This is a genomic window from Streptomyces sp. NPDC041970 (genome assembly GCF_055588985.1).
In genome coordinates this window covers 1-56,563 of the sequence record NZ_JBVJCD010000002.1, presented here as the reverse complement: position 1 = coordinate 56,563, position 56,563 = coordinate 1, and the positions used below count along the sequence as shown (strand labels likewise).

The window sequence follows — 56,563 nt, the reverse complement described above, 5'->3', positions numbered from 1 at the left end:
CGTCGCGCTGCTGGCCGGCACGGGCTGGATCGTCGCGCAGGGCGACGAGGCCGAGGGCGGTTCGGGCGGCCCCGCCGGTGCGCAGGGCCAGGGCAAGGGCGGCGCGACGCCGCAGAAGCGGTGGAAGGACGACGACAACCACGCCGTACTCAAGGTCGGCGTCAAGGCCGACCAGCCCGGCCTGAGCGTGCTGGTCGACGAGAAGACGAAAACGTACCGGGGGTACGACGTCGACATGGCCTATGCCATCGCCGCGAAGATGGGCTACACGCGGGACGAGGTGCTGTTCGTGAAGGTGGAGACCGACAACCGGAGCAGCAAGCTCGAAAGCGGGGAAGTGGACCTGGTCATCGCGTCCTACAGCATCACGACCGACCGCAAGACGGCGGGGCCCGGCGAGTACAGCGTCGCATTCGCCGGACCGTACTACAGGCCGGGCCGAGGCTTCCTGGTCCGCCAGAAGTCGGCCAAGTACACGCTCAACGATGCCAGCGACCTCGAGGAGCAAAAGGTCGAGGTGTGCACCGCGCGGGACTCGATCTACGAGACGGACCTGCCCAAAAAAGGCTTCGTCATGGCGAAGACGCAGCCCAACACTTACCAGGAGTGCCTGATCCGGCTGCTGGACAAGAGGTCGCGCGTCTACGCCGTGGCCTCGGACGACATCATCCTCGCCGGATACGAGAAGGCCAATCCGGGCAAGGTGCGGCGGCTGGAGTCCCTCGGGGGCGTGGAAGGGTACGGCGTGGGGATGCGCCCGGAAGACCGGGGACTGAAGCACGAGGTGTGCTCGGCGCTGAAGGACATCTTGCAGGGGGAGGCGTGGACGGACATGTACACCGAGCACCTGGCCGCCCTGTTGGGCGCCCCGAGCCCGCCCGTCCGCCCGAACCCCACGGAGTGCAAGGCCCCCTGACACCGGCGGCGCGCGCCACCGGCGTACGGGAACCCTCCGGCGCACGCGCCGCCCGCCGCCCCGGCGCACGCGCCCGCCCGGCTCACCGCTCCGGGAAGCGCTCCCCGCACCGGCTGCAGAAGACCGGCGCGGGGTCCGGCGACAGCCGCCCGCACTCCGGGCAGACCCGGTCCGCCATGCACGGCCCCTCGCCCCCCTCGGGCGCCCCGCCCGGCGGCTTGACGGAGAGGCCGGGGCGGCGGCGGTGGACGGTGAGGTACGCCAGCCCGTCCGGGCCCGCCGCGAGCGCGCGCCGGGAGGTGCGGGGCAGCCAGACGACGGCCCCCGCCGCCAGGTTGAGGACCCGGCCGCCCGTACGGACGCTGCCCGCGCCCGCCAGCACGACGAGGAGCACGTCCAGCACGTCCTCCTGGTGCTCGCCGACCTCCGCGCCGGAGGGCAGGCGCACCACGTTCGCGTCCAACTCCCGCCCCGGCTCGGCCAGATGCCACAGCGCGCCGCGCCGGTCGGGAGCGGCGGAGGCGAGGAGCCCGTCCAGGGCGGCGAGGATCGAGGGGGTCGCGTTCACGGCGTCCAGGCTACGCCGCTGCCGTAGGCTGACGCCTCACGACGGGAGGGCCGGGGTGGACAGGGAATCGGACGACGCGGTGTATCCGCCGATCGAACCGTACGAGAGCGGCATGTTGGACGTCGGCGACGGCAACCACGTGTACTGGGAGGCGTGCGGCAATCCGGCGGGGAAACCGGCGCTCGTGGTGCACGGCGGGCCCGGCTCGGGCTGTTCCCCGCGCTCCCGGCAGTACTTCGATCCGGACCGCTACCGGGTGGTCCTCTTCGACCAGCGGGGCTGCGGCCGTTCGACGCCGCACGCGAGCGACCCGGCGACGGACATGCGGCACAACACCACCGCCCACCTGATCGCCGACATGGAGCGCCTGCGGGAGCACCTGGGCATCGACGACTGGCTGCTGTACGGCGGTTCCTGGGGCTCGACCCTGATCCTGGCGTACGCCGAAACGCACCCTGAGCGGGTCACGGAGGCCGTCATCGCCTCGGTCACCACGACCCGCCGCTCCGAGACCGAGTGGCTCTACCGGGGCGTCGGCGCCCTCTTCCCCGAAGCCTGGGCCGCCTTCCGCGCGGGCGTCCCCGAGGCGACGGACCCCGCGGAGCTGGTCGCCGCGTACGCCCGCCGCATGGAGAGCCCGGACCCGGAGGTGCGGGCACGGGCCACGGTGGACTGGTGCGCCTGGGAGGACGCGGTCGTCTCCACGGAACCGCGCGCCAGCCCGCCCCCGTACAGCACCCGCCCCGAACGCGCCCAGCAGGCGTTCGTCCGGATCTGCGCCCACTACTTCGCGCACGGCGCCTGGCTGGAGGAAGGCCGGCTCCTGCGCGACGCCCACCGCCTGGCCGGCATCCCCGCCACCCTGGTCCACGGCCGCCTCGACCTCGCCAGCCCCCTGACGACCGCCTGGGAACTCGCCCGCGCCTGGCCGGACGCCCGGTTGACGATCATCGACGACGCCGGCCACCTGGGCGGCGCGGCCACCCGCCGAGCGGTGCTGGCGGCGCTGGACGCGTACGCGCGGAGAGCCGGCCGCTGAAGCGTCGATGAGTGTGCGGACGCTCAGCCGGCGCTCCCTCCACGAGACCGGGACGACGCCGATGCGCCGGCCGGCGGCCCGGAGGCCGCGGCTCGCGCGGCGGCTGTCGGAGCAGACCGGCGAGCCCGTGGACCGGGTCGCCGTCCGGGCCGGCTTCGGCACGGGGACCGCGCCGCGCCGGCACGTCCGGGAGGCGCTGGGCGTGTCCCCGCGCGCGTACCGCGACACGCTCCGCGGGACGGGGTGAGCGCGCGGCAGACGACGCCTCCGCCGGGCGGACCCGGCCGGGCCCCGCACCGGCGGGGGCGGCCCCGCAGGCGGTGCGGCCCCCGGCCGGGCCGGGCCACGGCGCTCCCGCGTCCTACCAGGCGAACGCCTCCGGGGACGGGCCCGGACCGGGGAAGATCTCGTCCAGGCCGGTCAGGACGTCCTCGGGGAGGTCCAGGTCCAGCGCGCGCAGGGCGCTGTCCAGTTGGTCGGCGGTGCGCGGTCCGACGATCGGGCCCGTGACGCCGGGGCGGGTCAGGAGCCACGCCAGCGCCGCTTCGCCGGGCTCCAGGCCGTGCTTGTCGAGCAGGTCCTCGTACGCCTGGATCCGCGAGCGGACCGTCTCGTCGGCCAGGGCGTCGGCCGCGCGGCCCGAGGCGCGGCGGCCGCCCTCGGTCGTCTTGCGGATGACGCCGCCGAGCAGGCCGCCGTGGAGCGGCGACCAGGGGATGACGCCCAGGCCGTACTCCTGCGCGGCCGGGATGACCTCCATCTCGGCGCGGCGTTCGGCGAGGTTGTAGAGGCACTGCTCGCTGACGAGGCCGAGCGATCCGCGGCGGGCGGCGGTCTCGTTGGCCTGGGCGATCTTGTAACCGGGGAAGTTCGAGGAACCGGCGTACAGGATCTTGCCCTGCTGGACCAGGACGTCGATCGCCTGCCAGATCTCCTCGACGGGCGTGTCACGGTCGACGTGGTGGAACTGGTACAGGTCGATGCGGTCGGTCTGGAGGCGCTTGAGCGAGGCGTCGACCGACCGGCGGATGTTCACGGCGGAGAGCTTGTCGTGGTTCGGCCAGGCCGGGCCGTCGGCGGCCATGTTCCCGTACGCCTTGGTGGCCAGGACCACCTTGTCGCGGCGGCCGCCGCCCTGGGCGAACCAGGTGCCGAGGATCTCCTCGGTGCGCCCCTTGTTCTCGCCCCAGCCGTAGACGTTGGCCGTGTCGAAGAAGTTGAGACCCGCGTCGAGCGCGGCGTCCATGATCGCGTGACTGTCCGACTCGTTGGTCTGCGGGCCGAAGTTCATCGTCCCGAGGACGAGCCTGCTGACCTTGAGTCCCGTGCGTCCGAGCTGTGTGTACTCCATGATCTCCAGCCAACTCCTTCGGCACCGCTCCGGGCAAGTGCTCTCCGCAAGGCGTCATGCGCCGAAGGCGGCTCCCACGGCGACGACGACGAACATCAACACGAGCACGGCCGCCATGAGGCGGTTTCTGGTCTTCGGGTCCACCCTTCGAGCGTAACGGCACCGCTCTCCGTGCCCGCGCCCAGCCTCGTGCCCCGCGACCGCGAAGAGAAACCGCCCTCCCCCGGACCGGGGAAGGGCGGTGTCGCGTGCCGGGCGTCCTACGCCGCCGTCGCCAGCTCCTCACGCGGGACGAAGCGGACGTGCGGGCGGCCCGGACGGAGGTCGACCTTCAGGCGGAGGCCGCCGACGCGGGCGAGGGCGAAGCCCACGGCGAGCGCGGCGACCACCGATATCGCACCGCCGGCCGCGAAGCCGACGCGGGCGCCGTACACGTCGCTGATCCAGCCGACGATCGGGGCGCCCACCGGCGTGCCGCCGGCGAAGACCATCATGTACAGGCTCATCACCCGGCCCCGCATCTCCGGGTCGGCGGCCATCTGGACGCTCGTGTTCGCGGTGATGTTCGTCGTCAGGCCGAGCATCCCGATCGGGACCAGCAGGATCGCGAACAGCCAGACCGCCGGGGACAGCGAGGCGGTGATCTCCAGCAGGCCGAAGGCCGTGCCCGCGATCACCAGCGTCCGCAGCCGCGAGGAGCGCCGCCGGGCCGACAGCAGCGCCCCGGCCAGCGAACCGGCCGCCATCAGGATGTTGAAGAACGAGTACATCCCGGCGCCGCCGTGGAAGACCTCGTCGGCGAAGGCGGTCAGCCAGATCGGGAAGTTGAAGCCGAACGTGCCGACGAAGCCGACCAGCACGATCGGCCAGACCAGCTCGGGGCGGCCGCGGACGTACCGCAGCCCCTCGCGGAGCTGCCCCTTGGCGCGGGGCACGGTCACCGAGGCGTGCAGTTCGCTCGTCCGCATCAGCAGCAGGCAGGCGAGCGGGGCCAGGAACGACAGGCCGTTGAGCAGGAACGCCCAGCCGCTGCCGACCGTGGTGATCAGGACGCCCGCGACGGCGGGGCCGATGAGGCGGGCGGACTGGAAGTTCGCCGAGTTCAGGCTGACCGCGTTGCGCAGGTGCGCCGGGCCGACCATCTCGGAGACGAACGACTGGCGGGCCGGGTTGTCGACGACGGTCACCATGCCGAGCAGGAAGGCGATCAGGTAGACGTGCCAGACCTCCACGACCCCGGACAGGGTCAGGGCGGCCAGCGCGATGCCGCACAGGCCGAGCATGGCCTGGCTGACGAGCAGGATCCGCCGCTTCGGCAGCCGGTCGGCGATGACGCCGCCGTAGAGGCCGAAGAGGAGCATGGGGAGGAACTGCAGCGCCGTCGTGATGCCGACGGCGGTGGCGGAACCGGTGAGGCTCAGCACCAGCCAGTCCTGCGTGATGCGGGACATCCAGGTACCGGTGTTGGAGATCACGGCGCCCGTGGCGAACAGGCGGTAGTTGCGGATCTTCAGCGACGAGAAGGTCCCGCCGGTCGTGCTCTCGTGGGTGGAAGTCGGTGCGGGGGCGGAGTGTGCTCCGGGTCCCGTACTCAAAAGGGTTCGCCTCCTCGTGGCGCAGGGGTCGTACGGTCCGACGAGGACGTGACGACGGGCGCTCCGGGGGTGATCGTCTCCGGACCGGCTGTTCTCAACCGGTCCGGCACCCTGCCGGCGCGCCCGTGGGGTCACAGGTGGGCGAGCTTCTCCAACACGGGCGCCGCGGCCCGCAGCGTCGCCCACTCGTCCTCGTCCAGGCCCTCGGCGAGGTGCGCCAGCCAGGCGTTCCGCTTGGTGCGGCTCTCCGCGAGCATGGCTTCCGCCTGCTCGGTCTGGCTGACCCTCTTCTGCCGACGGTCATCGGGGTGCGGTTCCAGCCTGACCAGTCCCTTCGCTTCCAGCAGCGCGACGATGCGGGTCATCGACGGGGGCTGTACGTGCTCCTTGCGGGCCAGCTCACCGGGGGTGGCCGAACCGCAGCGGGCGAGGGTGCCGAGCACCGACATCTCGGTCGGGCTCAGCGACTCGTCGACGCGCTGGTGCTTCAGTCGTCGGCCCAGCAGCATCACGGCGGAGCGAAGGGAACTCACGGCGGCCGCACTGTCGCCGTCGTGGATCAGGTCAGGCATGGTCGTTAGCATAACTCATTACCCATTCTAAATACCACCTGACATCCGCACATGAGACCGCGATCACCCGAACGAGTGAGTCGGCAGCGGAAAATGACGTCCGGAGCGCTCCGCGGCGGCGACCCTGCTGGCATGGGATCGACAGTGCTCAGCCTGCGGATGGACGGTGAGCTGCTCGACCGGCTCCGGCAGCACGCCGCGAAACGCGGAATGAGCGTCCAGGACTACGTGGTCCGGACGCTCATGCGCGATGACTTCGACGAACGCTTCAAGGCGGCCGTCGACGAGACGGAGAGGTTCTACGGGGACGGGGCCGGGGCCGGGGAGCCGGGCGAGGGGCGGGGCCCCCGCCCGGCCGGGAGCGGTCCTCCGGGCCGGGCGGGGGAACCGGGCGGCGCGGCGCTGGCGCCGCCCGTCACGTGAGGCCGAGCGCCGGCATCGCGTAGTAGAAGACGAACACCGCCGAGACCGCGTACATAGCCACGGGGACCTCGCGTCCCCGGCCGGCGGCCAGGCGCAGCACGGAGAAGGCGACGAAGCCGATGCCGATGCCGTTGGTGATCGAGTACGTGAACGGCATCATCACCATCGCGAGGAACGCCGGGATCGCGAGCGTGAAGTCGCTCCAGTCGATGTCCCGCACCGACCCCGCGATGATCAGGAAGCCGACCGCCAGCAGGGCGGGGGTGGCCGCCTGGGACGGGACCATGGTCGCCAGGGGCGTCAGGAACAGCGCCACCGAGAAGAGCAGGCCGGTCACCACGCTCGCCAGCCCGGTACGGGCCCCCTCGCCGACGCCCGCCGTGGACTCCACGAAGCAGGTGGTGGCGGAGGAGGAGCTGCCGCCGCCCGCGGCGACCGCGAGGCCGTCCACCAGCAGCACCTTGTTGATGCCGGGGAAGTTGCCGTCCTGGTCCATCAGCTTCGCCTCGTCGCCGACGCCGAGGATGGTGCCCATCGCGTCGAAGAAGCAGGACAGCAGCACGGTGAAGACGAAGAGGACGCCGGTGAGCACGCCGACCTTCTCGAAGCCGCCGAAGAGGCTCACCTCGCCGAGCAGGCCGAAGTCCGGCGCGGAGACGGGGTTGCCCGGCCACGAGGGCGTGGTCAGCCCCCACGCGCCCTCGGGCAGCCCGGCCACCGCCTCGATGACCACGGCGACGACCGTCATGGCGATGATCGAGATGAGGATCGCGCCGGGGACCTTGCGCACGATCAGCGCCAGCGTGAGCAGCGCGCCGAGGACGAAGACGAGCACCGGCCACCCGTTGAGGTGCCCGTCGCCGCCGAGCTGGAGCGGGACGGTGGTGAGGGCGGCGTCCGGGATGCGCGAGACGAAGCCGGAGTCGACGAGGCCGATCAGCAGGATGAACAGGCCGATGCCGATCGCGATGCCCTTGCGGAGCGACCGCGGCACGGCGTTCATCACGCGCTCCCGCAGCCCCGTGGCGACCAGCAGCATCACCACGACGCCCGCGAGGACGACCATGCCCATCGCGTCCGGCCAGCTCATCCGGGGGGCGAGCTGGAGCGCGACGACGGTGTTGACGCCGAGGCCGGCGGCGAGCGCGATCGGCACGTTGCCGATGACGCCCATCAGCAGCGTGGAGAACGCGGCGGAGAGCACGGTGGCGGTGACCAGTTGCCCGTTGTCGAGCTGGTGGCCGTACATGTCCTTCGCGCTGCCCAGGATGATCGGGTTGAGCACGATGATGTACGCCATCGCGAAGAACGTGGCGAACCCGCCGCGCACCTCGCGCGCGACGGTCGACCCCCGCGGGGAGATCTTGAAGAACCGGTCCAGGCGGCCGTGGGGCTGGGGAGCCGAGGGCTGGGGCGCGCCGGCCGGAGCGGTGGCCGAGGGGGGCATGGGTGACCTCAGTCGTACGTAGGGGGGTGAGACACGGGGTGGGCGATCAGGCCAAAGGCGATCGAATTTGGACGTTCAGACGAACAAAACGAGCCAGCCCAAAGCAGATTCAGTATGAATACATCAAGCGAAGATCGCTATCTCCGCGCGTAGACCCGTGTGCCGCCTGGACCTCCGAACGCCTCCGGCCCCCGCTCGGAGGCGTCCGTGGGCCGTTCCCGGCTCCGGCCCCCCGGATCGCCCCGCTCCGTACACTGAACGCATGGAGAAGTGGACACCGCAGCACGAGGCGCCCGAGCCGCTGGAGGGCCCCGTCGTCGCCACCGTCGTCGGCGGCACGATCCTCTGGTTCGTCCTCTTCCTCGCCCAGCTCCCGTTCTACGGCTGGTTCGCGGACCGCGGGCACACCTGGTGGGTGTGGACCCCGCTGGCCGGGGCCGGCCTCGGGCTGATCGGCATCTGGTACGTCCGCGGCCGCGACGCCGCCCTCAAGCGCCACGCGGCCCAGGCCGAGGCCGAGGCGTCCGGGGCCGGTGGGACGCCGGGGGCCGCCGGGGGCTCCGAAGCCGACGCCTCGCACAGCGCGCCGGGCGGCGGCGAGCCGGGCGGCCGCAACGCCTGACCCGGCGCCGTACGACCGGCGGATGCCGCCCTCGCACGACCGCCAGGCCGCCTCCCGACGACCTCGGGATCCTTTCCGTACGACCACGGGGTCTCCCCCGCCCGCGCACCCGCGGGGCTGCCCTCCCGTACGACCACCGGGCCGCCTCCCGTACGACCTCGGGCTCCTCTCCGTACGACCTCGGGTCCGCGCCGCCCGCACGGCCTCCCTCCGAGGTCGGGTTTCCGCCGATCCGGCGGGTGATCCTCCGCCCGCCCCCGTACCGTCGGAACCATGACGCAGCGGGCACTCGACTCCTCCGGGGGGCAGGACCCCCGGCCCTCCCGGCCGGGCATCGACGCGGGGGCGGAGCTCGATCCCGTGCACCCCGTGGAGCTGCCGCGACCGGCCCGCCGGGCGGGGGGCCTCACCGCCGCCGAGGTCGCCGAGCGGGTCGACCGGGGCGAGGTCAACGACGTGCCGGTGCGGTCCTCGCGCTCGGTCGCGGAGATCGTCCGGGCCAACGTCCTCACCCGGTTCAACCTGATCATCGGCGTCCTCTGGGTGATCATGCTGTTCGTCGCGCCGATCCAGGACAGCCTCTTCGGCTTCGTCATCGTCGCCAACACCGGCATCGGCATCGTCCAGGAGTGGCGGGCCAAGAAGACGCTGGACAGCCTCGCGCTCATCGGCGAGGCGAAGCCCGCCGTGCGGCGCGACGGGGTCGCCGCCGAGGTCTCCACCTCGGAGATCGTGCTCGACGACGTGGTCGAGCTGGGCCCCGGTGACAAGGTCGTCGTGGACGGCACGGTCGTCGAGTCCGACAGCCTGGAGATCGACGAGTCGCTGCTGACCGGCGAGGCCGACCCGGTGGTCAAGCGGCCCGGCGACCCGGTGATGTCCGGGAGCTTCGTCGTCGCGGGCGGCGGCGCGTTCGCCGCCACGAAGGTGGGCCGCGAGGCGTACGCCGCCCAGCTCGCGGAGGAGGCGTCGCGCTTCACGCTCGTCCACTCCGAGCTGCGCAGCGGCATCAGCACGATCCTCAAGTACGTGACCTGGATGATGGTGCCCACGGCGATCGGGCTGGTCGTCAGCCAGCTCGTGGTGCAGGACGCCGACTTCAAGGACTCCGTCGCCCGGACCGTCGGCGGCATCGTCCCGATGATCCCCGAGGGCCTGGTCCTGCTCACCTCGGTCGCCTTCGCCATCGGCGTCGTCCGGCTGGGCCGCAAGCAGTGCCTGGTGCAGGAGCTGCCCGCCATCGAGGGGCTGGCCCGCGTGGACGTGGTCTGCCTGGACAAGACCGGCACCCTCACCGAGGGCGGCATGGACGTCACCGAGGTCCGGCCGCTGAACGGGGCCGGCGAGGCGTACGTACGGCAGGCGCTGCGGGCGCTCGGCTCGTCGGACCCGCACCCCAACGCCAGCCTCCAGGCCGTCATCGACGCCTGTCCGGCGGACGGGGGCGGGGACGAGAGGGAGAGCGGGGCGTGGACGGTCACCGGCGCGCTGCCGTTCTCCTCGGCGCGCAAGTACAGCGGCGCGGCGTTCGAGGAGGGCGGCGGGGCCGCCTCCGCCTGGCTGCTCGGCGCGCCCGACGTCCTCCTCCCGGCCGCGGACCCCGTCCTCACCGAGGTCGAGCAGCTCAACGAGCAGGGGCTGCGGGTGCTGCTGCTGGCCCGCGCGCGCGGCGGACTGGACGCGCCCGACGTCGCCGCCGGGGCCGAGCCCGCCGCCCTGGTCGTCCTGGAGCAGCGGTTGCGGCCCGACGCGGGCGAGACGCTCGGCTACTTCGCCCACCAGGACGTGGCCGCCAAGGTCATCTCCGGCGACAACGCGGTCTCGGTCGGCGCGGTCGCCGGGAAGCTCGGCCTCGCGGGCGCCGACACCGCCCTGGACGCCCGCCGACTGCCCGCGGACCCGGACGCGATGGCCGCGGCCGTGGAGCGGCACACGGTCTTCGGCCGGGTCACCCCGCGGCAGAAGCGGGACATGGTGGCCGCCCTCCAGGCGCGCGGCCACACGGTCGCGATGACGGGCGACGGTGTGAACGACGTGCTGGCGCTGAAGGACGCCGACATCGGGGTGTCGATGGGGTCCGGTTCGGAGGCGACCCGCGCGGTGGCGCAGATCGTGCTGCTGAACAACAGCTTCGCGACGCTGCCCTCGGTCGTCGCCGAGGGCCGCCGGGTGATCGGCAACATCACCCGCGTCGCCACGCTGTTCCTGACCAAGACCGTGTACTCGGTGCTGCTGGCGATCCTGGTGGTGTGCTCGCGGGTGGAGTACCCGTTCCTGCCGAGGCACCTGACCCTGCTGTCCACGCTGACCATCGGCGTGCCCGCGTTCTTCCTGGCGCTCGCGCCGAACAAGGAGCGCGCCCAGCCCCACTTCGTGCGCCGCGTGATGCGGTACGCGATCCCCTCGGGCGTCATCGCGGCGGCGGCCACCTTCACCACGTACCTGGTGGCGCGCTCGCACTACGCGGGGGCGGGCGCGCTCGCGGCGGAGACGAGCGCGGCCACGCTGACGCTGTTCCTGGTCTCGATGTGGGTCCTGGCGATCATCGCCCGCCCCTACACCTGGTGGCGGGTGGGGCTGGTGGCGGCGATGGGGCTCGCCTTCCTGGTCGTGCTCGTCGTGCCGTGGCTCCAGGACTTCTTCGCGCTGCGGCTGGTGGGCGCGCCGATGCCGTGGACGGCGGTCGGCATCGCGGTGGCGGCCTCCGCCGCGCTGGAGTTCGCCTGGCGCCGGGTGGGGCGGCGGGCCGCGGTCTGACCGCGGAGAGGCCCCCGAGGGGAGGAGTTCCCTCCCCTCGGGGGCCTCTCGGCGCGCGGCCGCTGTCGCCCCGTCACCGCACGCAGGTCACGTCCCGCAGGTCACGTCCCGCAGGTCACTTCACGTCGACGAAGTCGCCGGCGGCCGAGACGGCCGGGGTGGTGGACGTGCCGGCGAAGCTGTAGCGCCAGTAGCCGTCTACCGACGCCTTGACGGTGGTCTTCAGGGCGCCGGTGGAGTTCGACTTGATCGTCTTCACCGTCGTGTAGCTCTTGGCGCCCTTCTTGCGGAACTGGAGCTTCACGGGCTGCTGGGTGTAGCCCTTGTACGTCCCGGTGTCCCAGTTGGCGCGCGACAGCTTGCCGGTGACGGTGAGGGTCTTGCCCTTCTTCACCGGCTCGGGCGCGGCGTTCACGGTCAGCTTGGAGTGGCGCTGGACGCGGGCCGTGCCCTGCGTGTCGTTCCAGACGAAGTCGTCGTCGCGACCGGTGGCGGCGAGCGCGCCCGCGGCCACCTTCCAGGTGCCCGCCAGGCTGCTGGTGTACAGGTCGTCCGAGCGCGGGTCGACCGTGATCGTGACCGTGCAGGTGGACGTGGTCGGGTCGGCCGACACCTTGCAGTTGCCGGTCTCCTGCGTCGGGCCGAGGAAGCCGTCGGCCTCGTCGATGTGGCCGTGCCACAGGTAGGCGAACGCGTCGGCGATGCCGGACGGCGAGGAGGCCGTGACCGCGATGGTGAACTTCTTCTTGGCGTCCGTACCGACCACGATGTCCTTGCCGCCGTTGACGACGACCTTCTTGATGACGGGCTTCTCGATCGCCCGCGCGACACGCCGCTCAGCGGGCGCGGGGGCTCCGGCCTCCGCGCCGAACACGTCGGCGCTGGACGGCAGATCCACGCCCGCGCCGGGCTTCTCGTCGGCCTGGACGGCCGGTACGGCGAGAACGGAGAGGGCCAGGGCGCCGGAGACGGCGGCCACAGTGGCACGAATACGCATGTGTCCCCAAGTGGAGAGGGGGTCCTGGGGCCTGTCGTCCGCCCGGCAGGACCCAGGTGGTTCACGAGCCTGTTGGCTCGTCGGTCAAGACCCGCCACGCAAGTGAATGGTTGTACGAATATATGCCCCTTACGTGAAGGCCCCCGACCGGCCTCGACTGCCCCGCCGCACGGGCCGGCCCCGGCTGCCCCGCCGCACGGGCCGCAGGACGACGGAGGCGCCAGCCCGCCGAAGGGGCGGGGAGGCGCCGCCGCCCCCGCCCCCGCCTCCGCCCTCAGTCGAACCAGCGGTCCCGCGCCAGCTCGTCCGTGCGCGACGGGTCCTCCAGCAGGGCCGCGACCTCGAAGCGGCGGGGCCACTGGCCGGCCGCCCAGGCCAGGCCGGCCGCCACGCCCTCCAGGGTGGCGGCGTGCACGACCCCGTCCGGGGTGCGGCGCCAGTCCAGCTCGGCGCCGCCCGCGCGGAGTTCGCCGTGCTCGACGTACGTCTGCGGGACACCGGGGCCGAGCAGTACGCGGACCGCTTCCGGTACGCGGCGCTCCTCGCCCTCCCCGGCGACCTCGGCCCGCACGCTCTCGCTCAGCCGCCGCACCTGGAGGAGGTCGGCCAGCTCCGCCGCTCGGGCCGGGGCGACCGGGAGCAGCGGCAGGCCCGCCGTCAGCGCCAACACGTCCGGGGCGTCCGCGATCACGGCGTCCGCCGCGTCCACCACCCGCACCTCGTCGTCCACCACCGCGCGCAGCTCGTCCGGCAGCGTCACCTCGTCCGGGTCGAGTTCGGCCAGCGCCGTGTACAGCGCGTGCAGTTGTACGGGCGTGACCGGGCGCTCCTCGTCGGCCAGCCGGCCCAGCAGCTCCGCCGCCCCGCCCGGCTCGTCCAGGAGGGCGGCGACCGAGGTGCGCACCCCGAGGGCCCGCAGCACCTCGGCGTCGTCGAAGCCGGTGGCGTCCACCGCGTCGTAGAGCCCGGTCAGGCGCGGGTCGCCGCCCGCCGCGCGCAGCCCGGCCGGGCGGCGGCCGGCCAGCACGGGGTGGTCGCGCAGCCACCACGCGGTGTACGGGCGCACCGAGCGGCTCGTCCCGTCCGGGAGCAGCACCCGCACCGGCTGCGTCAGCGCGTCGCGCAGCGGCGGCCGGGCCAGCAGGGCGAGGGCCTGCGGCCAGGCGTCGTCGTCCACGAGGTCGAGGTCGCGCACCGCGACGATCTCCGTGGCGACGGGCGGCACCGGGGTCTCGGGCAGTTGGTCGAGGAGGTCCTCGCACCAGACGTCGACGGCGTCCAGCAGCCCGGCGTCGTCCGGCTCGGCGAAGTCGCCGTCGCGGGGCTCCAGTTCGTCCGGGTCCAGGACGACGTCGGTGGCCCGTACGAGGGCGAACCCGGCGAGCACCCCGCAGGCGGTGAGGGGGGCCTCGCCCCAGCGTCCGGCCAGCTCCGCGTCGCACAGGGCGAGTTCGCCCGCGCGCATGACCTGGGCGAACGGGCTTCCGGGCAGCACCAGCTCACCGGCGGGGGCCGGTTCGCCGTCCTCGTCGGGCAGGGCGAGCGCGCCGAGCCACGGTTCGTCGCCGGGGGCCAGCTCGGCGTCCCGGACGAGGGTCAGGACGGTCTCGGCCAGTTCGTCGGCGTCGAGCGCGTCCTCGTCCCAGACCTCCCCGGCGTCCAGCGATCCGGCGACGGCCGCCCGCACCTGGGGGGTCCTCAGCACGGCGAGCGGGGTGGCGGGCAGCGCCCCGAGCTTCTCCAGCAGCGGGTGGACGGCGTCCGGGTGGGCGACCTTCAGCCCGAGCCGGGAGAGACGGCCGAGGACGGACCCGGTCGGTGCGCCGGGGAGCGGCAGCAGGACCTGGCGGGGCCCGATCGTGGTGCGCGGCGGGCGGTCCGCCCGCTCGTCGGGGTCGCCGGCGAGCGGGACCGGGAGCCCGGTGAGGCGGTCGGGGTCGGTGCCCGCGAGGCTGTCGTAGAGCCGGCGCCACCAGGCGGGGTCGCGCTCCAGTCCGGCCAGGCGGTCGATCGCCTCGGTCAGCGGGACGCGGGCGACCCCGAGCGCGCGCAGCTCGGTGCGGCGCTCCAGGCCCGCCGGCAGCAGGCAGGGCAGCACCTCCGCCAGGACGCGTACGGTCGCGGCTCCGACGCCCTCGACGATCTCGGCCTCCACCGGCCGCAGCGCGGCGGCGTCCGGCCGCTCCCAGTCGAAGCGGTCGGCCTCGGGGGCCGCCGCCGGCTCCGCGGCGGGCTCCAGGAACGCGACGCGGGGCAGCCGCTCCAGGATCGCGGCGCGCAGGGCCCCGTCCAGCGCGCCCTGCCCGAGCGGGCCGGGGACCAGGTCGACGGTGCCGGTCGACACGGGGCGCCAGTCGCCCAGCAGCTCCGCGTACGCGTCGGCCGCCCGCTCGACCAGGAAGTCCGTCAACGGCCCCGGCGCGGGGTGCCTGCGGGTGGTGTCCAGCGGCAGGGAGGCGATGAGCAGGGCGGGGACGCCGAGCGGTTCGTCGGTGGGCGTCGGCGCGTGGACGACGGGGGCCGTACGGGGGCGGAGCGGGGCCCCCGACTCGTCCACGGGCACCGCCCAGGTCACCGACCAGTGCGGGCGCAGCCGCTCCTCGACGGGCCGGTCGGCGAGCAGGGCGGGCGCGACGGGGCCGTGGCGGCGGACCGTGCGCCAGCGGTTGACGCCGTGCGCGGAGTCCTCGACGTGCGTGTACGGGCCGTGGGCCGAGCGGCCCAGGGTGCGCACGCCCTCCGGGGTCTCGATGACGACCTCGTCGAGGCCGGGCAGGGTGAGGAGCAGCGCGTCGTCCACCGCGGCGAGCAGCCGGGCCACCAGGTCCTCGGCGGCGCCGTCGCGCAGCGGCAGCACCACGACGGTGTCGTACCCGTCGGGTGCGGAGCCCTCGGCGGGCAGCGGGAGGCGCAGCAGCGGTACGTGCCCGTCGCGGCGGCGCAGCTCGTCGCCGAGGCCGGGGCTGCCGACGGCCGCCCCGCGGGCCAGCTCGCGCGCCTCGGCCAGCGACCAGCGCACGCCGCCGTGCCGGCCGAGCACCACGGGCTCGTCGCTGACGGCGAGGACGGCGGCGAACCCGACGCCGAACCGGCCCACCGCGGACTCGTGGCCCTCGCGCTTGGCGGAGGCCCGCAGGGTGCTCAGGGACTCCACGCCGGTGGCGTCGAGCGGCGCGCCGATGTTCGCGGCGGCCAGCACGCAGCGGCCCTCGGGGTCGCCGGGGACGGCCGGGTGCAGGGTGAGGCGCAGCCGGCCGGGGACCCGGGCGCGGGCGGCGGCGTCGGCGGCGTTCTGGGCCAGCTCGACGACGAGGCGGTCCCGGTAGCCGCCGAGCGCCAGGTCCTCCTCGGCGTTGGCGTCCTCCCGGAACCGGGCCGGTCCCGCCCCCCAGGCGTCGAGCACACCGCGCCGCAGCCGTGCCGTCCCGAACGGGTCGGCCCCCTCGGCTCCTTCGGTCGCCTTCATGCTCACGCTCTCGACTCCGCTCTGTGTGCCGGTGGGCGCGCGCACGGACTCCGCGGGCACCCGTGCCGCCCAGTGTGCGCCCGAAGGTACCGCGAGCGTCGGAAACGGCCCGCCCGGCGGTGGCACTGGGGGGCGCGTCGGGCGGCGATCCGGCCGGTCCGGGGGCACATCGGCCGGTCGCTCCGGGCGGTCCTGCGATCACGCCGGGCGGCCGCGTCGGGCAGTCCGGCGGTCACGTCCGGCGCTCACGGCGGGCAGTCCGGCGGCCAAGCGGATCTCCGGCGCGTCCGGCGGTCAGGTCCGGCGCACGTCCGAGCGGTCCGGCGGTCACGTCGAGCGGGCCCCGGCCGGTCCGGCGGTCACGTCCGGAGGCCGCATCGGGCCATCCTGCGCCCGGTCCGGCGAGCACATCCGAGGTCCACCGACCACCGCGTACGACGAGGTTCCGGCCGGCCCACCGAGCACGTCCGGCGGACCTCCGACCGGCCCGGCCGGGCGGCCGGGCCGCCGGGCCGGATCAGGAGTGGCCCAGGTCCTCCGCGGTCCCGTCCGCCTCCTCCGGCACCGAGCCGCCGTCGCGCTCCGGACGCAGCGAGTAGGCGTCCACCCGCATCGTGTCCAGCGCGTGCGGCGCGGGCTTCGGGGGCGTCGGCATCACCGCGGCCTCCGAGTGGCCGCCGCAGCCGTACGCCAGCGACACCACGTGGCCGTCCGCGGGGCCGAACTCGTTCGCGCACACCCCGAAGGCCTGCTTCAGCGAACCGGCCATCGGGATCAGGAAGGCGCAGCTCACACAGGTCGCCGGGGCGGCCTGGGCCATCGGCGTCTTGGGGCCGAACGCCTCGTCCCAGCGGTCGGCCGCCGCGTACAGCCCGTACCGGGACAGCACCCGCGCCCGGCGCGTGCCCAGCTCGTCGGCGACGGCGGCGATGGACCCGCGGCTGGTGGCGGCCACCGGCCGGTCGGTCAGCTCGGCGTCCTCCGCGTCGACCAGCTCCGCCAGCTCCTCGGAGACGACGGAGTTCGGCGGCGGCTCGTCCTCGCCGGTCCAGCCGGGCTCCAGGCGCAGGTCCTCCGCCTCGGTGGGCAGCAGGTCGCCGGGGCCCAGGTCGCCGGGGCGCAGCCGCTCGCTCCACGGCACCCACTCGGGGGCCAGGAGCGCGTCGGCGCCCGGCAGCAGCACCGTCTCGTCCAGAGTGACGTTCTTGGCGCGGGAGGCCCGCGCCACCGTCACCGCCCAGCGCCAGCCCCGGTAGCCGGGCTCCCGCGCCTCGAAGTAGTGCGTGACGACCCGGTCCCCCTCGGAGACCACGCCGAGATGCTCACCGACCACTCCGGGCGCGGCGGCCTCCTCGGCGGCCGCGCGCGCGAGGTCGACCGCCTCGGCGCACAGGCGGTCGGGAACGGGGGTACGGGCCGTACGGCTTCGCGTCGTCGCACTCACAGGTCTTCGCTTCTCTCCATACGCCAGTCTCACGAGCGCGCCGGCTACTGCACGATTGCCGTGTCGGCCAGACAGATGCGGGCGGAGCGGACCTGGGGGCCGCGTCGACGTCCACACCCGTTGTGCCTGCCTCGGGCGCGCCTTCTGCCACCCATTCTGCGGGATCGACGAGAGGCGCGCGGCCAAGAACAACCGCCGGTGGCGCGTTACGCACGCTACCCTCTCCGCCGCTCCGCGCCCACCTGCCCGTCCCAAACGTGCCGTATCCGTCCCCGCCGGCGCCGTCCCGAGCCCGCGGCGGCGCGAGGCGCGGCGGTGACGGCGGCGGAAGCGCCGGCGGCTGGTCCGACAGGGCGTCCGGCGCGCGTCCGCGGACGATCACCCGTTCATCCCGGCCGGGTTGGGGCACTATGACGGGGTGACTGCCGCCAGGTCGCACGACGGCCCCGGCCCGCTCCGCAGGGCGGGACGGGCGGTCGGCCGCGCCCTGCACGCCCCGTTCACCGGAACCGCCCGCTCCATCCGCCGGGCGACGCACGCCCACGGCGCCGGTGAGTCCGGTCTCGGCAAGCTGATCGAGCTGCACGCGGTGAACGGCGCGGGCGACGTCATGATCACGGTGGCGCTCGCCTCGACCGTCTTCTTCTCCGTCCCGACGGACGAGGCCCGCGGCCGGGTCGCGCTCTACCTCGCCATCACCATGGCCCCCTTCACCCTGCTCGCCCCGGTGATCGGACCGCTGCTGGACCGGCTGCCGCACGGCCGCCGGGCGGCGATGGCGGGCGCGATGCTGGCCCGCGCGCTGCTGGCGCTCACCATGTCGGGCGCGGTCGCCACGGGCGGCCTGGAGCTGTATCCCGCCGCGCTCGGCGTCCTGGTCTCCTCGAAGGCGTACGGGGTGGTGCGCAGCGCGGTCGTGCCGCGGCTGCTGCCACCGGGTTTCTCGCTGGTGAAGGCCAACGCGCGCGTCACCCTGGCCGGGCTCCTGGCCACCGGGGCGGCGGCCCCGATCGGGGCGGGCCTCCAGAGCGTCGGCTCCGCCTGGCCGCTGTACGGGGCGTGCGCGATCTTCGCCGTGGGCACGTTCCTCGCCTTCACCCTGCCGCCCAAGGTCGACTCCGCGAAGGGCGAACGCCGGGCGCGGCTGATCGACCCGCACGGCGGGACGGCCCCGCCCCGGTCCGCGCCGGGCCGCGGCGGCAGCACCCCGGCGGGCGCGCGCCGGAGGAACGGGGAACCGCGGCCGCCCGGTCTGCGGTCCGTCGGCGGGTCCGTCCTGCACGGCCTCCAGGCCAACGCGGCGCACCGGGCGCTCTCGGGCTTCCTCATCTTCTTCCTGGCGTTCCTGCTGCGCGAGCACCCGCTGGCCGGGCAGAGCGCGGCGGTCTCGCTCGGCATCGTCGGCGTCGCGGCCGGGGTCGGCAACGCCTGCGGCACGGCGGTGGGGTCCTGGCTCCGGGCGCGCGGCCCGGAAGTGATCATCGCCACGGTGCTGGGGCTCGCGCTGGGGGTGGCGGTGGCGGCCGCCGTGTTCTTCTCCACGGTGCTGGTCGCCGCGCTCGGCGCGGTCGCCGGCTTCACCCAGGCCCTGTCGAAGCTGTCGCTGGACGCGATGATCCAGCGGGACGTCCCCGAGGAGGTCCGCACCTCCGCGTTCGCCCGGTCCGAGACGCTGCTGCAGATGGCGTGGGTGGTGGGCGGCGGCATCGGCATCGCCCTGCCGCTCAACGCGGTGCTCGGCATGTCCGTCGCCGCAGGCCTGCTCGCGGTCGGCGCCGCCGCCTCCGTACGGGGCCTCCTGGGGGCCGCCCGACGCGGCACGCCGCACCCCCGCGTGGCGTGAGCTGAGCCGACCGATAGCCTTCGGCCCATGACCGTTGCGTTCTTCTCCGGTAAGGGCCGTCGAATCGGCGTCGCTCTTGGTGCCGTGTCCGCGGGACTCCTCGTCCTCTCCGCCTGCGACAAGCCGACGCCGCTCGCCACCGTGACGGTCGGCAGCGACTCGGTGAACGCCGAGGCCACCTGCTACAACGACGGTGACGCCATCAAGGAGTCCCTCGTCCAGAAGTGCCTGAACAAGAAGGCCGAGAAGACCATAAAGGTCTCCATGGACGACAAGGTCCGCTTCGGCGTCGACCCCGAGGTCGCCGAGCACGGCTGGACGCTCTTCATCAACGGCCAGCAGGCCGAGCAGGAGCCGTTCGAGAAGACCTACCGGTCGATCCCCGGCAGCGCGTTCTTCGCCAGCCAGACCGGTCAGCCCGCCGACAAGACGAACATCTCCATCGTGGAGACCCGCGGCAAGAAGCTCACCGGCATCTGGCAGTTCGAGCTCAAGAAGGACTGACCCGCCCCGCTCCCCGCCCTGTCCCCTCCTCGACTCCGAGGACGTCCCTGTGCGTGTGCTCGTCGTGACCGCTGTCCCGGTGGAACGGGACGCGGTCACGCGTGCGTTCGGGGGCGTACGGGAGACCTCGGCGGTGCCGGGGGCCGCCCTGCACCGCTGCGGCGCGTTCGACGTCCTGGCGGGCGGCGCGGGCCCGGCCGCCGCCGCCGCGGCCGCCGCGTTCGCCCTGGCGTCGGCCCCGGAGCCGTACGGCCTGGTCGTCTCGGCCGGGATCGGCGGCGGGTACACCCCGGTGACCCCGCTCGGCTCGGCGGTCGTGGCGAGCGCCATCGTGGCGGCCGACCTGGGCGCGGAGAGCCCGGAGGGCTTCCTGCCCGTCACCGCGCTCGGCTTCGGCCGCGACCGCTTCACCCCGCCGCCCGCCCTCGTCCGGGAGGTCGCGGCCGCCGCGGGGGCCGCGGCGGGGCCCGTGCTCACCGTCTCCACCGCGACCGGCACCGCCGACCGCGCCGCCGCCCTGCTCGCCGCGCATCCGGGCGCGCTGGTCGAGGCGATGGAGGGCTTCGGGGTCGCGGAGGCGGCCGAGCGGGCCGGGGCGGACGTCCTGGAGCTGCGGGCCGTGTCGAACGCCGTCGGCCCCCGCGACCGGGACGCCTGGCGCATCGGCGACGCGCTGGCCGCGCTCACGGCCGCGTTCGGGAAGACCGCGCCCGTACTGGAAGGTTGGAACAGCCATGACGACCCGCACCGACGCTAGCCGCGCCCCGGCCGAGGACCCGATCTCGATCGCCTTCTCGCCCTGCCCCAACGACACCTTCGTCTTCGACGCCTGGGCGCACGGCCGGGTCCCCGGTGCGCCCCCGCTGGACGTCGCCTTCGCCGACATCGACGTCACCAACGGCATGGCCGAGCGCGGCGAGCTGGACGTCCTGAAGGTCTCGTACGCCGTCCTGCCGTGGGTCCTGGAGGAGTACGCGCTGCTGCCGTGCGGCGGAGCGCTGGGCCGGGGCTGCGGGCCGCTCGTCCTGACCAGGGAGCCGGGGCTCGACCTGACCGGCCGGACCGTCGCGGTGCCGAGCGAGCGCTCGACGGCGTACCTGCTGTTCCGGCTGTGGGCGGCGCAGACGGTGCCGGGCGGGGTCGGCGAGGTCGTCGTGATGCCGTTCGACGCGATCATGCCCGCCGTGCGGGACGGGAAGGTGGACGCCGGGCTCGTCATCCACGAGGCCCGCTTCACCTACCAGAACTTCGGGCTGCACAACCTGGCCGACATGGGCCGGCACTGGGAGGACACCACCGGGCTGCCGATCCCGCTCGGCGCGATCATCGCCAAGCGCTCCCTGGGCGCGCCGACGCTCCTTCGGCTGGCCGACGCCGTGCGCCGCTCGGTCCGCCTCGCCTGGGACCACCCGGAGGTCTCGCGGCCCTACGTCCTGGAGCACGCCCAGGAGATGGACCCGGCCGTCGCGGACCAGCACATCGGGCTGTACGTGAACGCGTTCACCGCCGACCTCGGCGAGGACGGCTACGCGGCCGTCCGCGGGCTGCTGACCCGCGCGGCGGCCGAGGGGCTGGTGCCGCCCCTCGGCCCGGACGCGCTGGCGTTCCCCGCCGCGCCCTGAGACGGGGGGCTACACGTCGAGCTGGTCCGCGACCGCGCGCAGCAGGCCCGCGATCTTCGCGCCGGCGGCCTTGTCCGGGTAGCGGCCGCGCTCCAGCTGCGGGGTGATGTTCTCCAGGACCGTCGTCAGGTCCTGCACGATCGACGCCAGCTCGTCGGGCTTGCGGCGCTGCGCCGCCGCGACGGACGGGGTGGGGTCGAGGACCACCACGGAGAGCGCCTGGTCGCCGCGCTGCCCCGCGACCACGCCGAACTCCACGCGCTGGCCGGGCTTGAGCGCGTCGACCCCGGCGGGGAGTACCGACGAGTGCACGAAGACGTCGCCGCCGTCGTCGCGGGAGAGAAAGCCGAAGCCCTTCTCGCTGTTGAACCACTTGACCTTGCCGGTGGGCACGTCTGTCCTCGTCCTCGTACTCGTCGGTGTGCGGGAGAGCCTGAACACGGCTCCGGATAGCAGGACAGCGGGTCACCGTGACCCGCTCGGTCCCAGGCTAATGGCCCTACGCCCGGTGACAAGACGCCGCCGGAGAGTTCCTGCGCGCTGGGACTACCCTGGTGCCGTGCGTACTACTCCTTCCGGCGCCGGCGACCGGCTCGTTCAGGTCGGCGCGATCGTTTTCTTCATCGGCGCGCTGGCCACCCTGGTCACGGTGGCGCCGCTGTTCCTGGGCACGGACCCGTTCCCGCCGATCGCCTACGCGGTCTGCATGTTGATGGGCGTGGGCTTCCTGATCGCCGGGGCGGGCGTCGTGCGCTCGGCCTGGACCAGCTCTCCCAAGCGGTCCGCGAACCGGGCCTGAAACCGCCGCCGGGTGGCCGGTGATCGGTGCGGGCCCGACCGGGCGCGCCCGCGCCGAGCCGGGCGGTGACGGCGGCGGCTCCGGGGCTTCCGCGCGCGTCGAGGCGTCTCGGCCTCCGCCCGGCCTGACCGGACCGGACCGGCAGGGACGGCCTCCTCCGCCCGGCCCCGACCTCCTCCGCCCGGCCGGACCGGACCGGACAAGACCGGCGGGGGCGGCCCCCGCCGCCCGTCCCCGGCCGGTCAGCCCTCCCCGGCCCCCGCCGCCCGTCCCCGACCTCCCCGACCTCCCCGGCCGCGCCGCCCTACGCCGCGCGGTCCGCCGCGAAGGCCGTGAGCCAGGCCGGGAAGCCGGTCAGGTCCTCCAGCACCACGTCCGCGCCCTCCGCCCGCAGCTCCGCCGCGTCGCACGGGCCCGTCGCCACCGCGAGCGACAGCGCCCCGGCCGCCCGCGCCCCGCGCACGTCACCGGTGTGGTCGCCGACGTACACCTGCGCGCCGTGCTCCCGCAGGGCCTCGCCCTTCGCCTCCGCCCACAGCCACCCGATCACCGCGTCCGGCTCGATCCCGAGGTGGGCCAGGTGCAGCTTCGCGTTCGGCTCGTGCTTCGCCGTGACGACGATCGCCCGCCCGCCGAGCGCCCGCACCGCCTCCACCGCCTCCCGCGCGCCGGGCAGCGCCCCGGTCGGGGCTATCGCGTGGTCGGGGTAGAGCGCGCGGTAGCGGTCGGCGGCGGCCGGCACCTCCTCCGCCGGGAACCAGTGGGCCAGCTCCGACTCCAGCGGCGGGCCGATCCGGCTCACCACCAGGGCGTCGTCGATCGGCACGCCCGTGGCGGCGGACAGCGCGCGGTAGGCGGCGGCGATGCCGGGGCGGGAGTCGATGAGGGTCATGTCGAGGTCGAAGCCGACCGTCAGGGGGTGCGCAAGCGTGGAAGCCATGTCCGCCATTGTGCCGACCCACCGCCGTCGCCCTCGAAATCGGGCCACCTAGACTTAGCCAAGCCTTACCAACCCGGAGCCGTGCGCGCTGCCCGCAGCGCGACCGGAGCCGGACCCTTCCCCGTACCCCCGCGCACACCCAGCGCGTACGCGGGGCGGGTCCGTCCTCTCCGCATCACCGTCCGTCCGGGTTCGCCCGTATCCGTCCCGATGGGGTCAGATGTCAGCACCAGTGCCGGTGCCGGTCGCCGCGCCGCGCGCCCCCCGCCTCTCCCGACGCGCGGCGTCGATCGCCGCCGCTGTCGTGGCGCTGCTGCTGGCCGTCCTGCTGAGCCTCGCCGTCGGGGCCCGGTCCATCCCCCCGGCGGAGGTGTTCGACGCCCTGCTGCACGGCGGGCGCTCCGACGCCGCCGAGGTTGTCCGCACCATGCGGGTGCCGCGCACCCTCATCGGGCTGATGGTCGGCGCGGCGCTGGCGCTCGCGGGCGCCGTGCTCCAGGGCATCACCCGCAACCCCATCGCCGACCCCGGCATCCTCGGCATCAGCCAGGGCGCGTCGGTGGCGGTGGTGCTGGCCATCGCGTACGCGGGCGTCCACACGCTCACCGGGTACGTCTGGTTCGCCTTCGCGGGCGCGGCGGCCGCGTCCGTCGCGGTGTACGCCATCGCCGCCCGCGGGCGCGGCGGCGCGACGCCGGTGAAGCTGGCGCTCGGCGGGGCCGCGGTCAACGCGCTGCTGGTGTCGGTGACGACGGCGGTGCTGACGACGAAGGCCTCCGCGCTGGACGAGTTCCGCTTCTGGCAGGTCGGTTCGATCGCGGGCCGGGAGGCGGACGTCGTCCAGCAGGTCTGGCCCTTCCTGCTGCTGGGCGCCGTGCTCGTGCTGGCCGTCGCCCGCGGCCTGGACGCGCTCGCCCTCGGCGACGACGTGGCGAAGGGTCTCGGGCAGAACGTGGCGGCCGTACGCGTCGTCGGGGGCGTCGGCGCGACGGTGCTGACCGGGGTCGGGGTCGCCGCCGCCGGGCCGATCGCGTTCGTCGGGCTCGCCGTCCCCCACATCGCCCGCACGCTCGTCGGCGGCGACCACCGCTGGCTCCTGCCCATGGCGGCGCTCCTCGGGCCCGTGATGCTGCTCGTCCCGGACGTCGTCGGCCGGGTCGTGTTCCCGCCGGGCGAGGTCCCGGCGGGCGTGATGACGGCCCTGATCGGGGTGCCGTTCCTGGTCGCCCTCGTACGCCGGAAGGCGGTGCCCGCATGAGCGACACCCTCCAGCGGGTCCGGCCCGCCGGGTACGCCGTCGTGAAGGCCGGGCCGCGCGGCCGGTTCCTGCTGCACCGGCGGGCCTCGCTCGTCGCCCTCGCCCTGGTCGTGCTGCTGGCCGCCGTCTGCGTCGCCTACCTCTGCGTCGGCGAGAGCTTCGTCGCGCCCGGCGAGGCGGTCCGGGCCGCCCTCGGGCAGCCGTCCTCGGCCGAGCTGGTCGTGGGCACCCTGCGGCTGCCCCGGATGGTCGTGGGGCTGCTCGTGGGCGCCGCGTTCGGGATCGCCGGGGCGCTGATCCAGACGGTGGCCCGCAACCCGCTGGCCAGCCCCGACATCATCGGCATCAGCCAGGGCGCGAGCGCCCTCACGGTCGGCGCGATGACCTTCGGCGTCACCTCGTACACCGTCCTGCCCTACCTCTCCGTCATCGGCGGCGTGGCGGCGGCGGCCCTGGTGTACGTCTTCGCCTGGCGCGGCGGGCTGCACGCCACGCGCTTCGTGCTCATCGGCATCGGCTTCGCGATCGCGCTGCGGTCGGTGACCACGCTCTTCCTGACCAAGGGCGACTACCTGGTCGCGCAACAGGCGCAGATCTGGATGACGGGTTCGCTGAACGGGCGCGGCTGGCCGGAGGCGGCGCCGATCGGCTGGACGCTGCTGGTCCTGCTGCCCGCCGTGCTGTGGGCGGCCCGCGCTCAGCGCACCGTCACGCTGGACGACGACACGGCCACCGCGCTGGGCGTGCGCCTGGGGCGCGTACGGCTCGGGCTCGTCGCACTCGGCGTGGTCCTGGCGTCCGTGGCGACCGGCACGGCGGGCCCGGTGGACTTCGTGGCGCTGCTCGCCCCGCAGATCGCCCGCCGGATGACCCGGACCGCGCAGATCCCGCTGCTGTGCTCGGCGCTGCTGGGCGCGGTGGTCGTCGTCCTCTCCGACCTGCTCGCCCGCAGGCTGTTCTCCCCCACCGAACTGCCGGTGGGCGTCCTCACGGCGGCGGTCGGCGCCCCGTACCTGATCTGGCTGATCATCCGCGGTCACCGCGGCCGCACGGGAGGCATCGCATGAGCCCGACGACCGACACCACCGGAGCCGGGGCCACCGCGCCGACGAGCCGGCTGGCGACCCGCGCCCTGACCCTCGCGTACGAGGACCGCACCGTCGTCCACGAACTGGACCTCGCGGTGCCGGACGGCCGGGTCACCGTCGTCGTCGGCCCGAACGCCTGCGGCAAGTCCACCACCCTGCGGGCGCTCGGCCGGCTCCTGAAGCCGCGCGGCGGGGCGGTCCTGCTGGACGGCGCCGAGCTGGCGCGGATTCCGACGAAGCGGATCGCCCGGTCCATCGGGCTGCTCCCGCAGACCCCGGTCGCGCCCGAGGCGATCACCGTCTCCGACCTGGTCGCCCGCGGCCGCCAGCCGCACCAGTCCTGGTGGCAGCAGTGGTCGGAGGAGGACGAGCGGGCGGTGACCGACGCCATGGCCCGTACGGACGTCTCGGCGCTCGCCGACCGTCCGGTGGACGAGCTGTCCGGCGGCCAGCGCCAGCGGGTGTGGATCGCGATGGCGCTCGCCCAGGACACGGACCTGCTGCTGCTCGACGAGCCGACGACGTACCTCGACATCGCGCACCAGGTGGAGGTCCTGGACCTGGTGCGCCGGCTCGTCGCCCCCGCCCCGGACGGGACGCGCGGCCGGACCGTCGTCACGGTGCTGCACGACCTCAACCAGGCGGCCCGGTACGCGGACCACCTGGTCGCCATGAAGGCGGGCCGGATCGTCGCCGAGGGCCGCCCCGCCGACGTCGTCACCGCCGAGCTGGTCCGCGAGGTCTTCGGCCTGGACGCCGTCGTCGTCCCGGACCCGGTGACCGGCTCCCCGCTCGTCGTCCCCGGCGCCCCCTGGTCCCCCGCCCCCGCCCCTGCCCCCGGAAAGGCCCTCTGAGCCATGCCCCTCCACCACCGCGCCCGCGCCCTCGCCGCCGTCTCCCTGACCGCGGCCGCCGCGCTGACCCTGGCCGCCTGCGGCTCGTCCGACTCCTCCGGCGGCTCGTCCGCCACCGCCTCCTCCGACGCCACCCGTACGGTCCGGACGGCGATGGGCGACGTCAAGGTCCCCGCCGCCCCGCAGCGGGTGGTCGTCCTGGACACCGCCGAACTCGACTCGGCGCTCACCCTCGGCGTGAAGCCGGTCGGCGCGACCCACGCCGACGTGCAGTCCGGCTTCCTGAACTACCTGCCGCGGAACCAGGTCGCGGGCATCAAGGACGTCGGCCAGATGATGACCCCGAACCTGGAGGCCATCGCCGGACTGAAGCCCGACCTCATCCTCACCAGCAAGATCCGGCACGGCGACAAGTACGCCGAGCTGAGCAAAATCGCGCCGACCGTGATGACGGAGAACACCGGCTACCCCTGGAAGGAGAACTTCCAGGTCCACGCGGAGGCCCTCGGCAAGAAGGCCGAGGCGAAGATGGTCACCGACGAGTACGCCGAGCACGTGGCGGACGTGACCAAGGCCCTGGGCGGCAAGGAGAAGGCCGCCGCCACCGAGGTCAACGTGGTCCGCTTCGTCGAGGGCGCGGACATCCGCATCTACGGCAAGAAGAACTACATCGCCACCATCCTGGCCGACGTCGGCCTCGGCCGCCCGGCCATCACGGACAAGGCGGCGGACGGCTTCTCCTACGACGTCAGCCCCGAGAAGATCGACCTCGCGGACGCGGACGCCGTCTTCCACTCCACGTACGGCGACCCGAAGAAGGCCAAGGAGACGCAGACCACCGGCAGCGGCCTGTGGAAGAACATGTCCGCGGTGAAGAACGACAAGGTCTTCGCGGTCGACGACCAGCTCTGGATCCAGGGCATCGGCTACACGGCCGCCGGCCAGATCCTCGGCGAGCTGCAGAAGAACCTGCGGAAGTGAGACGGGGCCCGCACGGGCCTCACGCCCGCCTCCGCGCCCGCCACACCAGGTAGAGCGCGGAGGCGAGGGCGGCGACGCGCAGGACCACCGGCCACGCCCCGAGCAGCACCTCGCGCAGCGCGCCCTCCCGGACGGGCTCGCCCCAGCGGCCGTCCAGCCGCCCCCACACCCACGCCAGGGCCCCGGCCGCCACCACGCCGGGCAGCCCCAGGGCCGCCCACTTCGCCTCCCGCCGGGACAGGGTGCGCGAGGTGTACGCGATCAGCCAGCCGCCCGCCAGCGGCAGCAGGGAACCGGTCACCACCCCGGCGACGAGCAGCGCGGCGGCCAGGAGCAGCAGCGGGTGGCCGAACCCGCGCCGCGCGGGCACGGCGACCGCGGCGGGCGCGGCCGCCGCGGCTTGGGCAGCCGCCGCCGCGGCCTTGCGGCGACGGAGCTTCAGCAGCCGCAGAGCGCGGCGGGGGCCGGTCCTGCGGTCGGCGGCCGCCGCCTGTTCGGTGGGGGCCGCGTCGCCGTCGGCGGGGGCCGTGCCGCCCTCGCCGTCCTCTTCTTCCTCTACGGGCTCGCCGGGCTGTGCCGGTCGCCGCAACAGCTCGGGGGCCTCGATGCCGCCGGAGAACCCCGGAACGCGGACGCCGTCGTCGAAGGGGCCCGGCTCCAGACGCCACCAGTCGGGCTCCCCGTCGGCGTCCCCCTGCTGGTCCTGGCCCAGGACGTGCGGGGCGGAGGGGTCGGGCCAGGCGCGGACCGGGACGTCGTGGGATGCGCCGGGCGCGTCGTAGGCGTCGTGCGGGGCGGTGCGGGGGGCGCCGTGGGGGCCGCCCTCGGGGACGGCGTACGGGCTGCCGCCGGGCAGGTCGTCGGGGGCGGCCGTCGGACGGGGCACGAACGCGGCCTTCGCCCCGGAGGCGCGCTCGGGGCGTGCGCGGTGGCGCGCGTCGCGGGCCGCGCCCTGGGCCCCGGACCGGCGCACGCCCGGACGCTCGTCGCGTACGGCGCCCTGGGCCTCACCTCGGCGTACGCCGTCTGCCTCGGCCCGGCGTGCGTCCTCTGCTTCGGCCCGGCGTACGCCGTCTGCCTCGGCCCGGCGTACGCCGTCGCTGTCCGCACCCCGTACGTCGGGGGACTCCGCGTCGCGGCCCTGGCCGGGCCGGCGGCCTTCGCGGGGCTGGCGGCCTTGGCTGGGCTCGCGGAAGACGCCGGACCGGCCGGGCGCACCGGGCAGGTGAGACCCACTGGAGCCATCAGCCCCACCGGGCCCACCAGCCCTACCAGGCCCACCAGGCCCACCAGGCCCACCAGGCCAGCCGGGCACGTCAGACCCATAGGACCCAGCAGACCCACCGGACCCAGTGGTCGCGCCAGCACCGCCCGCCCCACCACGCCCACCGGTCGCGTCAACCCCACCGGCCCCACCGCGCCCGTCGTCCGCCCCGCCCCGGCGGTCCGCGCGCGGCGACGCGCCCCGGCCGAAACCGGCTTTCCACCCGCGGGGGGCCGCTGGGTCGGCGGGTCGGCCGTCGTCCGCGGCCGCGCTCCTCGGCTCCCCCGGCTCCTTCGGCTCCCTGCGGAGGAGTCCGCCGCGAGGGCGGGGCAGGGAGCGCCGCAGTCCGCCCGCCGCCGGGGCGGGCCGCGCGGACGGCGGGGGGAGCGTGCCGTCGGCCGACTCCGCCGCCGCCGCGACCAGCGCGTCCGGGCTGCCCAGCCTGCCGATGATGCGCCGCACGGCCGCCGGGGAGTCGGCGCCCTCACTCGCGCGCTGCCGGTCGATCTCGTTCCGGAGCGTCGTGACGAGGCGCATCCGGGCGCCCGACGGCAACTGCTGTTGCTGGGCCAGGTCGCCGACCCGGCTCAGATAGTCGTAGACGAGCTGGTCGCTCTCGATCCCCACGCGGCGCATCTCCCTCTACCGGCCCTGCCCCGACGGTAGCGTTCCAGCGGCTACCGTGGGGCGGATGGGGACGACCACACCACCGCGCACGCTCGCCGAGGCCCTGCGTGCTCGGGGCGACGAATCGCTGGCCGGGCTGCTGCGCGCCCGCCCCGATCTGCTCAGCCCGGTGCCGAGCGACATCACGCAGCTCGCCACGCGGGCCGGTACGCGGGCCTCCGTCGTACGGGCGTTGGAGCACCTCGACCGGTTCGCGCTCCAGACGGCCGAGGCGCTGGCGGTGGCCCCGGACCCGGCGCCGTACGCCACGCTCCTCTCCCTGCTCACCGGCGACGGGCTCGACGACGGCGACCAGTGCGACGACGTGGGCGCGGCGGTCGCCGCCGCGCTGCCCGGCGCGCTGGCCACCCTGCGCGAACAGGCCCTCGTCTGGGGCGAGGAGGACCGGCTGCGGCTGGTGCGCACCGCCCGCGAACTGCTCGCCCCCTCGCCGCAGCACCCCTCTCCCACCGGTCTCGGCCCCACGGTCGCCGAGGCGACGGCCGGGATGTCGCCGGGGCGGCTCCAGGCGATCCTGGAGGCGACGGGGCTGCCCGCCACGCACGACCCGGTGTCCGCCGTCGCGGCGCTGTCGGCGCTGTTCACCGACCGGACGAGGATGGCGGAGCTGCTGGACACCGCCCCGGTGGAGGCCCTGTCGGTCCTGGACCGGCTGGTGTGGGGCCCGCCGTACGGGGAGGTCACCCCGAATCCGACGCCGCCCGTGAAGTGGCTGCGCGACCGGGGGCTGCTGCTGCCGGTCTCCACGCGCACGGTGGTCCTGCCGCGCGAGGCGGCCCTGCACCTGCGCGCGGGGCGCGCGCACCGCGTGCCGGAACCGGTGCCGCCGGTCGTCGTCGCGGCCGCCGAACGCGATCCACAGGCTGTGGACAGAGCGGCGGCCGGGCAGGCGTTCACGGCGCTGTCCACGGTCGAGGAGCTGCTGACCCTCTGGAACGGCGGCGGCCCGCCGATCCTGCGCGCGGGCGGGCTGAGCGTCCGGGAGCTGAAGCGCGTCGCGAGCGCCCTGGACGTGACCGAGCCGATCGCCGCCTTCTGGATCGAACTCGCCTACGCGTCCGGCCTCGTGGCCGCCGACGGGGCGACCGACGAGCGGTACGCGGCGACGCCCGCGTCCGACGAGTGGCTGGACCTCCCCGCCCAGGACCGCTGGACGCACCTGGCCACCGCGTGGCTCGCCGCCACCCGCACTCCGGGCCTGGTCGGCGGCCAGGACGCCAAGGGCCGGGCCCTGTCCGCGCTCGGCCCGGACCTCGACCGCTCGGCCGCCCCGGAGGTCCGCCGCCGGGTGCTGGCCCTCTTCGCCGAACTGGCCCCCGGCACCGCGCCCGACCCGGACACGCTGCTGCGCCGGCTGCGCTGGGAGCGCCCGTTGCGCGGCGGAGCGACCCCGTCCGGCACGGCGGGCGCGGGCGACCTCCGGTCCCGGCTCGCCCTGTGGACGCTCAACGAGGCGGAGTCGCTGGGCATCACGGGCCGGGGCGCGCTCTCCGCACAGGCCCGCGCGCTGCTGGACGAGGGCCCGGACGCGGCGGCCGCCCGCCTCGCCCCGCTGATCCCCGAACCGCTGGACCACGTCCTGCTCCAGGCCGACCTGACGGCGGTGGCCCCCGGCCCGCTGGAACGCCCGCTGGCCCAGACGCTGTCGGTGCTCGCGGACGTCGAGTCGAAGGGCGGGGCGACGGTCTACCGCTTCACGCCCGGTTCGGTGCGCCGGGCGCTGGACGCCGGGCAGGCGGCGGCCGACCTGCACGCGTTCCTGGCCGCGCACAGCCGTACGCCGGTCCCACAGCCGCTGAGCTACCTGATCGACGACGTGGCCCGCCGCCACGGCCACCTGCGGATCGGGGCCGCGTCGGCGTACGTGCGGTGCGACGACGAGGCGGTGCTCAACGAGATCCTGGCCGACCGGCGCTCGACCGGTCTGCGGCTGCGCCGGCTGGCGCCCACGGTCCTGGCCTCCCAGGCCGACCCCGGCGCCCTCCTCGACGCGCTGCGCGAGATGGGGTTCGCCCCGGCCGCCGAGTCCGCCGAGGGCGACGTCCTGATCACCCGCGCCGGCGCCCGCCGCACCCCGCCCCGCACACCCCCGGCCCCGGTCCCCGAGGGCCCCCCGGTCCCGGACGAGACCCTCCTCGGCGCGGCGGTGCGGGCCATCCGCGCCGGCGACACGGCCGCGCGGGCCGTCCGCAAGGACCCCGCCGAGGGCCCCGCGGGCACGTCCGCCACGTCCCCCGGCTCCCTCCCGCGCACCACCCCCGCCGAGACCCTGGCCACCGTCCAGGCGGCCGCTATGACGGGCTCCGCCGTCTGGATCGGCTACGTCAACGCGGACGGCGCGGCCAGCCAGCGCGTCATCGCCCCGGTCCGCGTGGAGGGCGGCTTCGTCACGGCGTACGACCACACGGCCGACGAGGTCCGCACCTACCCCCTGCACCGGATCACGGGGGTGGCGGAACTGGCGGACGAGGGAACGGCGTAGAAGCACGTCCCGCCCGCCACGCCCGCGTTCGGTCGGCGGCCCGAGGACGCGGGGAGCGGGACGTGCGCCAGCGGCCTCACGGGTGCCGGGCCGCCCGCAACAGGCCCACCAGGCGGTCCACGTCCGTCCACGGGTTGTCCCGGTACCCCTGCGACGCCCGCCGCCTCAGCTCCTCCGCACGCTTCCGCGCCGCGGGGAAGCCGTCGCGCAGGCGGTCGTACTCCAGGTGCTTGCGGGTGCTGGAGTAGCCGCAGACCCCGAGCTTCTCCAACTCCCTCTGGGCCGCGTCCGACGTGCTGTACCCCGTCACGTCCCGGAAGTGGAGCATGATCCACAGCTCGAAGCAGGGATTGGTGAGCGCCACCTCGACCCCGTGCCGCCGGGCGAGCGCCACCGCCTCGTCCAGCCCGGCGTGCGGCGCCGGGGCTTCGACGTCGATGACGCACCACACCTCGTCGTACGCCGTCCGGCGGTCCAGCGGCGACCGCGGGGCGCGCTCCTTGTGCTCGATCGCCGCGCGCACCAGCGACCGCGGCTCCCCGTGCTCGCCGCCGAGGCAGAGGGAGACGGGCAGAGACCGCAGGTCGGCCCGGAGCCCCTTGAAGTACTGGTCCTCGGTGCGCTCCCCCTCGCAGTAGATGAGGAACCTACGCTGCTCCGGGCGTGCGCCCTTCGTCCGCTTCAGCGGCTTTCCCCGCTTCACTCCCACCCCCATGCCGGAGAGCCGCGGTCACGTCCCGCAGCAGATCGTCGTCCAGATGCGGCACCGCCCCGTAGCGTCCGCCGAGGTAGCGCCGCTCCAGGTTGTCGCCCGCCGAGCGCACGGAGAACTCGGTCAGCGGGAAGAGCCTGGTGGCCAGGGTGCGCGGGTCCTTCTCGGTGAACCAGACCTGGTCCCGGAAGAGTTCGGTGCGCACGTTGCGCCCGAGCAGCGCCGCCTCGTGCGTGCTGAAGACCAACTGCGCGCCCGTGCTGTTGGTCCGAGGAGACTGGAACATGCCGACGAGGGCGTCGACCAGGTACGGGTGGAGCCGGGCGTCCAACTCGTCCACGCAGAGGACCCCGCCCGCCGCCAGGGTGGTGACGACGGGCCCGATGAGTCCGATCCACGTGCGCGTGCCGCTCGACTCGTGCACGAGGTCCAGCGGGAAGACGCCGTCCGCCGTCCGGTGCTCCACCCTGACCCGCTGCCCGGCCTCCCTCTGCACGTGCACCTTGTCCCCCAGCGCCTCGCGCAGCGCCCGCGTGATGCGCTGGTGGTCCTCGCGGACGCTCTCGTCCCAGTCCTCGATCTCCAGCCCGGACACGCCGAGGTCGGCGAAGCGCAGCAGGTCCAGTACCGGGTTGCCCGCCGAGCCGTCCCGCCCTTCGAGGCAGAGCCGGACCGTGTGGTCGAGCCGCTGGGGGAAGTCGTGGTCGGTCGCCATGCGCAGGCCGGAGTGGAACCACCGGAAGACCTCGCCGAGCTGGTCGTGCCCCTGGGCGGCGGCGACGGACAGGTACAGGCTGTTCGGCCGGAGCAGTTCGGCGATCAGCTTCCGCCGCCCGGTGAGCCACCGCCCGAAGGCGACCACGTCGTCCGCGCCGCGCTCGTACAGCCGGCGCTGCCGCCCCTCGGGGTAGTAGTACAGCCACTCCTCGGTGACGCGTTCGTCGTCGACCGAGAAACCGAACTGGTGGTGCACCCCGCCGACGACGAAGTCGACCGCGAAGGAACTGGGCCGCTCGGCGGCGCCGGAGCCGAGGGCGAACGGGCGGCGCGGCACTCCTCCGCTGGGGTCCCACCGCCGGAACGAGCTGAGGACCGCCGACCGCATCCAGCCGATGGAATCGATGACGTTCGACTTCCCGGACGCGTTGGTGCCGTAGACCGCGACGACGGGAACGGCGGACTCGCCCCCGCTCGGCGTCGGGAACTCGGCCCGCTCCGGGTGCCGGTCGGCGGCGACGAGGGACAGCTCCTGCTCCTCCAGCAGCGAGGCATGATTCGTGACCTGGAACCGCAGCAGCATGGCCAGCCCTTCCAAGCATCGAACGGTGTCGTTACACGCTTCGTATCGTCATGACCTGACGATAGTGCCCGTGAAACGGCATTGCCTAGGGATGCCACTCGTCCGGGTGGGCCCGACGCCGCCCTCACCGGGGAGGATCTGCCCCACCGCCCACGCGGGGGCCGCCGGCCCGTCTGCGATGCTGCGGGGATGTCCTTCACCGACCGGAGCCCCGAGCCGATAGCGCCCGATCCCCCCGCCGCGCCCGCGCGGCCGCTGCTCACGCAGTCGTGGCTCGACCTCGCGTTCCTGCACTGGGCCGTCGACCCGGCGGACGTCGCGCCGCTGCTGCCGCCGGGGACCGTGCCGGACACGTTCGAGGGGACGACGTACGTGGGGCTCGTGGCGTTCCGGATGCACCGGGTGGGGTGGCTCGGGCTGCCCGGCGTCCCGTACCTGGGGTCGTTCCCCGAGACCAACGTCCGGCTGTACTCCGTGGACGAGCGCGGGCGGCGCGGTGTCGTCTTCCGCTCGCTCGACGCCTCGCGGCTGCTTCCGGTCCTGGTGGCGCGGGCCGCGTTCCGGTTGCCGTACGTCTGGTCCCGGATGGGCGTGGCGCGTTCCGGCGACACCCTCACGTACACCAGCACCCGACGCTGGCCCGGTCCGCGCGGGGCGCGGAGCAGGATCGTGCTGCGGGCCGGGGAGGCGATCGGGGAGCCGACGCCGCTGGAGCACTTCCTGACCGCCCGCTGGGCCCTGCACACCGGGTTCCACGGGCGGACCCTGTACCTGCCCAACGTCCACCCCCGCTGGCCCCTGCACCGGGCGGAGCTGGTCGACTGCGACGAGGACCTGGTGGCGGCCGCCGGGCTGCCCGCGCCGGCCGGCGACCCGGTGAGCGTGCTGTACTCCCCCGGCGTCCCGGTCCGCTTCGGCCGGCCCCCCGCCCGCACGCCCTGAGCCGGGGGCCCGAGCGGGTCGCCCTGAGCCGGGGGGCCTGCACCGGGAGCGTCCTGGGGCGGCGCACGCCCATCCCGTACCGGCCCCCGATGCGGCACACTGGACGTTTGGCCGCATCGGCGGCCGCAACCCCGCAGAAAGGGCCGAAGCGCGTGACCGGACCCCTCATCGTCCAGAGCGACAAGACGCTGCTCCTCGAAGTCGACCACGAGCTGGCGGACGCCTGCCGCCGGGTGATCGCGCCGTTCGCGGAGCTGGAGCGTGCGCCCGAGCACATCCACACGTACCGGGTCACCCCGCTCGGGCTGTGGAACGCCCGCGCCGCCGGGCACGACGCCGAGCAGGTCGTCGACGCGCTCGTCGAGTACTCCCGCTACCCCGTGCCGCACGCGCTCCTGGTCGACATCGCCGAGACGATGGCGCGGTACGGGCGGCTCACCCTGTCCAAGCACCCCGTGCACGGACTGGTCCTCACCGCCACCGACCGGCCGGTGCTGGAGGAGATCCTGCGGTCGAAGAAGGTGCAGCCGCTCGTCGGCGCCCGGATCGACCCCGACACCGTGGCCGTGCACCCCTCCGAGCGCGGGCAGATCAAGCAGACGCTGCTGAAGCTCGGCTGGCCCGCCGAGGACCTCGCCGGTTACGTGGACGGCGAGGCCCACCCGATCGAGCTGGCCGAGGACGGCTGGGCGCTGCGGCCGTACCAGCGGCAGGCCGTCGAGGGGTTCTGGCACGGCGGCTCGGGCGTCGTGGTGCTGCCCTGCGGCGCCGGCAAGACCCTGGTGGGGGCGGGTGCGATGGCACAGGCCAAGGCGACCACGCTGATCCTGGTCACCAACACCGTCTCCGCCCGGCAGTGGAAGCACGAGCTGGTGAAGCGGACGTCGCTGACCGAGGACGAGATCGGCGAGTACAGCGGGACGCGGAAGGAGATCCGGCCCGTCACCATCGCCACCTACCAGGTGCTGACGACCCGGCGCAAGGGCGTCTACCCGCACCTGGAGCTGTTCGACTCCCGCGACTGGGGCCTGGTCGTCTACGACGAGGTGCACCTGCTGCCCGCGCCGGTCTTCAAGTTCACCGCCGACCTCCAGGCCCGCCGCCGGCTCGGGCTCACCGCCACCCTGGTGCGCGAGGACGGCCGCGAGTCGGACGTGTTCTCGCTGATCGGACCCAAGCGGTTCGACGCCCCGTGGAAGGAGATCGAGGCGCAGGGCTACATCGCGCCCGCCGACTGCGTCGAGGTACGGGTCAACCTCACCGACGCCGAGCGGCTGGCGTACGCCACGGCCGAGGCGGAGGAGAAGTACCGCTTCTGCGCGACCACGGCCACCAAGCGGAAGGTGACCGAGGCGCTGGTGCGCAAGCACCAGGGCGAGCAGACCCTGGTCATCGGCCAGTACATCGACCAGCTCGACGAGCTGGGCGAGCACCTAAACGCCCCGGTCATCAAGGGCGAGACCAGCAACGCCCAGCGCGAGAAGCTCTTCGACGCGTTCCGCAACGGGGAGATCAGCGTCCTGGTCGTCTCCAAGGTCGCCAACTTCTCCATCGACCTGCCGGAGGCCACCGTGGCGATCCAGGTGTCCGGGACGTTCGGCTCGCGGCAGGAGGAGGCGCAGCGGTTGGGGCGCGTCCTGCGGCCCAAGGCCGACGGCCACGAGGCCCGCTTCTACTCGGTGGTCGCCCGCGACACGATCGACCAGGACTTCGCGGCGCACCGCCAGCGCTTCCTGGCCGAGCAGGGGTACGCGTACCGGATCGTCGACGCCGACGAGCTGCTGACCGAGAGCTGAGGGGCGGACCGTGCCCAGGGTGCTCGGGCCGGTGGACCGGGCCACCCCCGAGCAGCGGCGGCTGATCGACGTGGGCGTGGGGCACTGGCGGCGGATGGCCCCGGAGGACGCCCCGTTGAGCGTGGGGCTCCTGCCGGACGACGGTGCCGTGGTGGTCGCGCACGCGGTGCGCGGCGGCGGCCGGATCTACGTGGCACCGGACGGGTCCGCGCTGTTCGCGGGATCGGCCGCGCCGCCGCACGAGGCGGTCGAGGCGTTCCGCGCGGGGCGGCGGACGCCGCCGGAGCGGTTCCGCCGACGCGGCGACCGGGCGTAGGGCGCGGGAGCGTAGGGGCGTTGGCCGCCGGGCCCCGGGCCGCGTCCGGCGCGCCGGCGCCCGAGCGGTGGTGGTACGTCCGGGGCGGAGTGCGGCCGGATCGCTTCGGGACGGCGGGGCCGGGGGGCCGTGGTCGCCGGCGTTGCGTGAGGCTCACCGGGTCTGCCCGCGGCGGGTCCCGGCGCCGTGGGACGACCGGCCCGTGGGCGGTGTCGGCCGACGGCTCCGTGCCGTGGTCAGTCGGCGGTGCGCTTCCCGCCGGCGGGGTCGGGGATGCCATGGTCAGTCGGCGGTGCGCTTCCCTCCGGTGGGGTCGGGGATGCCGTGGTCGGTGAGGGCTCTGCGCAGGGCGTCGTTGTCCTGTTCGAGACGGTCGATGCGGGCCCGGACCGGGTCGAGGGCCTGCTCGAATTCGGCGGCGGTGAACCGGGGGGTGATGTGCTGCGGACAGTTCCAGTCGAAGGCCTCGACGTCGATGACGACCAGGCGCTCGACGACGAGGGGGTGGCCGTAGTCGACGGGCCGGAGCCGTTCGGCGAGGCGGGGGTGGTCGGCGAGGGCCTCGACGCGGGCCCGGCCGAGGATCTTCAGCCGGGTTTGGTGGGGGTAGTCCATCAGGATCAGGGCGACGCGGTTCTCGCTGTCGAGGTTGCCGTTGGTGATGTACTGCCGGTTTCCGCGGAAGTCGGCGAAGGCCAGAGTGCGGCCGTCAAGCGGTTGCAGGAAGCCCGGAGGTCCGCCGCGATGCTGGACGTAGGGCCAGCCGCCGGTGTTGACGCTGGCCAGGTAGAAGCTGTCCCGCTCGAGGACGAACTCCTGCTCGTCGGGGCCCAACCGGTCGGGTTCCGGGCCCGCGGCGGCCGCCATGTGCCGGTAGGCCCTCCCGCTGCCGACGGCGTCCTGGTGGTGCTGTACGTCAGGGGTGAACAGCAACTGGGCGTAGCGGCTCGACACGGGGAGAGATCACCACCAGTAGACGGGGTAGCGGGGGGCTGCGGGGTCGAGCGCGGAGCGGGCGAGGCCGACGGCGACCAGGACGACGGTGGCCAGGGCCAGGAGCGCGAGGAACAGCAGCGTCGGGGGCTGCGTGACGACGACGATGACGGCGGTCGCGGCGGCGGGGGAGTGCGGGGTGCGGGCGAGCATCATGGCGCCGAGGGCGAGGCCGCCCGCCAGAGCGGCGGCCCAGGTGGAGGATCCGGCGGCGGCGAGGGTGAGGAAGCCGACGACCGCGGAGACGAGCTGTCCGCCGATGACGCTGCGCGGCTGGGACAGCGGCAGGGCCGAGGCCCCGTAGACGAGGGCGGCGCTGGCGGCGAGCGGCGGAACGAGCATCGGCTGGTGCAGGACGGCGCCGATCGCGACGAGCGCGGTCAGAGCGGCGACGGCCGCGGTGGTGGAGACGGCGACCGCGACGAGCGGGGGCCGGGCCGGGGCCTTGCTCGCCAGGCGGCCGGGCACGGGCGCCGGGGCTTCGGGGACGGCGGTCAGCGGTGTGTCTGCCATCGGTCAGCAGCTCCTGTTGGTGCGGAGGAGGGGAGGGGAGAAGGGGTGTGCCGGGGCGGCCGCCACGGGGGGGGAAGGGCGGCGCCCCGGCACACCCGGGGGTGTGGGGCTAGAAGCGGGCGACGGCCTTGTGGGCGACCTGGTAGCCCAGCGTCAGCGCGGCGGCGTTGTCCCACTCGTAGTGGACGCCGATGTACTTACGGCTGGCGGCCTTCTCCCGGGCGGCGGCGGTGAAGGAGGTGAAGGTACGGGTGACGCCCTTGGCGTACGGGTCGTCGGTGCCGGCGGTGAACGTCAGGTCGTTGCGGTTGAAGTGGTTCTTCACCGCACCGGCCCACGCGGCGGCGATGCCGGAGTGGCCGGAGACGTAGGCCGGGAAGTTCGGGCTGAAGCTGTTGCCGGCCGTGTCGCTCTCCAGCGGCTTCCAGGTCGGGTCGGCGACGAGATCGGGGTTGGGCACCTGGTCGGCGAAGTTGATCGCGTGCTCCGGGCGCCACAGGTCCCAGTCGGTGTTGAACTTCGAGTCCCAGATCGCGATGGCGGCATCCGCGAGGGAGACCGACAGCTTCGCGAACAGCTTGGCGGAGTCGAAGGAGGTGCCGTGGGGCCGGTGCTGCTTGTAGATCGCGATGGTGTGGTCGTACTGCTGGCCCACCGGCTTGTAGGTGCCGTCGACGTCGTTGGCCCAGTAGTGCGCGATCTGGGTCTGCTCGGGTGTGCGGACGGTGGAGTTCTTACCGCCGATCGCCTTGATCTCGTTGACCTGGGCCGCGTACTCGGGGCTCTTGAGCATCTGCTCCGGGGTGGTGAACCCGGCCGGCTTGGCCGGACGGAACTCCGAGCCGCTGGTGAGCGTGAACGGCTTGACCTTGCCCCAGTTCGCGCCCCCGACCGGCTTGTTGGGAGCCGGGATCCAGTGGCCGGGGCCCGCGGTGGCGACGTACGGGGTGGTGTCGGTGGACCCGTCGTTGGCGCGGTCGGTGATGATCGCGTTGGCGGTCTTGACGCCCAGTCGGCTGCCCAACTGCTGCTGCTCAGCGGTCCCGCGGTCCGGCAGGGCACGGGCGGCGTCGAACGCCGCGGTGAAGTCGACGCTCGGGAAGGCGCCCTTCAGCGCGGTGTACGCGGCGTGGTCGACGGCGGAGTCAACCGCCCCGGTCTGGGACGCCGCGGAAGCGTCCTTGGTGAGGTACGGCTTGCCGATGGTCGAGATGGAGTTGACGGCGTCGTAGATGGCGAGGTTCATCATGGCGCCGCCGCGGGTCAGCGGACCCGGTGTGCCGCCGACCTGGCGGAAGGCGTCCAGAAGGGCGTTGTTCCAGTACAGGACGCGGTCGGGCGTCGTACGCGTGTCGGAGCCCGTGTCCAAGGGGGCCGCGTTGGCGGGGGCCGTGGAGACGGCGGCGGCCAGCACGAGGCCGGCGATGGCGGCCTTGGCGGAACGGCGGCTCGGACGTATGGAAGGCATCGAGGGTCCTTATCTGTCTGACGGCAGTTCATCGCCCCGGTGGGGCCGGCCCGAGGTCGGACAGGCCGGGGAGGGGCGGTGGAGCGGGACCGTGGGCGCAGCGCGGCTGGTCCGCTCTCGAAGGTAGGGCCGCGGACAGGGGGTTCCCGATCGCTTCGCAGATGCCTGATATGGGAGGGACCGATACCAGCACGTCACCCGACCTCTAACGCTGATTCCAGAAAGAAGCATTAGACACTTCGGTCAATCGCTGGGGGTGCGATGGCGGCTGTAGTGGCGTGCCGCGCGGGCCCGGTTGCCGCAGCCCGGCGAGCACCACTCGCGCCGCGGCGGGTTGCGTTCGAAGTAGAGCACGCAGCCCGGCGCGAGGCAGGGCTTGATGTCGACGCTTTCGCATATCAGCAGGGTGACGGTGGAGTGGGCGAGTTCGGCCTGGCACTCCAGCAGGGGGCTGCACGAGCCGGCCCGGGCGGCCGTCGGGCGGCCGTCGGCGTTCCACAGCAGGACGGGCCAGGAGCGCCCGAGGCCGCCCGCCCGGTTCAACTGGGCGACGTCCCGCTGGTCGGGCGCGTGTTCGTGCGTGCGGGCGTCGATGAGCCGGCGTGCGGCATCGCGCAGTTGCTGGAAGCCGATCACGTCGGCCGGACCGACGTGGCGCAGGGTCTCATCGGGCAGGTCGGTGGTGAAGCGTTCGCGGCAGGCCCACAGCCACCAGGTCAGCTCCCCGGGTCCGGCCAGGCCGTCGCGCAGGGCGCCGCGCACGGCGTAGTGGGTGTTGACGAACTCCAGGGCGAGAGGCTCTCCGAGCAACGGCGGGCCTTCGGCGGGGGCGTGGGGGGCGGGGGGCGCGTGGGGGGTCATGCGGTGTCCTTCAACGGGCTTACCTTCCGGCTGACTTGCCGAGGGAGGCGACGGCATGTCACGATCACATTCTAACGGGGGTATCCGCAGAGACGCGTTAGAATCCTGATGCGGCAGGATACGCTGCGCCGGCACTCGAGGCGAGTGCGACGAGGAGGGCCGGTGCGACCCGGAGGAGCGTTCTCGCAGAACTGTTCGACGAACGAGTCCCGTCGGCGGCAGAGCCGCCACCGGGGTTCGTTCCGACGCCGGATCTCTCACTCTTGGGGACAGCCATGGTTTTGGATCTTGCCTTTCATCATCTGCGTACCTTCCGTGAAGTAGCCCACCAGGGAAGCGTCACGAGAGCCGCGTATAATCTCGGATATGCCCAGTCGAGCGTCACCGGACACATTAAGGCGCTGGAGACGAAGCTCGGGCATCCGCTGTTCCGGAGGCTCCCCCACGGCGTTTCCCTCACTCCGCACGGAGAAATCGTCAAGGAATACGCCGAGCGGATTTTCAAGACGATGGACGAGCTGACCGGCGCCTTGCACCCCCGGGGGGAGGTGGAGGGGCGGGTCTCCGTCGGCGCCGACCCTCTCCTCATGGAGCAGCGCCTGGGCCACCTGGTCCGCGAAGCCCGCTACCGCTACCCCAAGGTCCAGATCTCCCCGCGGCCCACCAGCACCCGGAGTCTCGCCGAGGACGTCCTGCGCGGAGAGTTGGCTCTCGCCTTGGTCGCGCTCGCGGCAGACGCTCCCGCCCTGCCCGCGGACCTCGTCACGGAGACATTGCCACCCCTCACCCTGGCCCCGGTCGCCGCCCCCTCGCTGGCCAACGCCCCTCGCCCCGGCGAAGCCCTGCGCCCGATGCGGGTGCTGACCGTCAACGCCGAGTGCACGAGCCACCTTCCCCTGGTCAAAGCCCTGCGCAGCCGGTACGGGATCGACGCCCACGTCATCGAGGCCGGGTCGGTCGGCGGTGTCCGCGAACTCGCGCGCGCCGGCTACGGGCTGGCCATGCTACCGCCCGACGCCTCGCTGGCCGGGCAGCACCTGCAGATCGTGCCCACCCTGCCGTACGCCGAGCTCGACGTGCGCCTCGTCTACGCGCGACCCGACCACCTGGGCCGTGCCGCCCAGTCCGTCGCGGAACTCATCCGCCGGCTCCCCGCCCCCACGAGCGACGACATCCACCTGGCGGCCGTCCCCCCGCTGACCGCCACCTTGCCCGGCCCGACGCGCGGCGTCTCCGCGGGCATCGCCTCGTGAGCACATAAGAAAACGGAACCCGGCACGGCCGCCGACGGAATCACCCTTCCGTCGACGGCCGTGCCGTCGTGCTTTCCCGAAGCCTTTTCAGGACCATCGGCCACCCGAATATCTCCCATCGGAAACATTCGGATCGAACAGTTTTCCCGAACCGTAGCCTTTTTCGCGTGGCGGGTAATGCGTCCGCCTCGTGAAAAGCGCCTGAGGGAGATCATGGAAAACGTCCTCTACGTCCAGAACGTGTTCCGCAGCGGCTTCGACCTGGACAGCCTCGACTGGACCTCGTGGAACGAGCCGGGCAGGGTCAGCGTCGAACACGCCGTGCTGTGGGCCCCCGACCCGGAGAACGGCGAGGACTCCGTCGGCCTCCTGCTGCGCTTCCCGCCCGGCGCCCACGGTGACTTCCACGAGCACCTCGGCCATGAGCTCATGCTCGTCCTCGACGGGGTCCTCGACCACAGCGACGGCCCCTCCTACGTCAAGGGCGACCTCATCGTCGAAGGCCCCGGCACCGAGCACCAGATGTCCAGCCGCACCGGGTGCACCGTGCTCGCCATCCGCACCCGCCCGGCCGAAGCCCGCACGCCCACCAAGGACATCCGCCCCGTCGGCGTCACCGCCGCCGCCTGACCGGACGGGACGGGGCGCACCGTTCACGCCCTGACCGGCCCGCCCCGTCCCGCCCCTCCGTCCAGCCGCCGAACACGCCACCGGAAAGAACGTCCTCATGTCTCTGCCCGCGCCCACCCACGGCACCTCCGCCCAGGCCACCGCCCCCGGCCGGCGCGTCCTGGTCTCCAGCGTCTCCTCCGACTCCCACACCTGGAACCTGGTCTTCCTCCAGCTCCTCCTGGAGGACCTCGGCCACCAGGTCACCAACATCGGCTCCTGCGTCCCCGACGAGCTGCTCATCGCCGAATGCCGCCGCGTCAAACCGGACATGGTGGTCCTCTCCAGCGTCAACGGGCACGGCGCCCTCGACGGCGGCCGGCTCATCCGCCGCCTGCGCGAGCAGCCCGACCTGTCCGACCTCACGGTGGTCATCGGCGGCAAGCTCGGCATCCGCGGCGGCGAAGGCGCATCCCACAGCCAGGCGCTCATGGCCGCCGGCTTCGACGCCGTCTTCGAGGACGCCGCGGGCATCACGCCCTTCCGCCGCTACCTCGCCGGTGCCGCCCCCGTGCTGCAGGGGACCGCGGCGTGAACCACCCGCCCGTGCCCGCCCGCCCGCTCGGCGCCTTCGCCACCGCGATCGCCCGCGCCCGCCACGACGGCGAGCTCGTCGTCCAGCCCCGCATGGGAATGCCCACCCTCGACGAGATGGGCCAGGGCCTCAGCGCCGTCAAACGCGCCCGCGCCCGCGTCGTCGGCACCATCACCCTCGACAGCTACACCCGCGTCGGCGACCACGACTCCGCCCGCCGCGCCCTCGACAACGGCTCCGACCTCAACGGATACCCGATCGTCGCGCACGGCCCCGCCGCCACGCGGGCCCTCACGGAAAAGGTCACCGCTCCCGGCGACCCCTTCGCCATCCAGGTCCGCCACGGCTCCGCCGAGCCGTACGACATCATCCGGGCCGTCCTCGACTCCGGCCTGGACGCCACCGAGGGCGGACCGATCTCCTACTGCCTGCCCTACAGCCGCACCCCCATCACCGACTCCGTCGACGCCTGGGCCCGTAGCTGCGACCTGCTCGCCTCCCGCCCGGGCACGCACCTGGAGAGTTTCGGCGGCTGTATGCTCGGCCAGCTCTGCCCCCCGAGCCTTCTGGTCGCCCTGTCCGTCCTGGAATGCGTCTTCTTCCGCCAGCACGGCCTGACCAGCGTCTCCCTCAGCTACGCCCAGCAGACCCACCGCGATCAGGACGTCGAGGCACTGCACGCGCTGCGCACCCTGGCGGCCGAACACCTCGACGGCATCGACTGGCACGTCGTCCTCTACAGCTACATGGGGGTCTTCCCCCGCACCGTCGACGGCGCCCTGGAGCTCCTGCGCGACTCCGCCCGCCTCGCCGCGGCCACCCGCACCGAGCGGATGATCGTCAAGACGCCCGCCGAGGCCCACCGCATCCCCACCATCGCCGACAACATCAGCGCGCTCGAGGAAGCCGCGCAGGCCGCCCGCACCGCGCCCGAAATCCCCCGGCCCACCGGCGAGTTCGGTGTCCTCGCCGAGGCCCGCACCCTGGTCGACGCCGTCCTCGAACTCCACCCCGACGTCGGCCAGGGCCTCGTCCGAGCCTTCCGGCGCGGCATCCTCGACGTCCCCTACTGCCTGCACGCCGACAACGCGCAGCGCGCCCGCAGCTTCATCGACGCCCGCGGGAGCCTCCAGTGGCACCGGGCCGGCGCCATGCCCGTCACCACCGCCCGCGACAGCGGCGACCTCAGCCTGCGCGCCGAAGACCTCCTCACGATGCTCGGCCACGTCCAGGACGCCTACGACCGGGCCGCCCTGAATGCCTCGGGCATCGCCGCCCTGGGCGCCCGCCCCTCCTGACCCGCGACAACAAGGACACCTCCGTGCTCACCAGCCCCGCCCCCCTCCACCTCGCCGTCATCGGCAGCGGCCCCCGCGGCCTGTCCGTCCTCGAACGCCTGGCCTGCCGGCTCATCCAGGAACACGACGCCGACGGCGCGTCCGCCCGGCCGGTCACCGTGCACCTCATCGACAGCACCGAGATCGGCGCGGGACGGGTCTGGCGCACCGACCAGGACCCCTGGTTCACCATGAACACCGTCGTCAGCCAGATCACCATGTACTCCGGCGACAGCGACGAGGGCCCCGCCCGCCCCGGCGCCGGGCCGTCGCTCGGCCAGTGGCACGCGGCCAACACCCCGCCCGGCCAGACGCCGCTGGGCCCCAACGGCTACGCCTCGCGCGCCGACTACGGCCGCTACCTGAAGGACGTCCACCGCACCATCGCCGAGGCGCTGCCCGCCCACGTGCGGCTCCGCGGCCACAACGCCGCCGTCACCGCGCTCACCCCGCAACCCGACGGCACCTACCTCCTCCAGCTCGACGGCGCGCCCGGCAGTCTCACCGTCGACCGGGTCACCCTCGCCACCGGCCATCCCCGCAACGCCGCCGACGACTTCGACGCCGTGATGGAGGGCTTCGCCTCCCGCCACGCCGTGCACTACCTGCGCGGTGACTCCGCCGCCGACATGCCGCTCGGCGAGTCGACGATCCCCGCCGGAAGCACCGTCGCCATCCGCGGCCTGGGCCTGTCCTTCTACGACGTGATGCTCTCCCTGACCGTCGGAAGAGGAGGCGAGTTCAAAGCCGCGGCGGACGGCACCTACGCCTACGTGCCCTCCGGCCGCGAACCGCACATCGTCGCCGGCTCCCGCAGCGGCCTGCCCATCCCCGCCCGAGGCATCAACCAGAAGCCCGCCGACCACAGCCACACGCCGAGGTTCCTCACCCGCGCCGCCCTCACCGCCGCCCGCGCGGCCCGCGCCGCCACCACCGCCGGCGCCCAGCTCGACTTCTCCCAGGACGTCCTGCCCCTGCTCCTCGACGAGGTCGCCTACGTCTACTACACCACCGCGCACCGCGTCCGGCACGGATCCGACGACGCCCGCTTCGCCCGCGAGCTCGCCGACGCCCTGCACCGCGGTCACGACGTCGCGCCCCTCCTGGCCGCGGCCCACCTGGACGACCTGCCGCCCATCGACCTCCAGGCCCTGGCCCGCCCCTTCGAGGGCGCCCGGTTCACCGGCCCCGACGACTTCCGTACCGTGCTCCTCGGCGTCATGCGCGAGGACCTCGACCAGGCACGTCTCGGCAACGCCGACGGCCCGCTCAAGGCGGCCCTGGACGTGCTGCGCGACATCCGCAACACCGTGCGCGAAGCCGTCGACTTCGGCGGCCTGCTGCCCCGGTCCCACATCGACGACTTCACCCGCGCCTTCCTGCCCATGAACGCCCTGCTCTCGGCCGGCCCGCCGCTCGAACGGGTCGAGCAGCTCCACGCCCTGATCACCCAAGGCGTCGTCGACATCGCCGGCCCCGGAACCCGTTTCGGCACCAGCGAGGCATCCGGCACGTTCACCGTCTCCTCGCCCCAGGTACCCGGATCCACCCGACAGGCCCGCACGCTCATCGACGCCCGCATACCCACCCCCGACCTGGAGCGCGACACCTCCCCGTTCATCCAGCGGCTCATCGCGGACGGCCTGGTGCGCACCTTCACCATCCAGGGCCCCGACGGACACCACCGCACGGGCGGTCTGGACGTGACGCCGTCGCCGTTCCGCGTCATCAGCGCCGACGGCACCCCCCACCCCGGCCTGTTCGCCCTCGGGATCCCCACCGAGCACACCCGCTGGTTCACCCAGGTCGGCTCCAGCCGCCCCGGCACCGGCCGCACCCTGTTCTACCGGGACGCCGACGCCATCGCCGAAGCCCTGCTCGCCCCCCTCGACCACACCGCCCGGCCGCTCGCCGCCGCGGGCGCGAGGACGGCCCCGTGATGCGTACGCCGAACGCCGCCCACACCGCCTTCCGAACCGCCCGCGACACGCTCCTGACCCACCGCACCGACCTGGACGCCGCCCGCGCCGCGTTCCGCTGGCCCGTCCTCGAGCGGTTCAACTGGGCGCTCGACTGGTTCGACGTCGTCGCCGACGGCAACACACGGCCCGCGTTGCGCCTCGTGGGCGAGGGGGCGCCGGACACCGACACGGTGCTCAGCTACGCCGAACTCGCCGCCCGCTCCGACCAGGTCGCCGCCTGGCTGCGCGGCAACGGCGTGCGGCGCGGGGACCCGATCCTGCTGGCGCTCGCCAACCGGGTGGCGGTCTGGGAGGCCACGCTCGCCGCGATCAAGCTCGGCGCCGTCGTCATCCCGACCTACACCACCGCCACCCCGGCCGAACTGGCCGACCGCATGGCGCGCGGCCAGGTCCGCCACGTCATCGCGGAAGCCGCCGTCACCGACCGCTTCCCCCACCCGAACGGGTGGACCCCGATCAGCGTCGGCCCGCCCGTCGACGGCTGGATCGACTACACCACCTCCCACCAGGCGCCCACCGGCTTCGTCCCCGACGGCACGACTCCGGCCGACGCACCGCTGTTCCGGTACTTCACCTCGGGCACCACCTCCGCGCCGAAGATGGTCGAGCACACGCACACCAGTTACCCCGTCGGCCATCTCTCCGGCATGTACTGGAACGGCGTCACCCCCGGCGACCTGCACCTCAACATCTCCCTGCCCGGCTGGGCCAAGCACGCCTGGTCCAGTTTCTTCGTCCCCTTCAACGCGGAGGCCACCGTCCTCGCGCTGCCGGCCGAACAGGCCACGCCCGGCAGGGTTCTCGACGTGCTGCGCAGCCGGGAGCCGACGACCTTCTGCGCGCCCCCGACCGTCTGGAGAGCCCTCGTGTCCCAGGGCCTCGGCGCCCGGCCGCCCCGCCTGCGCGAGGCGGTCTCGGCCGGCGAACCCCTGGACGAGCCCCTGATCGCCGCGGTCCGCGCGGCCTGGGCCATCGAGCTGCGCGACGGCTTCGGCCAGACCGAGACCACCGCTCAGATCGGCACCACCCCCGGCCAGCAGGCGGTCGCCGGCCGCATCGGCAAGGCACTGCCCGGCTACCGGCTCACGCTGGTCGACCCCGAATCCGGCGGGCCCGTCCCGGACGGCGCCCCCGGCGAACTGTGCGTCCAGCTCGCCGACCGGCCCGCGGGGCTGATGCGCGGTTACACCGGCGACCCCGACCGCACCGCGCGGGTCTTCGCCGACGGCCTGTACCGCACGGGTGACCTCGCCGTACGCGACGCGCAGGGACACGTGAGCTACCTCAGCCGCGCGGACGACATGTTCAAGTCGTTCGACCACCGCGTCTCCCCCCTGGAGCTGGAACAGGTTCTGCTGCGCCTGCCCCAGGTCACCGACGCCGCGGTCGTTCCCGTACCGGACCCGGTCGGCCTGTGGAAACCCAAGGCGTACGTGGTCGCCGCGGGCGGGTTCCCACCGGACGCGGCGACCGCCGAGCTGATCCTCGCGGCCGTCGTGAGGGAACTGCCTCCCGAGAAGCACGTCCGTGTCGTGGAGTTCACCGACGTGCTGCCGCGGACGGCATCGGGGAAGGTCCGCCGGGCCGCGCTGAAGGAGCGGCGCGCGGGCGTGGAACACGTACTGGCCGTGTGAGACGTGGCCGGAGGATGCCGGCGGCGGTCATCGGCTCGGGGAGGAGCCGATGGCCGCCGCCGGCATCGCCGCGCCTACGGTTCGCCGGACGGCGCGGCCTTGCGGTGCCGGGTGTAGTGGCGCCGGGTCTTGGCCCGGTTGCCGCAGCCGGCCATGGAGCACCAGCGGCGCCCGCCGTTCTTGGAGACGTCATAGAAGTGCAGGACGCACTCGGGGTTGGCGCACTTGCGGATCCGGTCGGGGTTCTCCTCCAGCAGTTGCAGGTACTTCTCGGCGGCACTCCACGCGGGCAGCCAACTGGGTGCGTCGGTGTCGATGACCGCCTCGGGCCCTTCCGCGTTCAGGACGCGCAGGATCCGGCCGTGGCTGAGCGTCTCGTTCAGTTCGTTGATCGCTTCCTTCGGGTCGGTCCGCTCGTCCAGGAGCGCGCCGAGGGCCGCGCGCGTGACGAGGAGCGCGTCGAGAGTCTCCTGACTGGCCGGCACGGCGTCGGCGAACCCCGCCGCCGCGAGCCAGGTCATGAGACCGCCGGGACGCTCCAGCAGGTCGTGGCGTACGCCCTCGTCGATCCAGACGGTGTTCATCAGGTCCAACGGCAGCGGTTCGTCGGTGAGGGGCCGGGGGTCCGCGTCGGGTCCGCGGACGGGTTCTGTGCTCATCAGTTCTGACCTTTCGTGTCGCGGGTCTATGCGACCACATGGCCAAATTCAACCATCGAAAGCAGTTTCACCGGTTGACTGAAGTGCAGTCAACCTCTAACGTTCCTTTCAGCGGTTAGGCCGGACGGTCCGGCCCCACCACTCACCGGAGGCACCCCATGACGCAGTCCCTCGCCGACAAGTCCCTGCAGACCGGCCACGTCGGCCTCAACGTCACCAACCTCGAGAAGTCACTGCCCTTCTACATCCGCGTCTTCGGCTTCGAGATCCTCGCCGAGGGCAAGGACGACACCCAGCGCTGGGCCTTCCTGGCCCGCGACGGCCGCCTCGTCCTGACGCTGTGGCAGCAGAGCGACACCGCCTTCACCGCCGGCGCCGCCGGCCTGCACCACCTCTCCTTCCAGGTCGACTCCATCGAGGACGTCAAGACCGCCGAAGCCGTCCTGCGCGAACTCGGCGCCGACTTCGCCCACGACGGCGTCGTCTCCCACGGCGAGGGCGCCGGCTCCGGCGGCATCTTCTTCACCGACCCCGACGGCATCCGCCTGGAGATCTACGCCCCGAGCGGCGCCGAGAGCGCGCCCGCCCCCACCGGCGCCGCCCCCACCTGCGGCTTCTTCTAGAAACACGGGCCAGGGGGGGGGGGGGGGCCCCCGGCCCCCCCCCCCCCCCCCCCCCCCCCCCCCCCCCCCCCACCCCCACCCCCCCCCCCCCCCCCACCCACCCCCCCCCCCCCCACCCCCCCCCTCCCGCCAAACCCCCCCCCCCCCCCCCCCCCCCCCCCCCCCCCCCGCCCCAGCACACCCGCACCGATCGGAAAGGAGCCGGACATGGGCGTCTACCACCAGGGCGAACGCACCGTTCAGGAGCGAGCCGGCCTGCGCGACCACGCCGACTTCTCCTCCGCGGCCATCAAGAGCGAGATCCCCGACGTCGCCGTCGACTTCCTCGCCGAGCAGCCCATGCTCGTCGTCGGAGCCCCGGACACCCGCGGCGACCTCTGGGCCTCCCTGCTGACCGGCGAACCCGGATTCCTCACCGCCACCGGCCCGGCCTCCCTGGCCGTCAACGCCACTCCGGCAGCCGGCGACCCGCTGCACGAGGCCTTCACCCGCACCGCCCACCTCGGCATGATCGCCATCGAGCCCGCCACGCGCCGCCGTATGCGGATGAACGGCAAGGCCCGCCCCGCCCCGCAGGGGCTTCGCGTCGACCTCGACCAGATCTACGCGAACTGCCCCAAGTACATCCAAAAACGCCAGCCCGTCAGGGAACCCGCCGATCCGGCGCCACCCCTCCACGGCCGCGAGCTGAACGCCCACCAGCTCGACCTCGTCGCCCGGACCGACACCTTCTTCATCGCCACCGCCGACCAGCACGGCCATGCCGACGCCTCCCACCGCGGCGGCAACCCCGGATTCCTCCAGGCCCTCAGCCCCACACTCCTGCGCTGGCCCGACTACATCGGCAACGCCATGTTCGGCACCCTGGGCAACATCGAAGTCCAGCCCAAGGCCGGCCTCCTGCTGCCCGACTGGGCCACCGGCACCCTCCTCCAGCTCACCGGCACCGCCACCGTCGACTGGGACCCCGAACACGCCGCCGCCCTCCCCGGCGCCCAGCGCGTCGTCGAGTTCACCGTCCACCGCGTCGTCCAGACCGACCACGCCTCCCCCCTGCGCTGGACCACGCCCCAGTACTCCCGCTTCAACCCGCCCGCCCCCCGAGCCCCAGAAGGAGCAGCAGCGTGACCGTGAAGATCACCGTCGACATGAATCTGTGCGAGAGCCACGGCCAGTGCGTCTTCGCCGCTCCCGAGGTCTTCTCCTTCGACGACGACGACTACCTCGTCCACGACGCCGAGCCCGACCCCGCCCTGTACGGCAAGGTCACCCAGGCCGCCGCCGCCTGCCCCGTACGAGCCATCCTGGTCGAGGGGACGCCGTGAGCACCGCCCCCCGGAACATCGTCGTCGTCGGCGCGTCCCTGGCCGGCCTCCGCGGCGTCCAGGCGCTGCGCGCCGCCGGCTACCGGGGCCGCCTCACCCTCGTCGGCGCCGAACGCCACACGCCCTACGACCGCCCCCCGCTGTCCAAGGAGTTCCTGGCCGGCCGGGCCGGTCCCGCGGACGTCTCCCTCGGACCGACCGCCGACCTCGGCCTGACCGAGCTGTACGGGTACCGCGCCCTGCACCTCGACACCACCGCACGGGAGGTCCACCTCGACGACGGCTCCGTCCTGCCCTACGACGGACTCCTCATCGCCACGGGAGCCGGCGCCCGCCCCTGGGACGGCCCCCGCCCCCGTTCCGGCGTGCACGCCATCCGCACCATCGACGACGCACGGGCCCTCAGGGATGACCTGACCGCCGCACGGCGTCGTCTGCTCGTCGTCGGCGCCGGATTCATCGGCTGCGAGGTGGCCTCCGTCGCACGCGAGCTCGACCACGAGGTCACCCTCGTGTCGAGGGAACCGCTCCTGCTGCAGGAAGCCCTCGGCCATCAGGCCGCCGCGTTCCTCACCCAGCTCCACCACGACGCGGGCGTCGAGATACTTCCCAGCAGCACGGTCTCCGCGCTCCACGGCCACGAACGCGTCGAGGGCTCCACGGTCAACAGCACGTGGCGCATCGCCGCCGACACCGCACTCCTTGCCCTCGGAGACAGGCCCCACACCGATTGGCTCGCCACGTCGGGCCTGAACACCGACCGGGGCCTCGCCACCGACGCGTTCACCCGAGCCCTCGGGGCCGACGGCCGACCCGACCATCGCGTCGTCGCCGCCGGCGACATCACGCGCTTCCCCCACCCCCACGCGCCCGAACCCATCCACCTGGGCCACTGGAGCAACGCCGTCGAACAGGCCCGGACGGCCGCGCACAATCTGCTCAACCCCCGCGACCCCAGGGCCTACCGCCCCGTCGCCTCCTTCTGGACCACGCAGTACGGCGTCCGATTCCGCGCTGTCGGCCTGCCCCGCTACGCCGACCACGCCGAAGTCCGCGAACGCGACCCCGAGAACAAGCGCCTCGACATCGCCTACTACCGCGCGGGACGCCTGATCGGCGCCCTCACCGCCAACCGTGCCGCTCGGATCACCGCCTACCGGGCCGCCCTGGCCGAAGAGATCGCGCTGGCGGATCACGCGCGGGAGCCCCAGCACGCGCCATGACGCCACACCGCGCCGTCCCGCTGCGGCGGCCGGCCGCCGCCGAGGGCGGAGCGCGGCGGCTCCCCCGTACGCGGAGGGTGGGCGCTCAGTGGTCGCGGCCGGTGACGAGGTCCGCGTCCTGCGCGTACTCCCCCAGCACGACGACGCCGAACGCCGCCGTCACGAACACCTTCACGGCGCGTACCGCGGCTTTGACGCGATGGGGTCGATGGTGACCGGTGGCCGCGGTCGCGCCGTGCGCGGCGCCGGTCCTGCGGGGGTTCACGCTGGTTGCGCTCATGCCTCCATGGTGCTCCCGTCACCCGTTCGGGCGCGTCGGCCCGCAGAGGGAGCGGGGGGCCGGGCGGGTAGCCCTCCGGTACCGTCCGGGCGGGCGCCCGGTACCGCTCCGGGTGGGCCCGTCCCCTACGGGCGACCCCGACGCCTCCGCCCTCCCATCGGGGGCCCCGGCCGCCCTCCGGTTCGCCGGCGCCGCCCGCTGTGGCTACAATCGCCGCTCTGCCCGCCTCCCGCACCGTGGTACCGGCCCTTCGCCGCCGGCAGCCGGGGGAGCGCCGCCGACCGGACGGAAACCGGCCGACACCAACGGATACGACCTTCCCGAGCGGACCGCCCTGCTCCGACACCACCGGAGCGCGGTCCGCCGTCCTGTGTTGAAGAGCCGGAGGCATCACCGTGCCCGCGCACGCGAGCGACAGCGAACCCACCCACGACCCCCTGGCGCACGAGCGCGCCCATCTCGCCGCGTCCCGCGCCGCCCTGCGGGGGATGCGCGAGGACGTCCAGGCCCTCGACATCCGCGACGTGACCGCGAACTGGGTCAACGCCGCCGTCCTCCAGGCCCAGATCGACGACCGCGTCAAGGCGCTCGCCGACCTCGCCCACACCCCGCTGTTCTTCGGCCGCCTCGACTACCTGCGCGCCGTCGGCGGCGAGGCGGCCGAGGGCGCGGAGGGCGAGCGGTTCTACATCGGGCGCCGCCACGTCCACGACGCCGCCGGGGACCCGATGGTCATCGACTGGCGCGCCCCGGTCTCCCAGCCGTACTACCAGGCGTCCCGGAAGAACCCCCAAGACGTCGGGTTGCGCCGCCGGTTCGGCTACACCGGCGGCGAGTTGACCGCGTACGAGGACGAGCACCTGACCGACCCCGCCGAGGTGGAGCGGACCAGCCGGCTCCTCCAGGCGGAGATCGAACGGCCGCGCGTCGGCCCGATGCGCGACATCGTCGCCACCATCCAGCCCGAGCAGGACGAGATCGTCCGCAGCGGCCTCGGCGGCACGGTCTGCGTGCAGGGCGGGCCCGGCACCGGGAAGACCGCCGTCGGCCTGCACCGGGTGGCGTACCTCCTGTACGCGCACCGCGACCGGCTGGCCCGCACCGGCACCCTGGTCATCGGGCCGAACCGGTCCTTCCTCCACTACATCGAGCAGGTCCTGCCCGCCCTGGGCGAGTTGGCGGTCCAGCAGGCCACCGTCGACGACCTGGTGAGCGCGGGCGTCGAGGTCCGGGGCACGGACGACGCGGCCGCCGCCGTCGTCAAGGGCGACGCCCGGATGGCCGAGGTGCTGCGCCGCGCGCTCCGCTCGCACGTGACGGCCCCCGCCGAGCCCGTCGTCGTGGTGCGCGGCTCGCGCCGGTGGCGGGTGCCGGCGTACGAGGTCCAGGAGATGGTCGACGAGCTGCTGGCCCGCGACATGCGGTACGGGGCCGCGCACGAGGCGCTGCCGCAGCGGATCGCGCACGCCGTCCTCGTACGGATGGAGGAGGCGGGCGAGGCGCCCGACGACCGGGTGCAGAACGCGGTCGCCCGCACCCCGGCGGTCAAGGCCGCCGTCAAGGCGGTCTGGCCCGCCGTCGACCCGCAGAAGCTCGTGCTGCGGCTGCTCTCGGACGCGGAGTTCCTGGCCGCGCACGCCGAGGGGCTGCTGAGCGAGGACGAGCAGAAGCTGATCCGCTGGGCGAAGCCCGCCCGTGGCGTGCGGTCCGCCCGGTGGTCGGCGGCGGACGCCGTGCTGATCGACGAGGCGAACGACCTGGTGGCGCGGACGCACTCGCTCGGCCATGTGGTGCTCGACGAGGCGCAGGACCTGTCCCCGATGCAGTACCGGGCGGTCGGCCGCCGCTGCTCCACCGGTTCGGCCACCGTGCTGGGCGACCTCGCCCAGGGGACGACCCCGTGGTCCACGGAGAGCTGGGCGGAGGCGCTGCGCCACCTGGGCAAGCCGGACGCGGTGGTCGAGGAGCTGACCGCCGGTTTCCGCGTGCCGCGCGAGGTCATCGCGTATGCCTCCCGGCTGCTGCCCGTGATCTCGCCGGGGCTCGCGGCGGTGGAGTCGGTACGGGAGTCCCCCGGCTCCCTCGTGGTCCGGGAGGTGGCGGAGGGGCCCGAGGGCCTGGACGCGGCGGTCGTCGCCGCCTGCGCGGAATCGTTGCGCCACGCGGGGTCGGTGGGGCTGATCGCGGCCGACGCCCGGCTGCCGCGGTTGGGCGAGGCGCTGACGGCGGCGGGCCACGCGTATCTGGCGCCCGGCGAGGAGACGACCGCCGCGTCCCGGCTGACGCTGGTCCCGGCGTCGCTCGCCAAGGGGCTGGAGTACGACTACGTGGTGCTCGACGAGCCGGCGGCCGTGGTGGACGGCGAGCCGGACGAACGGACGGGGCTGCGGCGGCTGTACGTCGCCCTGACCCGCGCGGTCTCCGGACTCACGGTGCTCCACGCGGCGCCGTTGCCGGACGCGTTGCGCTGAGGGGCGGGGGTCGCGCGCCTGGGCGCGGGGATGGCGAGCCCCGGTACGGGGCTCGGATGGTGAGCTTTGGTGCGGGGCTCGGGTGGGGGGCACGGGCGCGGGGCCGGGCCCGTGAGCCGGAACACCGGGCTCGGGTCGGAACGGACCGCGACCGACCGACCGGCCGAGGTCCGGCGACCCGCCCTCGGTCGGCCCCCGTCCGAGCCCGCCCGGCCGGGGCGGGTCCCCGCCGCCCCGGCCGACCCGGTCCTCAGCCGTCCAGCGCCTCGCGCCACTCCCGTACGGCCGCCGCGTCCACCGGGGCCGACCAGCCCGCGGGCCGGGCCGCGCCGCCGATGTGGAACGCGTCGATGCCCGCCGCCCGCAGCTCGGGCAGGTGGTGCAGGTGGAGGCCGCCGCCGACGAGGATCCGCGGCTCGTAGCCCGGCTCCTGGTCGCGCGCGGCCTCCGCGACGAGGGTCGGGACACCGGCGTCCACCCCGTCCGGCGAGCCCGCCGTGAGGTACGCGTCGAGGCCGGGCAGGTCCGCGAGCTGCTTGCGCAGGGTGTCGCGGTCGGCGGCCCGGTCGATCGCGCGGTGGAACGTCCACCGGCAGCCGTCCAGCTCGGCGACGATCCGCTCGACGGCCACGAGGTCGGGGTGGCCGTCGGCGTCGAGGAAGCCGAGCACGAACTCGTCGGCGCCCTCCGCCCGCATCTCGCGGGCCTTGCCGACCAGCACCTCGACGTCGCCGGCGGCGAAGCCGTCCGCCACCCTGAGCATCACGCGCAGCGGGATGTCCACGGCGGAGCGGACCGCCGCGAAGGTCTCCCGTGACGGCGTCAGGCCGTCCGCGGCCATGTCGGTGACCAGCTCAAGGCGGTCAGCACCTCCGGCCTGGGCCGCGACCGCGTCCTCCGCGTCGAGAGCGATCACCTCCAGGACTGCACGGTTGCTCATGCTCTCCCCATTCCTCCAGAACGCAGCTATAGGTCTAGTCCAATGGCCAGCCTACGGGTCGGCCGACGGGCGGCCCAGCCCTCTATCTGAGCGCATGATCGCGATCTGGCGCGAACCCGCCCCCGCAGACGAGTGACACATCACGTGCACATGTGTCGCAGAACCGGTCACTCTCCGCTTCCGCGCCTTGCCTTTCATAGGGGCGGGGGGTATACATGAGGACAGGGCCAGATACCCCTAGGGGGTATAGAGCACCATCGAGGAGGACTCCGTGACCGCGCATTCCACCCCCACCGCCACCGCCGAGGCCGGGGAGGCCCCCCGCGCCTCCGCGGTCGAGCTGGCGATCGGCGGGATGACCTGTGCCTCGTGCGCGGCCCGTATCGAGAAGAAGCTCAACCGGATGGACGGCGTCGAGGCCACCGTCAACTACGCCACCGAGAAGGCCAAGGTCACCTACCGGGACGCCGATGTCTCCGTACAGGACCTGATCGCGACCGTCGAGGCCACCGGCTACACCGCCCGGCCACCCGCGCCACCCGCGTCACCCGCCGACTCCCCCTGCGGCGGCGGTGCGGACGCGGCGGCGGAGAGCGCGGACGACGGGCTCACCACCCTGCGCCAGCGCCTGGTCACCGCCGTCCTCCTCGCCGTCCCCGTGGTGGCGATGGCGATGGTCCCCGCGCTCCAGTTCGACCACTGGCAGTGGCTGAGCCTGACCCTGACCGCCCCCGTCGTCACGTACGCCGCCTGGCCGTTCCACCGCGCCGCCTGGACCAACGCGAAGCACGGCGCGGCGACGATGGACACGCTGATCTCGGTCGGCACGTCGGCCGCGTTCCTGTGGTCGGTGTGGGCCCTGTTCTTCGGGACCGCGGGCACGGCCGGGATGACGCACCCCTTCGAGCTGACCATCGCCCGCAGCGACGGCGCCGGGAACATCTACCTGGAGGCCGCCGCCGGGGTGACGGCGTTCATCCTCGCCGGGCGGTACTTCGAGGCCCGTTCCAAGCGGAAGGCCGGGGCGGCGCTGAAGGCGCTGCTGGAGCTGGGGGCGAAGGAGGTCACGGTCCTGCGCGACGGCGTCGAGACGACCGTCCCGACTGCCGCGCTGCGGGTCGGGGACCGGTTCGTGGTGCGCCCCGGCGAGAAGATCGCCACGGACGGGACCGTGGTGGAGGGCTCCTCCGCCGTGGACGCCTCGATGCTCAC

At 74.0% G+C, this 56,563-nt stretch carries 51 protein-coding genes and 1 pseudogene (1 of these 52 cut by a window edge); 32 read left to right on the top strand and 20 right to left on the bottom strand.

The features are described from left to right. Positions 1-916, top strand: partial view of a serine/threonine-protein kinase gene (locus ACZ6EJ_RS01525; RefSeq protein ID WP_469263694.1) — the final stretch only. Its footprint begins 1,127 nt before the window's first position; 916 of the gene's 2,043 nt are visible here — the last part of the coding sequence; the start codon falls outside the window, past its left edge; its stop codon occupies positions 914-916. Positions 917-998: 82 nt separating this feature from the next. Here ACZ6EJ_RS01525 and ACZ6EJ_RS01520 read toward each other — a convergent pair whose 3' ends face one another. Beyond that, positions 999-1,484: a hypothetical protein gene (locus ACZ6EJ_RS01520; protein WP_469263692.1), complete on the bottom strand. Its 486-nt coding sequence runs from the start codon at positions 1,482-1,484 to the stop codon at positions 999-1,001. Positions 1,485-1,539: 55 nt separating this feature from the next. Between ACZ6EJ_RS01520 and pip the strand changes: the two genes are divergently transcribed. Then, positions 1,540-2,523: a prolyl aminopeptidase gene (gene pip / locus ACZ6EJ_RS01515; protein ID WP_469263690.1), complete on the top strand. Its 984-nt coding sequence runs from the start codon at positions 1,540-1,542 to the stop codon at positions 2,521-2,523. Between the two features lie 7 nt (positions 2,524-2,530). Continuing rightward, positions 2,531-2,770, top strand: a complete 240-nt coding sequence (locus ACZ6EJ_RS01510; RefSeq protein ID WP_469263689.1) for a helix-turn-helix domain-containing protein — start codon at positions 2,531-2,533, stop codon at positions 2,768-2,770. Between the two features lie 114 nt (positions 2,771-2,884). On the opposite strand, the gene ACZ6EJ_RS01505 is transcribed toward ACZ6EJ_RS01510, so the two are convergent. The 3 genes from ACZ6EJ_RS01505 to ACZ6EJ_RS01495 all read right to left on the bottom strand — a co-directional run bounded on the left by ACZ6EJ_RS01505 (position 2,885) and on the right by ACZ6EJ_RS01495 (position 6,041). After that, the gene (locus ACZ6EJ_RS01505) at positions 2,885-3,874 is read right to left on the bottom strand and encodes an aldo/keto reductase (RefSeq protein ID WP_469263687.1); all 990 of its coding nucleotides are present in this window, start codon (positions 3,872-3,874) and stop codon (positions 2,885-2,887) included. A gap of 260 nt (positions 3,875-4,134) precedes the next feature. Beyond that, positions 4,135-5,469 (bottom strand): MFS transporter, encoded by a 1,335-nt coding sequence (locus ACZ6EJ_RS01500; protein WP_469263686.1) that lies wholly within the window; start codon positions 5,467-5,469, stop codon positions 4,135-4,137. Between the two features lie 131 nt (positions 5,470-5,600). After that, a complete protein-coding gene (locus ACZ6EJ_RS01495) occupies positions 5,601-6,041 on the bottom strand; it encodes a MarR family winged helix-turn-helix transcriptional regulator (protein WP_469263684.1) in 441 nt (146 codons plus the stop codon). 132 nt (positions 6,042-6,173) lie between these two features. On the opposite strand from ACZ6EJ_RS01495, the gene ACZ6EJ_RS01490 reads away from it, so the two are divergent. Beyond that, positions 6,174-6,464 carry a hypothetical protein gene (locus tag ACZ6EJ_RS01490; RefSeq protein WP_469263683.1) on the top strand — a complete coding sequence of 97 codons (291 nt, stop codon included), beginning with the start codon at positions 6,174-6,176 and terminating at the stop codon, positions 6,462-6,464. On the opposite strand, the gene ACZ6EJ_RS01485 is transcribed toward ACZ6EJ_RS01490, so the two are convergent. Further along, a complete protein-coding gene (locus ACZ6EJ_RS01485; RefSeq protein ID WP_469263682.1) occupies positions 6,457-7,911 on the bottom strand; it encodes an NCS2 family permease in 1,455 nt (484 codons plus the stop codon). The two genes, ACZ6EJ_RS01490 and ACZ6EJ_RS01485, sit on opposite strands and share 8 nt — an antisense overlap. Before the next feature lie 262 nt (positions 7,912-8,173). Here ACZ6EJ_RS01485 and ACZ6EJ_RS01480 point away from each other — a divergent pair, with 262 nt between their 5' ends. Together ACZ6EJ_RS01480 and ACZ6EJ_RS01475 are read left to right on the top strand one after the other, a co-directional pair. Next, positions 8,174-8,533, top strand: coding sequence for a DUF2530 domain-containing protein (locus ACZ6EJ_RS01480; protein WP_469263681.1), 360 nt, complete (start codon positions 8,174-8,176; stop codon positions 8,531-8,533). Between the two features lie 273 nt (positions 8,534-8,806). Continuing rightward, positions 8,807-11,290, top strand: a complete 2,484-nt coding sequence (locus tag ACZ6EJ_RS01475; protein WP_469263679.1) for a cation-translocating P-type ATPase — start codon at positions 8,807-8,809, stop codon at positions 11,288-11,290. 115 nt (positions 11,291-11,405) lie between these two features. Here the strand turns inward: ACZ6EJ_RS01475 and ACZ6EJ_RS01470 are convergent, their stop codons facing one another. The 3 genes from ACZ6EJ_RS01470 to ACZ6EJ_RS01460 form a co-directional block, all read right to left on the bottom strand. Beyond that, complete coding sequence (locus ACZ6EJ_RS01470; RefSeq protein ID WP_469263678.1) at positions 11,406-12,287, bottom strand: calcium-binding protein; 882 nt, start codon at positions 12,285-12,287, stop codon at positions 11,406-11,408. Between the two features lie 274 nt (positions 12,288-12,561). Further along, positions 12,562-15,753: a sacsin N-terminal ATP-binding-like domain-containing protein gene (locus ACZ6EJ_RS01465; RefSeq protein ID WP_469263976.1), complete on the bottom strand. Its 3,192-nt coding sequence runs from the start codon at positions 15,751-15,753 to the stop codon at positions 12,562-12,564. A 517-nt stretch (positions 15,754-16,270) separates the two neighbouring features. Next, entirely contained in the window at positions 16,271-17,146 is an 876-nt protein-coding gene (locus ACZ6EJ_RS01460; protein ID WP_469263975.1) for a DUF3027 domain-containing protein, read from the bottom strand. A 469-nt stretch (positions 17,147-17,615) separates the two neighbouring features. Here ACZ6EJ_RS01460 and ACZ6EJ_RS01455 point away from each other — a divergent pair, with 469 nt between their 5' ends. Genes ACZ6EJ_RS01455 through ACZ6EJ_RS01440 form a run of 4 tightly spaced genes read left to right on the top strand, consistent with a single transcriptional unit; the run spans position 17,616 to position 21,166 of the window. Next, positions 17,616-19,040 carry an MFS transporter gene (locus ACZ6EJ_RS01455; protein WP_469263677.1) on the top strand — a complete coding sequence of 475 codons (1,425 nt, stop codon included), beginning with the start codon at positions 17,616-17,618 and terminating at the stop codon, positions 19,038-19,040. A gap of 27 nt (positions 19,041-19,067) precedes the next feature. Beyond that, positions 19,068-19,544, top strand: coding sequence for a DUF2771 domain-containing protein (locus tag ACZ6EJ_RS01450; RefSeq protein ID WP_469263676.1), 477 nt, complete (start codon positions 19,068-19,070; stop codon positions 19,542-19,544). Between the two features lie 49 nt (positions 19,545-19,593). After that, positions 19,594-20,301, top strand: a complete 708-nt coding sequence (locus tag ACZ6EJ_RS01445; protein ID WP_469263675.1) for a futalosine hydrolase — start codon at positions 19,594-19,596, stop codon at positions 20,299-20,301. Further along, positions 20,279-21,166 (top strand): 1,4-dihydroxy-6-naphthoate synthase, encoded by an 888-nt coding sequence (locus ACZ6EJ_RS01440; protein WP_469263673.1) that lies wholly within the window; start codon positions 20,279-20,281, stop codon positions 21,164-21,166. Before ACZ6EJ_RS01445 ends, ACZ6EJ_RS01440 begins: the two co-directional genes overlap by 23 nt. Before the next feature lie 9 nt (positions 21,167-21,175). Here the strand turns inward: ACZ6EJ_RS01440 and ACZ6EJ_RS01435 are convergent, their stop codons facing one another. Next, on the bottom strand, positions 21,176-21,559 hold the full coding sequence (locus tag ACZ6EJ_RS01435) for a cold-shock protein (RefSeq protein WP_006126557.1): 384 nt from the start codon (positions 21,557-21,559) through the stop codon (positions 21,176-21,178). A gap of 166 nt (positions 21,560-21,725) precedes the next feature. Here ACZ6EJ_RS01435 and ACZ6EJ_RS01430 point away from each other — a divergent pair, with 166 nt between their 5' ends. Further along, entirely contained in the window at positions 21,726-21,965 is a 240-nt protein-coding gene (locus ACZ6EJ_RS01430) for a hypothetical protein (protein ID WP_469263671.1), read from the top strand. Between the two features lie 304 nt (positions 21,966-22,269). Here the strand turns inward: ACZ6EJ_RS01430 and ACZ6EJ_RS01425 are convergent, their stop codons facing one another. Further along, positions 22,270-22,905 (bottom strand): HAD family hydrolase, encoded by a 636-nt coding sequence (locus ACZ6EJ_RS01425; protein ID WP_469263670.1) that lies wholly within the window; start codon positions 22,903-22,905, stop codon positions 22,270-22,272. A 220-nt stretch (positions 22,906-23,125) separates the two neighbouring features. Between ACZ6EJ_RS01425 and ACZ6EJ_RS01420 the strand changes: the two genes are divergently transcribed. Genes ACZ6EJ_RS01420 through ACZ6EJ_RS01405 form a run of 4 tightly spaced genes read left to right on the top strand, consistent with a single transcriptional unit; the run spans position 23,126 to position 27,086 of the window. After that, positions 23,126-24,163, top strand: a complete 1,038-nt coding sequence (locus ACZ6EJ_RS01420) for a FecCD family ABC transporter permease (protein ID WP_469263669.1) — start codon at positions 23,126-23,128, stop codon at positions 24,161-24,163. After that, positions 24,160-25,230 carry a FecCD family ABC transporter permease gene (locus ACZ6EJ_RS01415; protein WP_469263667.1) on the top strand — a complete coding sequence of 357 codons (1,071 nt, stop codon included), beginning with the start codon at positions 24,160-24,162 and terminating at the stop codon, positions 25,228-25,230. Before ACZ6EJ_RS01420 ends, ACZ6EJ_RS01415 begins: the two co-directional genes overlap by 4 nt. After that, positions 25,227-26,105, top strand: coding sequence for an ABC transporter ATP-binding protein (locus ACZ6EJ_RS01410; protein ID WP_469263665.1), 879 nt, complete (start codon positions 25,227-25,229; stop codon positions 26,103-26,105). Before ACZ6EJ_RS01415 ends, ACZ6EJ_RS01410 begins: the two co-directional genes overlap by 4 nt. A gap of 3 nt (positions 26,106-26,108) precedes the next feature. After that, positions 26,109-27,086: an ABC transporter substrate-binding protein gene (locus tag ACZ6EJ_RS01405; protein ID WP_469263663.1), complete on the top strand. Its 978-nt coding sequence runs from the start codon at positions 26,109-26,111 to the stop codon at positions 27,084-27,086. Between the two features lie 19 nt (positions 27,087-27,105). Here ACZ6EJ_RS01405 and ACZ6EJ_RS01400 read toward each other — a convergent pair whose 3' ends face one another. Then, the gene (locus tag ACZ6EJ_RS01400) at positions 27,106-28,059 is read right to left on the bottom strand and encodes a hypothetical protein (protein ID WP_469263661.1); all 954 of its coding nucleotides are present in this window, start codon (positions 28,057-28,059) and stop codon (positions 27,106-27,108) included. A gap of 982 nt (positions 28,060-29,041) precedes the next feature. Here ACZ6EJ_RS01400 and ACZ6EJ_RS01395 point away from each other — a divergent pair. Beyond that, on the top strand, positions 29,042-31,519 hold the full coding sequence (locus ACZ6EJ_RS01395) for a helicase-associated domain-containing protein (protein ID WP_469263660.1): 2,478 nt from the start codon (positions 29,042-29,044) through the stop codon (positions 31,517-31,519). A 76-nt stretch (positions 31,520-31,595) separates the two neighbouring features. Here ACZ6EJ_RS01395 and ACZ6EJ_RS01390 read toward each other — a convergent pair whose 3' ends face one another. Both ACZ6EJ_RS01390 and ACZ6EJ_RS01385 read right to left on the bottom strand, forming a co-directional pair. Beyond that, positions 31,596-32,222 carry an RloB family protein gene (locus ACZ6EJ_RS01390; RefSeq protein WP_469263658.1) on the bottom strand — a complete coding sequence of 209 codons (627 nt, stop codon included), beginning with the start codon at positions 32,220-32,222 and terminating at the stop codon, positions 31,596-31,598. After that, on the bottom strand, positions 32,167-33,546 hold the full coding sequence (locus ACZ6EJ_RS01385; RefSeq protein ID WP_469263656.1) for an AAA family ATPase: 1,380 nt from the start codon (positions 33,544-33,546) through the stop codon (positions 32,167-32,169). The genes ACZ6EJ_RS01390 and ACZ6EJ_RS01385 overlap by 56 nt, the downstream gene beginning before the upstream one ends. Before the next feature lie 174 nt (positions 33,547-33,720). On the opposite strand from ACZ6EJ_RS01385, the gene ACZ6EJ_RS01380 reads away from it, so the two are divergent. The 3 genes from ACZ6EJ_RS01380 (at position 33,721) to ACZ6EJ_RS01370 (ending at position 36,585) form a co-directional block, all read left to right on the top strand. Further along, positions 33,721-34,473, top strand: coding sequence for a YqjF family protein (locus ACZ6EJ_RS01380; RefSeq protein ID WP_469263654.1), 753 nt, complete (start codon positions 33,721-33,723; stop codon positions 34,471-34,473). A gap of 152 nt (positions 34,474-34,625) precedes the next feature. Beyond that, a complete protein-coding gene (locus ACZ6EJ_RS01375) occupies positions 34,626-36,269 on the top strand; it encodes a DNA repair helicase XPB (RefSeq protein ID WP_469263653.1) in 1,644 nt (547 codons plus the stop codon). Between the two features lie 10 nt (positions 36,270-36,279). After that, positions 36,280-36,585: a hypothetical protein gene (locus ACZ6EJ_RS01370; protein ID WP_469263652.1), complete on the top strand. Its 306-nt coding sequence runs from the start codon at positions 36,280-36,282 to the stop codon at positions 36,583-36,585. Positions 36,586-36,867: 282 nt separating this feature from the next. Here the strand turns inward: ACZ6EJ_RS01370 and ACZ6EJ_RS01365 are convergent, their stop codons facing one another. The 4 genes from ACZ6EJ_RS01365 to ACZ6EJ_RS01350 form a co-directional block, all read right to left on the bottom strand. Then, entirely contained in the window at positions 36,868-37,539 is a 672-nt protein-coding gene (locus ACZ6EJ_RS01365; RefSeq protein WP_469263651.1) for a pyridoxamine 5'-phosphate oxidase family protein, read from the bottom strand. A 9-nt stretch (positions 37,540-37,548) separates the two neighbouring features. Then, positions 37,549-38,091 carry an HPP family protein gene (locus tag ACZ6EJ_RS01360; protein WP_469263650.1) on the bottom strand — a complete coding sequence of 181 codons (543 nt, stop codon included), beginning with the start codon at positions 38,089-38,091 and terminating at the stop codon, positions 37,549-37,551. Between the two features lie 109 nt (positions 38,092-38,200). Continuing rightward, complete coding sequence (locus ACZ6EJ_RS01355; protein WP_469263649.1) at positions 38,201-39,559, bottom strand: vanadium-dependent haloperoxidase; 1,359 nt, start codon at positions 39,557-39,559, stop codon at positions 38,201-38,203. A gap of 243 nt (positions 39,560-39,802) precedes the next feature. Then, positions 39,803-40,420, bottom strand: coding sequence for a CGNR zinc finger domain-containing protein (locus ACZ6EJ_RS01350; RefSeq protein ID WP_469263648.1), 618 nt, complete (start codon positions 40,418-40,420; stop codon positions 39,803-39,805). A gap of 275 nt (positions 40,421-40,695) precedes the next feature. On the opposite strand from ACZ6EJ_RS01350, the pseudogene ACZ6EJ_RS01345 reads away from it, so the two are divergent. The 7 genes and pseudogenes from ACZ6EJ_RS01345 to ACZ6EJ_RS01315 all read left to right on the top strand — a co-directional run. Then, positions 40,696-40,881: pseudogene (locus ACZ6EJ_RS01345) on the top strand (helix-turn-helix domain-containing protein); the annotation flags it as partial. Between the two features lie 48 nt (positions 40,882-40,929). Beyond that, positions 40,930-41,673, top strand: a complete 744-nt coding sequence (locus tag ACZ6EJ_RS01340; protein WP_469263974.1) for a LysR substrate-binding domain-containing protein — start codon at positions 40,930-40,932, stop codon at positions 41,671-41,673. 213 nt (positions 41,674-41,886) lie between these two features. After that, on the top strand, positions 41,887-42,303 hold the full coding sequence (locus ACZ6EJ_RS01335) for a cupin domain-containing protein (RefSeq protein ID WP_469263646.1): 417 nt from the start codon (positions 41,887-41,889) through the stop codon (positions 42,301-42,303). Positions 42,304-42,400: 97 nt separating this feature from the next. Next, a complete protein-coding gene (locus tag ACZ6EJ_RS01330) occupies positions 42,401-42,877 on the top strand; it encodes a cobalamin B12-binding domain-containing protein (RefSeq protein WP_469263644.1) in 477 nt (158 codons plus the stop codon). Beyond that, on the top strand, positions 42,874-44,175 hold the full coding sequence (locus ACZ6EJ_RS01325; protein WP_469263642.1) for a methylaspartate mutase: 1,302 nt from the start codon (positions 42,874-42,876) through the stop codon (positions 44,173-44,175). The genes ACZ6EJ_RS01330 and ACZ6EJ_RS01325 overlap by 4 nt, the downstream gene beginning before the upstream one ends. A gap of 23 nt (positions 44,176-44,198) precedes the next feature. Further along, positions 44,199-46,154 carry an FAD/NAD(P)-binding protein gene (locus ACZ6EJ_RS01320; RefSeq protein ID WP_469263640.1) on the top strand — a complete coding sequence of 652 codons (1,956 nt, stop codon included), beginning with the start codon at positions 44,199-44,201 and terminating at the stop codon, positions 46,152-46,154. Then, on the top strand, positions 46,154-47,830 hold the full coding sequence (locus ACZ6EJ_RS01315; RefSeq protein WP_469263638.1) for an AMP-binding protein: 1,677 nt from the start codon (positions 46,154-46,156) through the stop codon (positions 47,828-47,830). Before ACZ6EJ_RS01320 ends, ACZ6EJ_RS01315 begins: the two co-directional genes overlap by 1 nt. A gap of 74 nt (positions 47,831-47,904) precedes the next feature. On the opposite strand, the gene ACZ6EJ_RS01310 is transcribed toward ACZ6EJ_RS01315, so the two are convergent. After that, positions 47,905-48,489: a CGNR zinc finger domain-containing protein gene (locus tag ACZ6EJ_RS01310; RefSeq protein WP_469263637.1), complete on the bottom strand. Its 585-nt coding sequence runs from the start codon at positions 48,487-48,489 to the stop codon at positions 47,905-47,907. 158 nt (positions 48,490-48,647) lie between these two features. Between ACZ6EJ_RS01310 and ACZ6EJ_RS01305 the strand changes: the two genes are divergently transcribed. From ACZ6EJ_RS01305 to ACZ6EJ_RS01290, 4 genes are all read left to right on the top strand, one after another. Further along, positions 48,648-49,112: a VOC family protein gene (locus ACZ6EJ_RS01305; RefSeq protein ID WP_469263635.1), complete on the top strand. Its 465-nt coding sequence runs from the start codon at positions 48,648-48,650 to the stop codon at positions 49,110-49,112. Between the two features lie 207 nt (positions 49,113-49,319). After that, positions 49,320-50,240: a pyridoxamine 5'-phosphate oxidase family protein gene (locus ACZ6EJ_RS01300; RefSeq protein ID WP_469263633.1), complete on the top strand. Its 921-nt coding sequence runs from the start codon at positions 49,320-49,322 to the stop codon at positions 50,238-50,240. Between the two features lie 2 nt (positions 50,241-50,242). Then, on the top strand, positions 50,243-50,437 hold the full coding sequence (locus ACZ6EJ_RS01295; protein ID WP_469263973.1) for a ferredoxin: 195 nt from the start codon (positions 50,243-50,245) through the stop codon (positions 50,435-50,437). Further along, a complete protein-coding gene (locus ACZ6EJ_RS01290; protein ID WP_469263631.1) occupies positions 50,434-51,660 on the top strand; it encodes an NAD(P)/FAD-dependent oxidoreductase in 1,227 nt (408 codons plus the stop codon). The genes ACZ6EJ_RS01295 and ACZ6EJ_RS01290 overlap by 4 nt, the downstream gene beginning before the upstream one ends. Positions 51,661-51,745: 85 nt before the next feature. Here the strand turns inward: ACZ6EJ_RS01290 and ACZ6EJ_RS01285 are convergent, their stop codons facing one another. Continuing rightward, entirely contained in the window at positions 51,746-51,940 is a 195-nt protein-coding gene (locus ACZ6EJ_RS01285; protein ID WP_469263629.1) for a hypothetical protein, read from the bottom strand. A gap of 395 nt (positions 51,941-52,335) precedes the next feature. On the opposite strand from ACZ6EJ_RS01285, the gene ACZ6EJ_RS01280 reads away from it, so the two are divergent. After that, a complete protein-coding gene (locus ACZ6EJ_RS01280) occupies positions 52,336-54,411 on the top strand; it encodes a HelD family protein (RefSeq protein ID WP_469263627.1) in 2,076 nt (691 codons plus the stop codon). Between the two features lie 250 nt (positions 54,412-54,661). On the opposite strand, the gene ACZ6EJ_RS01275 is transcribed toward ACZ6EJ_RS01280, so the two are convergent. Next, positions 54,662-55,351, bottom strand: coding sequence for a copper homeostasis protein CutC (locus tag ACZ6EJ_RS01275; protein ID WP_469263626.1), 690 nt, complete (start codon positions 55,349-55,351; stop codon positions 54,662-54,664). A gap of 271 nt (positions 55,352-55,622) precedes the next feature. On the opposite strand from ACZ6EJ_RS01275, the gene ACZ6EJ_RS01270 reads away from it, so the two are divergent. Then, positions 55,623-56,563: heavy metal translocating P-type ATPase (locus ACZ6EJ_RS01270; protein WP_469263625.1), on the top strand; the 941-nt coding region annotated here is incomplete at its 3' end.

Coding starts and splice junctions, on each gene's coding strand:
- ACZ6EJ_RS01315 (WP_469263638.1), top strand. CDS start 46,154: ATGCGTACGCCGAACGCCGCCCACACCGCCTTCCGAACCGCCCGCGAC.
- ACZ6EJ_RS01360 (WP_469263650.1), bottom strand. CDS start 38,091: ATGGCAGACACACCGCTGACCGCCGTCCCCGAAGCCCCGGCGCCCGTG.
- ACZ6EJ_RS01310 (WP_469263637.1), bottom strand. CDS start 48,489: ATGAGCACAGAACCCGTCCGCGGACCCGACGCGGACCCCCGGCCCCTC.
- ACZ6EJ_RS01305 (WP_469263635.1), top strand. CDS start 48,648: ATGACGCAGTCCCTCGCCGACAAGTCCCTGCAGACCGGCCACGTCGGC.
- ACZ6EJ_RS01475 (WP_469263679.1), top strand. CDS start 8,807: ATGACGCAGCGGGCACTCGACTCCTCCGGGGGGCAGGACCCCCGGCCC.
- ACZ6EJ_RS01285 (WP_469263629.1), bottom strand. CDS start 51,940: ATGAGCGCAACCAGCGTGAACCCCCGCAGGACCGGCGCCGCGCACGGC.
- ACZ6EJ_RS01415 (WP_469263667.1), top strand. CDS start 24,160: ATGAGCGACACCCTCCAGCGGGTCCGGCCCGCCGGGTACGCCGTCGTG.
- ACZ6EJ_RS01510 (WP_469263689.1), top strand. CDS start 2,531: ATGAGTGTGCGGACGCTCAGCCGGCGCTCCCTCCACGAGACCGGGACG.
- ACZ6EJ_RS01395 (WP_469263660.1), top strand. CDS start 29,042: ATGGGGACGACCACACCACCGCGCACGCTCGCCGAGGCCCTGCGTGCT.
- ACZ6EJ_RS01300 (WP_469263633.1), top strand. CDS start 49,320: ATGGGCGTCTACCACCAGGGCGAACGCACCGTTCAGGAGCGAGCCGGC.
- ACZ6EJ_RS01480 (WP_469263681.1), top strand. CDS start 8,174: ATGGAGAAGTGGACACCGCAGCACGAGGCGCCCGAGCCGCTGGAGGGC.
- ACZ6EJ_RS01490 (WP_469263683.1), top strand. CDS start 6,174: ATGGGATCGACAGTGCTCAGCCTGCGGATGGACGGTGAGCTGCTCGAC.
- ACZ6EJ_RS01275 (WP_469263626.1), bottom strand. CDS start 55,351: ATGAGCAACCGTGCAGTCCTGGAGGTGATCGCTCTCGACGCGGAGGAC.
- ACZ6EJ_RS01420 (WP_469263669.1), top strand. CDS start 23,126: ATGTCAGCACCAGTGCCGGTGCCGGTCGCCGCGCCGCGCGCCCCCCGC.
- ACZ6EJ_RS01505 (WP_469263687.1), bottom strand. CDS start 3,874: ATGGAGTACACACAGCTCGGACGCACGGGACTCAAGGTCAGCAGGCTC.
- ACZ6EJ_RS01410 (WP_469263665.1), top strand. CDS start 25,227: ATGAGCCCGACGACCGACACCACCGGAGCCGGGGCCACCGCGCCGACG.
- ACZ6EJ_RS01440 (WP_469263673.1), top strand. CDS start 20,279: ATGACGACCCGCACCGACGCTAGCCGCGCCCCGGCCGAGGACCCGATC.
- ACZ6EJ_RS01425 (WP_469263670.1), bottom strand. CDS start 22,905: ATGGCTTCCACGCTTGCGCACCCCCTGACGGTCGGCTTCGACCTCGAC.
- ACZ6EJ_RS01340 (WP_469263974.1), top strand. CDS start 40,930: ATGGACGAGCTGACCGGCGCCTTGCACCCCCGGGGGGAGGTGGAGGGG.
- ACZ6EJ_RS01330 (WP_469263644.1), top strand. CDS start 42,401: ATGTCTCTGCCCGCGCCCACCCACGGCACCTCCGCCCAGGCCACCGCC.
- ACZ6EJ_RS01350 (WP_469263648.1), bottom strand. CDS start 40,420: ATGACCCCCCACGCGCCCCCCGCCCCCCACGCCCCCGCCGAAGGCCCG.
- ACZ6EJ_RS01405 (WP_469263663.1), top strand. CDS start 26,109: ATGCCCCTCCACCACCGCGCCCGCGCCCTCGCCGCCGTCTCCCTGACC.
- ACZ6EJ_RS01450 (WP_469263676.1), top strand. CDS start 19,068: ATGACCGTTGCGTTCTTCTCCGGTAAGGGCCGTCGAATCGGCGTCGCT.
- ACZ6EJ_RS01465 (WP_469263976.1), bottom strand. CDS start 15,753: ATGAAGGCGACCGAAGGAGCCGAGGGGGCCGACCCGTTCGGGACGGCA.
- ACZ6EJ_RS01380 (WP_469263654.1), top strand. CDS start 33,721: ATGTCCTTCACCGACCGGAGCCCCGAGCCGATAGCGCCCGATCCCCCC.
- ACZ6EJ_RS01355 (WP_469263649.1), bottom strand. CDS start 39,559: ATGCCTTCCATACGTCCGAGCCGCCGTTCCGCCAAGGCCGCCATCGCC.
- ACZ6EJ_RS01495 (WP_469263684.1), bottom strand. CDS start 6,041: ATGCCTGACCTGATCCACGACGGCGACAGTGCGGCCGCCGTGAGTTCC.
- ACZ6EJ_RS01485 (WP_469263682.1), bottom strand. CDS start 7,911: ATGCCCCCCTCGGCCACCGCTCCGGCCGGCGCGCCCCAGCCCTCGGCT.
- ACZ6EJ_RS01470 (WP_469263678.1), bottom strand. CDS start 12,287: ATGCGTATTCGTGCCACTGTGGCCGCCGTCTCCGGCGCCCTGGCCCTC.
- ACZ6EJ_RS01335 (WP_469263646.1), top strand. CDS start 41,887: ATGGAAAACGTCCTCTACGTCCAGAACGTGTTCCGCAGCGGCTTCGAC.